The sequence below is a fragment of the Maribacter huludaoensis genome, from assembly GCF_029350945.1.
In the GTDB taxonomy this organism is placed as follows: Bacteria; Bacteroidota; Bacteroidia; order Flavobacteriales; family Flavobacteriaceae; genus Maribacter; species Maribacter huludaoensis.
On sequence record NZ_JARKMS010000009.1, the window covers coordinates 24,431 to 73,115 of the forward strand.

The window sequence follows — 48,685 nt, forward strand, 5'->3', positions numbered from 1 at the left end:
TCCGGTACTAGCGAACTGGCTATTAATATCGAAGGCGGTGACGATGTTACCGTTGACCTTTCCGCTCTTGAAGAATCCGCTGATATCACAGCTGTTCAGGACGATGTGGACCAAAACGAACTGGATGCCGATAACGCAATCGCTGCGGTAGACACCAAAATTGACGACCATATTCTTGCCGATGAGGATACCTCTGCTACGAACGAACTTTCGGACTTGAACCTGGATGCCAATTCTAACATTCTTACGTTGACCAACCCTGCAACGGGTACGAACGAGGTAGACCTTTCAGGATTTGTATCTACGGACGACCAGAACCTGGAATCGGCTACACTTTCAAGTGACAGCGAACTGGCAATAAACATAGAAGGTGGTAGCGACGTTACCGTTGACCTTTCCGCTTTGGAAGAATCCGCTGATATCACAGCGGTAGACAATAAAGTGGATGCCCACATTCTTGCGGACGAGGATACCTCTGCTACGAACGAACTTTCGGACTTGAACCTGGATGCCAATTCTAACATTCTTACGTTAACGAACCCTGCAACGGGTACGAACGAAGTCGATCTTTCGGGATTTGTTTCTTCGGACGACCAGAACCTTGAATCCGCTACACTTTCAAGTGACAGCGAACTGGCTATAAACATAGAAGGCGGTAGCGACGTTACCGTTGACCTTTCCGCTCTTGAAGAATCCGCTGATATCACAGCTGTTCAGGACGATGTGGACCAGAACGAACTGGATGCCGATAACGCAATCGCTGCGGTGGACACTAAAATAGATAATCACATTCTTGCCGATGAGGATACCTCTGCTACGAACGAACTTTCGGATCTGAACTTGGATGCTATTTCCAACATTCTTACTTTGACCAACCCTGCAACGGGTACGAACGAAGTAGACCTTTCGGGATTTGTTTCTTCGGACGACCAGAACCTTGAATCCGCTACACTTTCCGGTACTAGCGAATTGGCTATTAATATCGAAGGCGGTGACGATGTTACCGTTGACCTTTCCGCTCTTGAAGAATCCGCTGATATCACAGCGGTAGACAATAAAGTGGATGCCCACATTCTTGCGGACGAGGATACCTCTGCTACGAACGAACTTTCCGATCTGAGCTTGGATGCTAATTCTAACATTCTTACGTTAACGAACCCTGCAACGGGTACGAACGAGGTAGACCTTTCGGGATATAAATTAACCGGTACTACAGGTTCAGTATTCTTTGCCGATACTGACGGAACGCCAACAGAAAATAACAGTGAGTTATTTTGGGATAACGGTAGTAACAGCTTAGGTATTGGAACGAACACACCATCTAATAAATTAGAAGTATCTGGCGCTATGCGTTCTCAAGGTATATTAAATTCCAACGGAACAGCTAATGAACCCTCATACAGATTTTCTAATGATACAAATACAGGAATGTATAGACCCGCAGCGGACGAGATCGCTTTTACAGTAGGATCAATTGAGGCTTTAAAAGTGGAAGAAACTTCTGGTAACACATCTGTAATTGTAAACGAAACCTTAGAATTGGAAGGTGCGGTATTAGATGAGAATGATTCTGCCGGTACTACCGGGCAAGTACTTACCTCAACAGCAACAGGTACAGAGTGGGTAGATAACTACAACCCTGTTAAAGCAATAGGCAAAATTAGTTCTACAGGAACAATTACTAGAGCAACCACAGGTGTAACAGTTGAAAGAATTAGTGTGGGTTATTATAGAGTAACGCTACCTGCAGGTTCAGTTTCCGATGCAGATTACATTATACAATTATCACAACCTGGTAGAGGTGGCGCCGGTAACGACGACCCTGGCATCTCCTACTCCAACCAAACCGCAACAAGTTTTGAGGTCATTATTGGAGATAACGATAATGGTGGTACAGATCGTACAAGGTTTGATTCTGAATTTATGTTTACCGTTTTAGATTTATAGAAGATGAGAAAAATAGTATTCATATTATTCATTTTAGCAACAGGTCTTGGATATTCCCAAGCACCTACCGCAGGTGAACTTGTAGCAATCCATTCGGCTACTTTAGCTGAAATCAATGCAATTGTTAGTCCGCATGAAGGATCGTTAATTTACAATTCAGATGATAGTTTTCTGTATCAGTTTACAGGCAGTGCTTGGCAAAAGCTAACGCCAGAGGGTAATGAAACAAAAATTATATCTGACGGAAATGTAACTATTTCCGGCACGGGTACAACCGCAGACCCCTACATAGTTTCTTCCATAAAACCTACTTTTACAACAAATCCTGATGGGTCTTTTACTTTTTCCAATGGCGTTGATCCAGATGTAAATTTTTTCCCAACGGTACCGGGCAACTCCCCTATTGTTTCAAATTCTGACGCAGGTACAGGTAATTGCTCGCAATTTGGATTAAACGAAACTAAGAACGTAATTATACAGGGCGCCTATTTTGATGGTTCCTCCACAGTTGCCATTACGGGACAAACGGTAAATTCTGTGGTAATCAACAGTTCTTCGCAAATAACCGCCAATGTTACATCAGGTTCCAGTTATGGTAATTATGATATTTCAGTTACCAATAACGCAGGTTCCAGTACATTGACCGGAGGATTTGTTCTACAGGCAGCTTCATCACTTACTACCAATGGTATTGCTATTACAGATATGATCTTGACAGGATCAATGAACTATAACGGTATGCAATTAACAAAGACAGCAACAGCCGGCTGGAACGCTCAAGGATATTCTACTGCGCAATCTATAGACCCAACCATTGGTGGACATTTAGACTGGACAGCTGACCAATCTAACAAATATGTCATGATCGGTCTAAGCACTACGCCACATACCAGTGCATCGTACACTAATTTGGATTACGCCATGTATATGGTCACCAATAGCAACATTCAGATTAGAGAAAATGGCGCAAGTTTGGGTTACGTAAGCGGATATTCTGCCGGAGACAGACTTTCTATAAATATTGATTGTTTGGGCAATGTCACATATTTAAGGAATGATATCGTTATATTTTCTTCCTCTAAAAAAGCAACAAACCCATTGTATTTCGATTCTTCATTTCACAGTGTAGACGCTTCTATTTCAAACATAACCATGACCCATTAAAAATCATGAAATTATTCAAGATCTTACTTGGCTTTTTATTGCTGGCAAATACCATTGCAGCACAAGACGCCGTTCATAATTATGGTAATATTCAAATTCATGATAATGGTTTGGTAGGTTTTCATATGGATGTTATAAACAATGGTGCATTTAACCAAAATAAAGGATTGGTAGGATTCTATTCTTTCAACAAGGCCTTGGCAATATCAGGTGGGTCAAATCCGGTATTTTATGATTTTGAGGTCGCAGTAGACAACGACCTATACATTTATAATACTGTTGGAGTTCAAAACAACGCAAACTTTATTACAGGTGATATAGTGACCCCTAGAGAAACATCTGAAGTAAATATTAATTTTTTAAACGATTCTTTTTATAATGGAGAAACTGATTTTACAAAGATCGATGGTTACGCTGCCATCAGTAAAAAATCTGAATTTACATTTCCTATAGGTCAATTTGACAAAATTCGTCCTTTGACCATAGAATCCATCGGTTCAAATGATTATGCAAAATCTGCGTACTATTACGAAGACCCTAATACCCCAAGCGCTTTTAACACAAATTTTAGCACTTTTATTAAAGAGAACCAAGCATTGGTCATCAGTGAATTTGAATTTTGGCATTTAGAAAGTACCGTACCATCAAAAGTGACCTTAACATGGGATCAAGAAAGTTATGCCAATCTCTTTGGTACGGATATTAAAGATATTAGAGTCGTAGGCTGGAGAATTATAGATAAAATTTGGGTTGATTTAGGCAACACAAATGTGAATGGCGACCTCATCAATGGCTCGGTAACCTCTAAAGAATTCATTCCCAGCGATTATGAAATTATAACCATTGGAGGACAAACCGACTTTCTGGGAGTACTGGACAATATTATGTTGGATAACTATTACATGACACCAAACGGTGACGGTATAAATGACTATTTAGAGATTGAAGGTATTGAAGGCTCTCCAAATAACCAATTAGAAATTTATAATCGTTATGGAAGATTGGTATTTTCAAAAAGTGGCTACAGCAATGAATTTACTGGCTTATCCAACGTAAACGGAGTAGTTTCTAAAAATATAGGTTTGCCATCGGGCATATATTTCTATATTGTTCACTTGAACGAATTAAATTACAAACACCAGGGATACCTACACCTTACCACTTTCAATGAAAATTGAGATTGAATCTAATTCCCCTCAATATTTATTACTTTTACCTTTAGATTGCATGATTTACAACTTTCAAAAGTTTTTCTCTTTTGGTATAGTTTGGCAAATCTTTTGCACTGAATAACACAATACACAATTATGCAGAGAAGAACATTTATAAATAAAAGTAGCTCGGCAGCTTTAGCGCTTGCCCTAGCACCAAATTTCTTTATTCAAGAAGAAACCGAGTACAGTATTTTAGAACTGATGGGCAAGCAAGATATTGAGTTGTACGGCAAAGATATTAACCTACGGAAAGAAGCACATGATGCTTTTCTTGAAATGAAAAAAGCTGCCTATAAAGATGGTATTGACCTTAAAATAGTTTCTAGTTTTAGAAGTTACGACAGACAAGAGACCATTTTTGAACGCAAATTCTTAAAATATACAGATGATGATGGCATGGACCCCATAGATGCTATTAATAAAATTATAGAATATAGTACTATACCAGGAACAAGCAGACACCACTGGGGGACTGATATTGACGTGGTGGATGGTTATAGAAAAGTGGATGGCGATGTTTTAGTACCCCATAAATACGAAGGCGACGGCCCATATGTAGATTTTAAAAACTGGATGGACGAAAATTCCGAAACATATGGTTTCTTTCTTGTTTACACGAACGAACCAAAAAGAAGAGGTTTTAAATATGAGCCATGGCATTATAGCTACGCACCTTTATCAATACCAATGTTAGAGCAATTTAGGAGTAAAAATATTGCATCTATACTTATACGTGAAGATTTCTATGGTGCCGAAAATTTTACAATGGGCTTTTTAAAATCGTACATTCAAAACAATATATTAGATATCAATAGAAATTTATTGTAAGCATTTCGTACATTAGAACCTGTACCATACTATATTACCATGAGAAGAGGAAGTTGGAAAATTAGAATATTCATAGGTTTGGCCATTGTTGCTTTTGCATTCATACAAAAATGTAGCAATACGGAAGAGAACCCTTACACAGGCCGTTCGCAACATATTACCATGTCAGCCGATCAAGAAATTGCCATTGGTTTACAAAGTGCCCCGGAAATGGCGCAGCAGCATGGCGGACTCTATCCTGATCAACGCCTACAGTCTTTTGTTGAATCTGTAGGTAATAAATTAGTTGAGAACAGTATTGCTAGAGAAACTCCGTATCAATATGATTTTCATTTATTGGCAGATGACCAGACCATAAATGCTTTTGCCTTGCCAGGAGGACAATGTTTTATAACGTACGCATTATTCTCCCAACTCAACGAAGCACAACTTGCCGGGGTACTTGGACATGAAATTGGACATGTGATCGGCAGACATTCCGCAGAGAGAATTGCCGACAGCCAAACATGGCAGACCGCCACTATGGGAGCAACGGTAGGTGTAGGAGACATGGGCAGTATTTTAGGAAGTATAGGTCAAAACACATTATTAAAAAATGGTAGGGAAGATGAGTTGGAAAGTGATGAACTAGGCGTATTGTTTATGATTCAATCTGGCTATGACCCATACGAAATGATAAAAGTGATGGAAATTTTAAAAGCCGCTGGCGGACCTAATCGTACTCCTGAATTTCAAAGCACTCACCCAGATCCTGAAAATAGAATTGAAAAAATTAGAGAAGCTATAGATAAGTACAAAAACCAAGGTTAATCGGATTTATTGTACCGTTGGCCTAGACGAACTTCTTCAGTAATTATAATTGATTACATTTGATGAAGTCCCAAGCTTATTTTGCCATTTATGGATTGCCTTTATAGCTATGTTTTAATCATAGAAGAACACTATAATGGGAACAATTACACATTTCAGAAACTTATACGTGCAGGCGTTTGAGAACTGTAGACCATTGGTATTGGTTACATTTTTAAAAGTCTACTCAGTATTTTGTGCCTTAATGATATTTTCGGCACTGTATGCGTTTGTTGTCAGAGCAGCAAATGGATTTGATTTTTAACGCATTTTACTCTTTTACCTGAACACTATTTGAAGTAGAATTCCGTAGTATTAAAAAAGGCTCCTTGAATGATCAAAGAGCCTTTATTTTTAACATATGTGTATTGAACTAACTTCCGGTTGCAATTTCTATTAATTCAAGAGCTTCAGTTGCGTTAGACAACTCAGCATATCTTTTTGCAGTATAACCTTGACTACTCTGCATCTTTAAATCTGCCCCGTTAGAGATTAAAATCTGTAAAACTTCAACTTTATTGTAACGTGCGGCAAACATGGCCGGCGTCATTCCCAATGATTTCTGATTTACATCTTCACCCAAATCTATTAAACGACTTACGGTTTCTAAATCGCCCTTAATAACCGCTTTACAAAATGAACTGATGTCTACCCTTTTTACAAGTTCCGTGTTAAAATCTGTAGCATTGGCAGTTTTGTCCGCTGCCAAAATTGTTGACCCCATGGTAAGTGCTACCAAGGATAATGTTAGAATTACTTTTTTCATGATGATTGATTTTAATTGATGAAGTACAATAACGTACATATAAAAGACGCTCGTCTACACAAATTGTTTCAGCCTTTAACATTGTTATAACTAAACTTTAACAAACAAATCTTAACACAGACTACAAATTTGTTGTGTTACTCCAGCTTTACAAAAAAGGTAGGTAATGTAGTAGCTTAACTTAATAGATCATAGTATTTTTGTAGCCTTAAAACCTAATAAAGATGAACAAAAAAGTAATCTTAATGATATTAGATGGTTGGGGCAAATCCCCAGATCCAGAAGTATCTGCAGTAGATAAAGCCAATACTCCTTTTATAGATAGTTTATATACCAAATATGCCAATTCCAATTTGTTGACAGACGGAATGAATGTTGGTTTGCCAGAAGGCCAAATGGGTAACAGTGAGGTAGGTCATATGAACTTGGGAGCGGGCAGAATAGTTTATCAAGATCTTGCCAAAATAAATAAGGCGGTCAACGAAAACACCTTAAGTTCAGAACCGGTCTTAAAAAGTGCTTTTGACTACGCGAAGAAAAACAACAAAGATGTTCATTTTTTAGGCTTGTTAAGCGATGGTGGTGTACACAGCCATACAAACCATATTAAGGGTTTAATAGCTGCCGGAAAAGAATCCGGTGTAAACAATATGTATCTACATGCATTTACCGATGGTAGAGACGTAGACCCAAAAAGTGGAAAAGGCTTTCTAGAAGACATTGTAGCATACGGTTCTGATAAAAACACAAAATTGGCAACGGTTATTGGTAGATATTACGCCATGGACCGCGACAAAAGATGGGAACGCGTTAAAGAAGCTTACGATGTAATTGTAAATGCCGAAGGTGAAAAATCTACCGATATCGGTAAAACAATCCAGAAAAGCTATGATGACGATATTACAGATGAGTTTATTAAACCTATCGTAATGACCAATACGGACGGCACTCCTGTTGCTTCCGTAAAGGAAGGCGATGTGGTTATCTTCTTTAACTTTAGAACTGACCGTGGTAGAGAATTGACCCAAGTGCTAAGTCAAGTAGATATGCATGAACAGAATATGCACAAACTTGATCTTTATTATGTTACCCTTACCAATTATGATGAATCTTACAACAATGTTCATGTTGTTTACAATAAGGACAACATCGTTGAAACGCTAGGTGAGGTTTTATCCAATGCGGGTAAAAAGCAAATAAGAATTGCCGAAACAGAAAAGTATCCACACGTTACTTTCTTTTTCAATGGCGGAAGAGAAGTTCCTTTTGAAGGAGAATCGCGTATATTATGTCCGTCTCCAAAAGTGGCTACATACGATCTGCAACCAGAAATGAGTGCATTTGAGATTAGGGATAAAATCATCCCTGAAATCAAAAAAGGAGATGTAGATTTTATTTGTTTGAACTTTGCAAATCCAGATATGGTTGGTCATACCGGTGACATGAATGCTGCGATCAAGGCTTGTGAAACTGTTGACGAATGCGCAAAAGACGTTATTACCGCAGCTATAGAAAAAGATTTCTCCGTAATCGTAATTGCGGATCACGGTAACTGTGAGACCATGATCAACGAAGATGGCTCACCTAACACGGCACATACCACCAACCCTGTACCATTAATTTTGGTGGATAAAGATATTCATCAAATCAAAGATGGTGTATTAGGTGATATTGCACCAACGATATTAAAATTAATGGGTGTTGAAAAATCGACATTTATGACCCAAAATTCTTTGGTATAATTATTAAACCAACCCATTAGCAAACAATGAGCACGATTAAAATAAAAACAGCTGAAGAGATTGAATTAATGCGAGAAAGCGCTTTGATCGTTTCCAAGACCTTGGGAATGATCGCCGCAGAAGTTAAACCAGGTGTTACGACTCTTCAGTTAGATGCTTTGGCAGAAACTTTTATTCGCGATCATGGTGCGGTACCTGGCTTTTTAGGTTTATATGATTTTCCAAACTCGTTATGCATGAGCCCTAATGCGCAAGTGGTACATGGTATTCCAAATAATACACCATTGAAAGAAGGCGATATCATTTCAATAGATTGCGGTGCTTTAAAAAACGAATTCTACGGTGATCATGCATACACCTTTGAAGTAGGCGAAGTTAGCCCCGAGGTAAAAAAACTACTTGAGGTTACTAAAAAATCACTCTACATTGGTATTCGTGAATTTAAAGTAGGCAACCGTGTTGGTGATGTAGGTTATGCTATTCAAAAATTTACGGAAGACCATGGCTACGGAGTGGTACGTGAATTGGTTGGTCATGGCTTGGGAAGAAAAATGCACGAAGGTCCCGAAATGCCAAATTATGGTAGACGTGGAAGAGGCAAAAAATTTGTAGAAGGTATGACGGTAGCTATTGAGCCTATGACCAATATGGGTACTAAGAATATTAAACAGCTTAAAGACGGATGGACAATACTTACCGCCGACGGTCAACCTAGCGCCCATTTTGAGCATGATGTTGCTATTGTAAATGGAAAACCTGAGCTATTATCAACTTTTAAATACATTTACGAAGCTTTAGGTATTGAAAGTGACGAAGAAGATGAGTTTACTACTTCTAAAGTAAAGAGCTAGTAAACAAGCATGAAAAAAATTTTTAAATTTTTTCTCAACCTTGTTCCTAGACCGGTATTAATTTCACTGAGCTATTTGGTAAAACCATTTTTTAAGATGTATTACCGTGGCAGCACTTATGAAGACCCTATTGACAGCAATACCTTTAGAAGTTTTCTACCATATGGCTATGAAAACCCGCGGGAAAATGTGCTATCCCCTTCTACCCTATCTTTAGAAAGACATCGATTGTTATGGATGTTTTTAAAAAAAGAAACGGATTTTTTTAGTGCCCATTTACACGTATTGCATTTTGCACCGGAACAAGCCTTCTATAAAAGATTTAGAAAATTAAAGAACCTTAATTACGTAACAACAGACTTAAATTCTCCTTTAGCGGACGTTAAAGCGGATATTTGCAATTTACCTTTTGCAGATAATAAGTTTGATGTAATTCTATGCAATCATGTATTAGAACACATTCCTGATGATACCAAAGCGATGTCTGAATTATATAGAATTTTAAAACCAGGCGGATGGGGCATTTTTCAAATACCACAAGACTTAAATAGGGAAAATACCTTTGAAGACGATTCTATAACCGACAAAGTAGAACGTGCAAAGATTTTTGGTCAGTATGACCATGTTCGTATTTATGGCAGAGACTATTTCAATAAATTGAGAACTATTGGTTTCACGGTCGAAGAAATAGATTTTACAAAACTTTTAAGCCAAGAAGAAATAGATAGGTACCGACTAGCTCCTGGTGAAATCATTCCATTAGTGAAGAAATAATTATTTTACTACCAATGATTTAAACCCTTGTGTCATGTATTCTTGGGTATCACCATTGCCATCCACATAAACAATATAGGCCTCTAAGCTTTTATCCTCATTGATTACCTTAAACACCTCATCTAGGTCCATTGCCATGAAAGCGGTAGCATAACCGTCTGCCGTAGCACAATTATCCGCCAAAATGGTTACGCCTAGTGTATTGGATAATTGCGTGTAACCGGTTTTAGGATTTACGGTATGAACATATTTTTTACCAGTTGCCTCATCTACCCTATATTTACGGTAATTTCCTGACGAAGCCAATGCCTTGTCGTTTAAATTAATTAAGATTTTGGTAGCCCTACTTATATCTGTTTCAGGATCATCAATACCTACTACCCAAGATTTATTTTTAAGCACGTTTTTACCCTTCCCTACAAGTTCACCACCAACCTCTATTAAATAGTGTTGAATTCCCTTAGCATCTAACATGGCAGCCAGCCTATCTATAGCATAACCTTTGGCAATTGAATTAAAATCTAAATAGATACGACTATCGGTTTTTACTATTTGATTATTGACATTCAAGGAAACCTTGTCAAGACCAACATAATTCAAAAGGCTATCAACCTTTAAACTATCCATAGTTATTTTTTGCTCTGGTCCAAATCCCCAAGCATTTACCAAAGTCCCCACTGTAGGATCAAAATATCCATCCGTCTTTTTATGAATAACTTTTGAAAGTTCTAAAACCTCCTTGAACATTGTATCTACTACTACCGTGTTGTCACCACTATTTATCTTTGATATGTCCGATTGAGGTATATATGTAGATAACGATTGGTTAATGACCGCAAATACCGAATCAATTTCTGGTTGTAAGTCGGATTTATTCTCCGTAAAGGATATAATACTATATGAAGTACCTAAGGCTCCACCAACATTATCATTACGGACAAAACTATCATTGCCGAATTTACATGACTGCAACCCAACAGCCAGCAAACCAATTATTAACAAGTACTTTTTCATATTTCTACCAAACCATCATAATCAACAATATACTCCTCATCTAAATACACCGGTAAATTATGGTCAGCGGCATTTACTAAGCCCACACCTGCATAAAATGTAGTTGCCTCAAACTTAAGGGCGTGGTCTTTCATTTTCTTTAAATCTGACATAAAGAAATCTAAATCCTTGGGATCACCTGGATATTCAATTGCCTTAACCACAATGAAACGCATCTTCTTATCCTTGGTACAAACAAACTGCGGATTTTTACGCAATTCACTATTGACCGCCAAAAATTCAAACCCTGCTTCTTCTAACTGCTTCCCTACAATATTCATTGCCAAATTGTGAAGCTCCTGTTCTGTTAATACGTGCATATCTAAATAAAATTATAAAAAAAACCGATACATTACATACCGGTTAATTTATTCTATTTCAACAACTTATCTCTTATCCTCCAAAGTCATCAAAACGTATATGTTCATCTGGAATTCCGAAATCTTCACCCATTTTCTGAACAGCTTTGTTCATTAACGGTGGTCCACAGAAATAAAGTTCAATATCTTCTGGAGACTCATGAATACTTAAGTAGTTATCAATTACACAATTGTGTATGAAACCTACGAAACCATCACCAGGTGCATCTATATTCTCTTTTACTTTCCAATTATCTTCTTCTAATGGTTCTGATAATGCCAAGTAGAATTTGAAATTTGGAAACTCTTCTTCCAACTTATAGAAATGATCTAAGTAGAAAAGTTCTCTTTTAGAACGACCACCGTACCAGTAAGTTACTTTTCTATCGGTCTTTAATGTTTTGAACAGGTGATATAAGTGAGAACGCATTGGCGCCATACCTGCACCACCACCTACGTACAACATTTCTGAATCTGACTCATTGATGAAGAATTCACCGTAAGGACCAGAAATTGTACAATCATCACCAGGCTTCAAGTTAAAGATATAAGATGACGCAACACCAGGGTTAACATCCATCCAACCGTTCTTAGCGCGATCCCATGGCGGAGTAGCAATACGTACGTTCAACATAATTTCTCTACCCTCAGCTGGGAAAGATGCCATTGAATAAGCTCTCTCAACCGTTTCTGGATTCTTCATCACTAAAGGCCAAAGGTTGAACTTATCCCACTCAGCTTGAAATTTATCTGGAGTTTCATGTTCTTCTGGGTGAGCGGTAATATCTATATCAGCATACTTAACTTCACACTCAGGAATCTCAATTTGAATATAACCACCAGCTTTATAGCCCATATCTTCAGGAATTTCAACTACAAATTCCTTAATAAAAGAAGCAACGTTGTAATTACGAACCACTTTTGCAGGCCATTTCTTAATACCGAACACCTCTTCTGGGATGGTAATTTCCATGTCTTGCTTTACCTTAACCTGACAGGCCAAACGTGCACCATGGTTTAATTCTTTTTTAGAAAAGTGAGGAGTTTCAGTAGGTAAGGCCTCACCTCCACCAGAAAGTACATGACACTCACATTGAATGCATGTTCCACCACCACCACAGGCAGATGGTAAAAATACTTTTTGGTTACCTAAAGTAGACAATAATGATCCACCTGATGCAACTTCAATTTTCTTCTCCCCGTTTATAATAATGGTCACAGGACCTGATGGAGAAAGTTTTTGTTTGGTAAACAGAAGTAATGCCACTAATACCATCAACAGTATTAGAAATGCGACAACGGTTATCAGTATTGTTCCGCCAGTACTTGCAGCTAAAATCATATCTATTTGTTTACGTCGTTATAAGAAATCACTTTTTCGTCAATTTCTTCGTTCTTATCTACTACTACTTCTTTAACAGGTACAACCATTTCAGGTTGGTCAACTTTGATTACTTGCTCATTAGCCTCTTCCGTTTCTTCACCACCACCTGTCAACATACCTCCAAAGCTTTGAAAACCAATACCCATTAGACCGGTAATGATAAATGTAATACCCAAACCTCTTAAAGGTGCAGGAACATTGCTATATCTAATTTTTTCACGAATAGCAGCAATTGCCAAAATTGCCAAGAACCATCCAATTCCAGAACTCACTCCGTAGTTAAATGCCAAACCAAAAGTTTCTATCTCTCTTGCTTGCATAAATAACGACCCACCAAGTATTGCACAGTTTACAGCAATCAACGGTAAGAATATACCTAGAGAGTTATATAAAGAAGGTGAGAATTTCTCAACTACAATCTCAACCAGTTGTACCATTGTTGCAATGGTTGCAATGAAAAGGATAAACGATAAAAAGCTAAGGTTGTAATCTGCATATTCAGGTCCTAACCAAACTAAGGCTCCATCCTGTAACAAATACTTATCCAATAACCAGTTCATTGGAACGGTAACCGCCAACACAAATATAACCGCTGCACCTAAACCAACTGCTGTAGCCACTTTTTTGGATACCGCCAAATAAGAACACATCCCTAAGAACACGGCAAATACCATGTTATCGATAAAGATGGACTTAAAAAATAATTCTACATGTTCTAACATAATTTCTACTTAAAAGTCGTTTAATTTTCTTCTACAAGCGCAGGGTTTCTTGATCGTTGTACCCAAATAATAATACCTACAACTATTAACGCTGCCGGTGGTATAATCATAAAACCATTATTCTCATAACCTGTAGCGTACAGTCCTGTTTTTTCAATTGGATCTCCTAAAACCGGAATACCGAACAATGTACCGGAACCTAAAAGCTCCCTAAAGAAACCTACGATGATCAGAATAACACCGTAACCTAATGAGTTACCAATACCATCCAAAAAGGAACGCCATGGACCGTTTGCCAATGCAAATGCCTCAAAACGTCCCATAATAATACAGTTTGTAATAATAAGACCAACAAATACCGCCAAAGTTTTACTTAATTCATAAGCAAATGCCTTTAATACTTGATCTACTATAATTACCAATGTAGCAACTACAATTAGTTGAACAATAATTCTAATTTTTGAAGGTATAATGTTTCTCATTAATGAGATAACCACATTACCCGCGCCCAATACGAACATTACAGAAATAGCCATTACCAATGATGCTTTTAATTCTGCCGTAATTGCCAATGCCGAACAGATACCTAGTACCTGAATAGTAATAGGGTTGTTATCCGCTAACGGATCTGTAATAAGATTTGTATCTTTTTTTGATAGTAGTGCCATATTACTTTGCTCTAATTGTTTCTAAATAAGGTTTATATAACTTAACAGTTTCGCTGATCATAGCAGAAACACCGTTACCGGTAATAGTAGCACCGGCCAAGGCATCTACTTCATTATCATCTTTTGTTTTATTCAATGGGTCGTTATTACCCTTTGCTACGGATATACCAGCATATTGAGTACCGTTAAGTATAGTCTCTCCTTTAAAATCGTCCATGAAATAACGCATTTTAATGTTGGCTCCTAATCCTGGCGTTTCACCTTTGTGATCAAAATATACCCCTTGCACTGTCATGGTATCATCTAAAGCAATAAAACCCCAAATAGCATCCCAAAGCCCTTTACCGTACATAGGAACTATATAAAACTTATCACCATCTTTCTCTCCAATAAATACAGGCAGTTTGTAATCCTCGCCCTTTTTCATTGCAGCTAATTGTTTTTTAAGATCGATCAAATAAGCTTCATTATCCTCAGTGATCTTATCACCTTGAATTACCAGTTGCTCTTTGATATAACTTGCAAACTCATCCTCTACTTTATTTGTAGGAATAAAATTTACACTACCCGTGTCATCTCCATTCTCATTGACTCCCATTGCGTAAAGAATGTTCTGTTGTTTTTCAAAACGTTCATTCTCTTTAATATTAGGACTTAAAAATGAAGCCAAAAAAGCAAGAATAGACCCCACTACCACAACCATAACAGCAGCAAAAACTACTGTATAAACGTTACTATCTGTTTTACTAGCCATAATTAAACTGTTTCAGCTTTAAGTTCCTCTGCTTTACCATCTGAATCTTTTGGATAGATAGTAGCATTTTTTAATCTGTTCATTCTTTTCTTAATATTACCCCTTACAACATAATGGTCTATTGTTGGCGCAAATACATTCATCAACAAAATTGCCAAAAACACCCCTTCTGGGTAAGCCGGGTTGAATACACGGATCATTACAGAGATAAACCCAATAAAAAAACCGTAGTACCATTTCCCTTTATTGGTCTGTGAACCGGTTACAGGATCTGTTGCCATGTAAACAATACCAAAGGCAAGACCCCCAACAATTAAATGTTTCCAGAAATCAAAACTCATTAAACCATAAAACTTACTGGATTCTGCCACCCAACCAAATTCGACAACTTGATTGAATATTAAGCCCATAACCAACGAACCGATTACAGCACTTACCATTATTCTCCAGCTAGCGATTTTTGTGAATATCAAAAACAAACCTCCTAATAAAATCAGGAAAGCAGATGTTTCACCAACAGAACCAGGAATAAATCCGAAGAACATATCCGACACCGAATATGTCATCTCAGCTCCTTTATTCTGAGCCAAATAACCTAAAATGGTTTCACCAGATATTGCGTCAACATTAGCACCTGCAAGAATTTCTTCTGAACGTTCCCGTGCACCATAAACCCAAACTTTATCTCCACTCATCCAAGTTGGATAAGCAAAAAACAAAAATGCTCTTATTGTTAAAGCCGGATTAAGAATATTCATTCCTGTTCCACCAAAAACCTCTTTACCGATCACAACACCGAAAACAACAGCTACAGCCAACATCCAAAGCGGCGTATCAATAGGCACAATTAAAGGAACCAACATTCCCGTAACCAAATAACCTTCTTCTACCTCATGACCTTTTATTACTGCAAAAATAAATTCTACAATAAGACCAACAGCATAAGAAACTACCACTAGTGGCAACACTTTTATAATACCTATCCAAAAATTATTCCAAGTAAGAAAATCGTTCATCAACGAAAAATCTGCCGGGAAACCATTGATTGCAGAATAATGCTGATAACCTGCATTGAACATTGAAAATATTAACACTGGTATCAATGCCATGATCACAGTATTCATCGTACGCTTTAAATCATCTGCAGATTTAACATGTGTACCACCTGCATGAGTAGTCTCATCTGGCGAAAACAAAAAAGTATGAAAGGCATTAAAGGCAGGAGCCATTTTCTTACCCTGATACTTCAGTTTAAGTTCGTGTAATTTGCTTTTTAAACTCATTTCTTATCCTATTTCTTTTTGCAATAAATCTAACCCCTCACGAATGATTTTTTGGTGCGGTTGTTTAGAAATACATATAAACTCAGTTAACGAAAAATCTTCTGGAGCCACTTCATACAAACCTAATTGCTCCATCTCATCCAAATCCTTAACCATACATGCCTTTAAAAGCTGCATTGGAAAAATATCCATTGGAAAAACTTTTTCATACTGTCCCGTTACCACAAAAGCTCTATGCTCACCATTGGTATTGGTATCTAAATCGTATTTCTTATTTGGCTGCATCCAAGAAAACGTCAACGCCCTTGTTGCAGATATTTTATTGAAAACCGGTTTGTTCCACCCGAACAATTCATAATCGTCCCCTTCTGGAATAACCGTTACCGTATTATTATAAAAACCCAAATAACCATCAGGCTTACTTTTAGAACCTGTAAGCACATCACCATTTATAACTCTAAAATTTTCTTCATTTACACCACTAGCGTACAAGAATGTTGAAATTTCAGACCCTATTTTGGTCGTATAATACTTAGGCGCCTTTACAGAAGAACCAGCCAAAGCCACAGTGCGCTCCGCATTGAACTTGCCCGTCAAAAGATATTCACCGATAATGATCAAATCTTGTGGAGTTACCGTCCAAACCAATTCACCTTTATTAATAGGATCTAATTGGTTGATCTGTGTACCTACCAAACCTGCAGGATGCGGACCAGAAACATTGTGCAACTCAACCCCTTTCATAGAAGATAAAGGCGACTTACCAGAACCTACCGACACATGAACCTTACCGGGCGTTAACTTTCCTAGTGCCGTAATTGCCGCTTGCAACTCTTTCTCCTTTCCCTGCAACACATAATCCAAATCTGCCTGTAAAGGACCGCTTGAATACCCCGAAATAAAGATAGATTTAGGATTGGTATCTGGATTGGCAATTACATCATAAGGTCTTTGCTTAATAAATGGCCAACAGCCACTTTTCAACAAAACAGCCTTTAATTCCTCCTTAGAAGCGTTCTCAACATCTACTGCCGTACCCAAAAACTGCTCCTGAGTTTTATCCGCTAATATCTTTAAGGTCAAAATACGTCTTCTATCTCCCCTTTCGATCTCTATAAGCTCACCACTTACCGGAGAAACAAAAAGCATGCTTTCCATGTTCTTGTTATAAAACAAAGGCTCTCCCGCTTTTACTTCGGCACCTTGTTTTACCATCATTTTAGGAGTAATTCCGTGAAAATCACTTAACTGTATTGCGTAAACATTACTTAAAACAGCTTTTGAAGTAGTCTGTTCTGCGGCGCCCACCAATTTAATGTCGAGCCCTTTCTTTATTCGAATGTCTTTTGACATGTGCGTTTAGACCTTTAGGTTATCAAAATTTGAGCAAATTTAAGTACAAAAAGTTCGTTTTCATAATTATTGTCCCATAAATTAGACATTAGAACGAGCTATATTTTTTAGGCATCCTTTTTGTTTACCTTTACCTCTAAAAAACTGGGTATAATGCGCATTTTCTTCAAACATTTTATTTGTCTATTATTTTTACAAAATTTAGTTGCCCAAGTTCAAGTTGAGCTTAATTCTCCAGAAAACATAAAGTCTATCATATTCAAAGGACCAACGGAAGATCAATTTCCCGTAATTAAGATTGGAGAACCTTTATACCTGGAGTTTGATGATATTTTAGCCAATGAACAAGACTACTATTACAAAATAGTGCATTGTGATTACGACTGGACTCCATCATCGCTTTTAAAGTCCCAATATATAGATGGCGTAGACAACCAACGTATAACCGACTATAAAAATAGTTATAGCACCCTTCAATCTTATTCCAACTATCAATTAACGATACCCAACGATAACGTTAGGTTAAAAGTAAGCGGCAATTATTTAATAGAAATATACAACAGCTACAATGAACTACAGTTTTCACGAAGATTTGTTGTTTATAAAGACATCGTATCGGTCGCCACTGAAGTAAAGCGCTCCAGAGACTTCAACTTCATCAATGAAAAACAAGTAGTACAATTCAGCATTACCTCCAATTCATTAAGATTGATCAACCCTAAAAAAGAAGTTAAAGTTGCCATTTTGCAAAATCATTACTGGCCAAGTGTAATAACCAATGTACCGCCCCAATACACCATAGGCAATGAGCTGGTGTATAAATATGACCAAGAGACAGCTTTTTACGGCGGAAATGAATTTTTACTGTTCGACACCAGCGACCTTAGAGCCCCAAGTTCACAAATTTCAAGCATTGACCTTACGGACCTATATAATCATTACCTGTTCTCTGACGATTTTAGAAATGACAAACCTTACACTTATTTCCCCGATATCAACGGAGACTTTGTAATTAGAACATTGCAGGGCGACAATGCATCTAGAGAAGCTGAATACACCAAAGTCCACTTTAGCTTACCCTACACTGAATTCATAGCACTTGATGATGTATATATATTTGGCAAATTCAACAATTACGCACTAACAGAGGAAAACAAAATGGTCTACAACGAAAAAAACGGCATGTTAGAAGCTACATTAAAAATGAAACAAGGATTTTACAATTATAAATATGCTGTTAAAAGCGGTGAAAAAACTAAATTAAACGATGTTGGAGGCAACTTCCATTTTACCGAAAATAATTATTTGGTATTAGTATATTACCGCAACTTTGGAGATATGTACGATAGTATTATAGGTATTGGCTCTGCCAATTCTAGAAATATCACTAACTAAATGTATATTTACGTTTTTCATTGTTTATGGAAAACAAACCAACCACTCAACCAAAGGGCAGATACGAACTTAAATACAGGGGCGTAGACTGTTTAAATTGTGGACACCCGTTAAAATTAAGCGATAAATACTGTCCAAATTGCTCACAGGCCAATAGCACTAAAAAACTAACGCTTTTAGATTTTTTTGAGGAATTCCTAGCCAATTACGTATCCTACGATTCTAAATTATGGCGCACCCTGACCGCGCTTTTATTAAGACCGGGAAAAATAACGCGAGAATATATAAGCGGTAGGCGCCTATCCTACACAAACCCTTTTCGTTTTTTACTGAGTTTATCCATCATCTATTTTTTGATAATTAGCTACAATAGCGAATTTAAATCTATTAACAAATACGGTTACAACAACCAAAAATCAATATTTGACCTTAACAAAGAATTCCAAAAAATTGAATTTGACAGTGAAGAAGAAAGGCAACTAGCTTTAATTCAAATAGATTCGCTTAAAATGAGCAAATTTTTCAAAGATAGAATTAGCAATAAAGACTCAATTATTTTAAGCGATCCAACATCATACTTCAAAGAAATAAACACCGAAAATCTTACACGTAGGTTCTTTGGCAAAATAGATTTTTTTAATTCTATCATAAAACACGACACTATTTACTATTTTGAACAAGGGGTCAGCAAATTTGAAATACCTGAAAATAGAGAAAACGAAATTACTTTCAACCTTGCCAATAGTTTTGTAGAAATTGAAAAGCGACCTGGCACATTCTTAAATTCTTTGGTTTCCAAACTTCCGTTTACCACTTTTTTCTTTCTACCGTTCTTTTCCTTTTTCATTTGGCTGGTCTATATCAGAAAAAAATACACTTATACCGATCATTTAATCTTTAGCTTTCACAATCAGTCATTATTATTTATCTTGCTCATTGTTAGCAATTTGCTTAATGCCGTATTCAATTTTAGAAGTGAAGGAGTTTTTATTTTAATTTTCGCCATTTATCTCTACAAAGCAATGCGCAATTTCTATAAACAAAGAAGAGTTAAAACGGTTATAAAGTATTTTTTCCTAAACACAATATTTTTTATCTTAGGGATATTGGCAATAACCATATTAATAGCACAAAGCGTATTTACATATTAAATATGATGATAACACAAGTTACTAAAGGCATAAAAATATCGGTACAGACAACTTTTGAAGGCACGTTCTTTAAAAATTATAAAATGCATTATGCGTTTGGCTATACCATTACTATAGAAAACCAAAGTAAGGACGCCGTACAGTTGACTTCTCGTCATTGGAAAATATATGATTCCCTAAACGATATGGAAACTTTGGACGGTGAAGGCGTTATCGGTCAAAAACCGGTGATTCAACCCGGTGATTCCCATACCTATAATTCCGGCTGCTTACTTACTTCTCCTATTGGCGCCATGAAAGGCCATTACAATATGGTGAATATAAACAATGCACAAAAATTCAGGGTATACATACCTACATTTAAGTTCAGCGCACCTTTTGCACTTAATTAATTTCATTTACCCTTTTATTAGTTTTTAGTCCTATACCCTTTTAGTACCTTTGGTCAACTTTTAAATTTAAAAAATTTGACAATGGGTAAAGGATTTTTTCAAGTTCCTACAGCATTTAACGAACCAATTAAAGGCTACGCTCCTGGATCTCCTGAAAGAGAAGCAGTATTGGAACAATACAAAGTATATTTCAATGACAATGTTGATGTACCTATGTACATTGGCTCTGAAGAGGTACGTACCGGCAATACTAAGCCAATGTCCCCACCACATGACCATAAACATATTGTAGGCACTTACCATACGGCAAGCAAAGAAAATGTGCAGTCTGCAATTGACAATTGCTTAGCATCGAGAGATGCTTGGGCCAACTTGACCTGGGAGCAACGCGCTGCCATTTTTTTAAAAGCAGCCGAACTAATTGCAGGTCCTTACCGCGCAAAAATCAACGCAGCAACAATGATTGCGCAGTCCAAGAACATTCACCAGGCAGAAATAGATGCCGCGTGCGAATTGATTGACTTCTTACGTTTTAACGTAGAATATATGTCTCAAATTTACACTGAGCAACCAGATTCTGCAGAAGGTATTTGGAACAGGGTAGAATACAGACCACTAGAAGGTTTCATCTATGCCATCACCCCATTTAACTTTACGGCCATTGCAGGAAACTTACCAGCAAGTGCAGCTATGATGGGCAATGTAGTTGTCTGGAAACCAAGTGACAGCCAAATTTTCTCCGCTAAGGTGATTGTTGATATATTTAAGGAAGCCGGTTTACCTGACGGAGTGATCAATGTAGTATACGGTGACCCAGTGATGATCACGGATACGGTTTTGGCGAGCCCTGATTTTGCGGGATTACATTTTACAGGTTCTACGCATGTTTTCAAAGAATTATGGAAACAAATAGGTAACAATATCCACACCTATAAAACATACCCTAAAATAGTTGGAGAAACCGGTGGTAAAGATTTTATTCTTGCACACCCAACAGCCAACACCAAACAAGTAGCAACTGCTATTTCTAGAGGTGCATTTGAATTTCAAGGTCAAAAATGTAGTGCAGCGTCAAGAGTGTACTTACCAAAATCCACTTCTAAGGAAATTTTAGAATATGTAAAGGCAGATATAGAATCATTTAACAAACCTGGTTCGCCAGAAGACATGAGCAACTTTATTACTGCCGTTATTCATGAAGGTTCTTTTGATAAATTAGTAAAATACATCAACCAGGCCAAGGAAGATGAAAATGCAGAAATTTACGCTGGTGGTGGTTTTGACAAATCTAAAGGCTATTTCATAGAGCCTACGGTAATTCTAACGACAGACCCAAAATACACGACTATGGAAACCGAGTTATTTGGCCCTGTGGTAACCGTTTATGTTTATGATGACAAAGATTGGAGCGAAACCCTTCAATTAATCGATCAAACTTCTGAATATGCATTAACAGGCGCTGTTCTTTCTCAAGACAGATACGCCATTGATGAAGCTACCAAAGCATTACAAAATTGTGCAGGTAATTTCTACATCAATGACAAGCCAACTGGTGCCGTTGTTGGACAACAACCGTTTGGAGGAGCCAGAGCTTCTGGAACAAATGATAAAGCCGGATCAGCTCAAAACTTATTGCGCTGGGTCTCACCTCGATTAATTAAAGAAACTTTCGTTACTCCTGTAGATTACAGATATCCTTTTTTAGGATAAGAAAACAACTAAAAAGGCTGAAATTAAATTCAGCTTTTTTTTTGAATTTACCTTACCTTTAAAGTAAATTATAAAGATTATACATTCTTAACATCAACCTTAACACACTAATTATGAAAAAGTTACTATTCACCTTACTTTTAACAAGCTGCATCTCTTTTGCCCAAGAGGGTCTAACACAAAGCAGCATTCAAGCCGTTTTAAACGGTAACCAATTACAGGTAGTTCAACTTGCCGAAGCTTTCCCTGAAGAAAAATATGATTGGAGACCGGCAGAAGGTATAAGTTCTGTAGGAGAAGCACTATTACACGTGGCGGGTGCCAATTATTTTCTTGCCTCAAAACTAGGGTTTGCACCACCAGAAGACGTAGATGTAATGGGGCTAAGCAACATTACAGGTAAAGAAAACATTATAGCCGCCCTAAAAAAATCTAATGAGTTTGTTCTTGAAAATATCACAAAAGTAGAAGACGGTACTTTAAATGAAGAAGTTGATTTTGGCTTTATGAAGTCAAATAAATTAGGTGGACTACTTGCCATTATGGAGCACAATGGAGAACATAAGGGACAATTGATCGCTTATGCAAGAAGCAATGATGTTGTACCTCCATGGAGCAATTAAACTTTAAAAATCCTATAAAAAAAGCCCGTCAAAAATTTTTTTTGACGGGCTTTTTTTATTTAAGAAACATTAACACCTAATACATACAATATCAATGTAAATTTAACGTTAATTAATTGTAAACTAAATGTGAGTTACCGAAATTTGTACCTCATTTAAAATCAATTGCTTATGATTATTGACAATTTAAAATTACATATTAGTTGTATTCAAATTCATTTATGGAATTACTTAAAAGAATTTGCCCATAAATACAAGAAGGCTTACTATAGTTCTTTTTTGTTGTAAGACTTTGAACTACCCTTTATACTTTAAAGGCAGATAGACCATTTTCTTAGTTTCAAAAAAATCTTCTTTGAAATAATTGGTCAATTCAAAAATTTCTGCATTTCTATACTCCTTTAATTCATCTTGCAGATCTCCGCCCTTTAAATATAGAATTCCGTTTCTTATATTGTGTTTTGATTCTTTTTTGATTTTACCCTTTACCCAGTGAACAAAAGTAGGCATCGCCGCTACCGCTCTACTTACAATAAAATCAAATTGATCAGGTATTTCCTCTACCCTTGCATTAATGGTCTTTACGTTGGTTAACTGTAATCCCTCAACTACCTCATTTACTACCTTTATCTTTTTTCCTATTGAATCTACCAAAGTAAACTCAACTTCTGGAAAAAAGATAGCTAATGGTATACCGGGAAAACCACCACCTGTACCCACATCTAAAACAGATGAACCCTCTTTAAATTGAATAAATTTTGCAATTCCCAATGAATGCAAAACATGTCTTAAATAAAGTTCATCTATATCTTTTCTGGAAACCACATTAATTTTTTGGTTCCAGTCTTTATATAGTTCCTCTAGTTTTTCGAATTTTCTTTTTTGATCCTCAGATAAATTGGGAAAATTTTCAAATATGATTTCAGCAGTCATCCGTATATTTGTAAATAGATTTAATTAGTATATTCACTAGTGCAAAGATTTGGCTTTTAATTAAGCTATCAAACTATTATAGATTCAATTACATTATATTAAGTAAAAGATTACCGAATTATGGAACAAAACACCATTCGTTTCCCAAGAACTGATTCTGCCAAGTTCTTCAAAACTTTAAACAGCAGAGTTAACGAATACTTTAAAACAAATAAACTTAAAAAAACAGGTAATTGGCGATTACACCTTAAAACGGTAATCATGTTCGCTTTATTTCTTGCCCCCTATTTTTTGATTTTGACCTTAGGTCTACCAAACTGGGCCAATGTTCTTTTGACCATAGTTATGGGGATAGGTATGGCAGGTGTCGGCATGAACGTTATGCATGACGGCAACCATGGAGCCTATTCTAACAAAAAATGGGTGAATAAATTAATGGGAAGCAGTATTTACATCTTGGCAGGTAATGTTTATAACTGGCAAGTACAACATAATGTACTTCACCATACGTATACCAACATTCATGAACATGATGAGGACATGGAAGCCGGTAGAATTTTACGTTTTTCCAAACATGCCGAATGGAAGAAACACCATAGATTTCAACATTTTTATTCTGTATTTCTTTATGGTCTTTTGACTTTCAACTGGGCAATAACTACAGATTTCCAGCAAATGTACCGCTACATGAAGCGTAAATTATCTTACGGAAAACTACCTAGTGCTACCATGAACTGGAGTACACTTATCATTACCAAAATATTGTACATCACTATTTGGATCGTACTACCTATGCTTATTTTAGATATTGCTTGGTGGAAAATATTAATAGGGTTCTTTTTAATGCATTACGTTGCTGGTGTAATTCTTAGCGTTGTTTTTCAACTTGCACATATCGTTGATGATGCGGACACCCCTTTACCCGATGAATCTGGAACCATGAAAAACACTTGGGCTATTCACCAACTGTTTACCACTGTAAATTTTGGAACCAAAAACAGAATAGTAAATTGGTTTACCGGCGGATTGAACCATCAAGTTGAACACCATATATTCCCTAACATTAGCCATGTACATTACACAAAAATTTCAAAAATTGTGAAACAGACGGCACAGGAATTTAATTTACCATATCACGAGTATAAAACTACTAGAAAAGCTATAATTTCGCACTTTAAACATTTAAAAGAGTTGGGCAAAGAGCCTACTTTACAATATTAGAAATTAAGAGTACCCATGAGCAATCAACTTTCGGACAGAATCAACAGTGTTACACCGTCAGCTACTTTAGAAATGGCTGCTAAAGCCCGTGAACTTAGGGCTGAAGGTAAAGATATTATTGGTCTTAGCTTAGGCGAGCCAGATTTCAATACTCCAGATTACATCAAAGAAGCTGCAATTAAAGCAGTGAACGATGATTATAATTCCTATACTCCAGTTGATGGATATGTAGATCTTAAAAAAGCTATCATAACCAAATTCAAAAGAGATAACAATTTAAATTATGAGCCTGCTCAAATAGTTGTTTCAACAGGAGCTAAACAGTCCTTATATAACGTTGCCCAAGTTATTTTGAACGCCGGCGATGAAGTAATTTTACCTTGTCCTTACTGGGTAAGTTACAGCGATATCGTAAAATTGGCAGATGGTGTACCGGTAGAAGTACCTACCACTTTGGAGAATGATTTTAAAATGACTCCTGAGCAGTTGGAAGCCGCTATTACACCAAAAACAAAAATGTTGTGGTACAGCTCTCCTTGTAACCCAAGCGGGTCTATTTACAGTAAAGAAGAATTACGTGCACTGGCGGACGTACTTCAAAAGCATCCTCAAATCATAGTGGTGAGCGATGAAATCTATGAGCACATTAACTATGGTGTTACGGCACATGCCTCAATGGCCGAATTTGAAGATATGTATGACCGTACCGTTACGGTAAACGGTGTTGCCAAAGCATTTGCGATGACAGGATGGAGAATTGGATACATTGGTGCTCCTGCATATATTGCACGTGCTACCAATAAATTACAAGGTCAAGTAACCAGTGGTGCAAACTGTATAGCACAACGCGCAGTTATTACAGCTTTAGAAGAATCACCAGAGCGTATAAAGTATATGGTCGATGAGTTTAAAGAAAGACGTAAACTCATTTTAAGCTTATTGAATGACATTGAAGGTTTTAAATGCAATGAGCCAGAAGGTGCATTTTATGTGTACCCAGATGTTACCGCTTACTTTGGAAAAACCTTGAGAGGAAAGCAAATTAATAACGCATCTGATTTTTCTATGTACATACTAGAAGAGGCAAATGTAGCCACCGTTACGGGAGATGCTTTTGGTAATGGAAACTGTATTCGTATTTCTTATGCGGCGTCAGTAAAAGAAATCAAAGAAGCAATATCAAGAATTAAAGAAGCGCTAAAGTAAACCTCAGCATATATTCATAAAAAAAAAGTCCCTTTAGAAAAGGGACTTTTTTATTTCTAATAATCTTCATCAATTAAGTACTCTTCCAAAAATAAGGAGTCAACAAAATTAGTACGGTAAATAACTCTAACCTACCGGCAAGCATTAAAAATCCGCACCACCATTTTGCAAGATCGGGCAAGCTGTTAAAATTACTTACAGGATTTAAACTCCCTAAAGCAGGACCTACGTTACCTAATGAAGATGCCGCCCCGCCTATGGCAGATTCAAAATCTAATCCTAAGAAGCCTAACACCAGGGCACCAATTATAAATAGCAGCATATACAGCACAAAGAACCCTATGATATTATAGACAATCTTCTCTTTAACGGTTTTGTTATTATAACGTACAGGTATAATGGCATTGGTATGTAATGTTCGCTTAAACTCCAATACCCCGTTCTTAATAATCAATAAATGTCGCATTACTTTTATACCACCGGCAGTAGACCCTGCAGAACCACCCAAAAAGAACAGCCCGAAGAAAAATACGGTTAAAAAAGGTGTCCACTGTGTAAAATCGGCACTAACAAAACCAGTAGTGGTTATTACAGAGATAATCTGAAACAATGAATGTCTAAAAGCACTCTCTGCCTTACCCAATACCATAGGATAACCTGGCGTAAGTTCTGTGATATTTGCTTGAAAATAAACCACTAGAGCCACTATTATGGTAAATACCGTAACAAAACCGGCATAATACCTAAATTCCTCATCTTGCAAAACCTTCTGTACTTTGCCCTTAAATGCGAAATAGCTCAGCACAAAGTTGCTACCGGCCAAAAACATAAAGAATATAATGATATATTGAATAATGGGCTGGTCGTTATAATAAGCGACACTGGCATTTTTAGTTGAAAAACCTCCGGTAGACAGCGTTGCCATAGCATGGTTTACAGCATCAAAGAAAGACATACCCGCAACCTGCAACAATATCGTTTCTGCCACGGTATACCCAAAATATATTAACCATAGCCGCTTTGCCGTATCTGTTATTCTTGGATGCAATTTATCTCCCGTAGGTCCTGGAGCCTCTGCCGAAAATAATTGCATACCACCAATACCTAGCAATGGCAATATTGCTATAGCCAAAACGATTATTCCCATACCACCGATCCAATGGGTCAGGCTTCGCCAGAAAAGAATGCCCTCTGGCATTGCTTCGATATCATCCATAATGGAAGCGCCCGTTGTCGTGTAACCTGAAATAGTTTCAAAAAAAGCGTTTGTAACCGTGGGCAATGCACCAGAAAACAGATATGGCAACATACCGGAAATAGACATTACGATCCAACCAAAAGTTACGATAATGTACCCCTCCTTCTGTTTCACTTCTTTTTTATGCCCTCTGGTATAGTACATCATAAAGACCCCAACAAACATGGTAGTTATAGATGCAAGCGCAATACTTAACGTTGCTCCATCTTGGTATACTCCACTTACTACCGCCGCTAGAAGCATAAAGCCTCCGTTGCAAAGCAATAGAAGCCCCATTATGTGAATTATGATTCTTAAATTTAGCCGCATCTTAAAGGAACATTCGTTCTATTTTTGGAATTTCGGAAGGCAGACAACAAACTACCACCCTATCGCCTTCCTGTATTTTAAACCCACCAAGTGCTATATGGCCTTGACCATCTCTTACTACTCCACCAATTGTGGCCGCTTTTGGAAAATCCAATTCCCGTATGGTCGTTCCCGTTACTTTAGAGTTTCTTTTTACGATAAACTCCAAAATTTCTGCATTTAAATTGTTCAAGCGCATTAAGGCAACAACCTCACCTTTACGTATATGTCTAAATATATTGTTTGCCGCAAGAAGTTTTTTATTGATCAAGGTATCAATACCTATAGAATGAGATAACTGAAAATAGTCCATATTTTCAACCAGAGCAATAGTCTTCTTTATATATTTTGATTTTGCGACCAAGCATGACATTATATTGGTTTCCGAATTTCCGGTAACCGCAATAAAGGCATCCATAGATTCCAAACTCTCCTCATCTAACAATTCTACATTTCTACCGTCCCCGTTAATCACCAATGCATTTGGCAATTCATCTGCCAGATCAAAAGCTTTCTCCTTATTCTTCTCGATCAACTTTACGTTGAATTTATTGGCACAAAGATCCCTAGCCGTTTTGTACCCTACTTTACTTCCTCCAAGAATCATCACATTCTTGATTTCCGCCTTCTTTTTCCCGGTAAGTTTATAAAGCTCATCAACGCCTTTTTTTACGGTAATAAAGTATACCTGGTCTCCTTCTTTAAAAAGGGTATCTCCCCTTGGTATTACCGTATATTGCGTACCGGTTCGCTGCAACGCAATAGGCATAAAGTGCAATTCCGGAAAAATCTTTGCCGCCTCCTTTACTTGCTTACCCACAAAAGGTGCGGATTTAAGTAATGAGACACCAACCATTATCAACTCACCATCTTCAAATTCGTAGGTATCGTTAAAGGCAGATTTATTAAGAAGCATCTGTATTTCAGTTGCCGCCAAAGCCTCTGGAGATATCAGTTCATCAATTCCTAAATCCGAGAATCGTAATAGCTCTTTATTTTTTATGAATTCGGTATTTGAAATTCTTGCAATCGTTCGCTTACATCCCAATTGTTTTGCCAACATGCAAAGCGTTAAATTGGTAGTTTCAGAAGAAGTTACCGCAATAACCAAATCCGAATCTTTTACTTGAGCATCATTTAAAACTGCAATAGAAGTTGCATCACCTTTTAAAACTCGTATATCTAGATGATTATCCGCATACGCAAGACTTTCTTTTTTAGAATCGATCAAGGTAATATCTTGTGACTCATAAGAGAGTAATTTGGCTAAATGAAAGCCTACTTCTCCAGCACCAGCAATTATAATCTTCATTTATTTTATTAGAGCGCTAAAAATCAAGCACAAATTTTTACTCTTAACTATTATGTATACTTAAAAGTAGTCTTGAAAAACAATAGCATTTATTAAGGCACAAAATTACATAATTAAATTAGTTTAATCTTTATTTTCAATTCTTTAACCCATCAATTAGTAACCTAAGTAGCTAAAATGGAATTAAGCATTAGCTATATTGTATATTTGTCAAAAAAATTGCAATAAAATGCCCCAAAAAGTCACTCCATATAAAAACTCCGATTTAGGAAAAAAAGAGCAGGTTACTCAAATGTTCGATACTATTTCTAAAAATTACGACGGCTTAAATCGTGTAATTTCTTTTGGAATAGATATTAAATGGCGCAGGAAAGTGGTTGAAATTTTAAAAAAAGAACAACCCCAATCTATATTGGATATTGCAACAGGTACTGGAGATTTAGCCATTGCCCTTGTAAAAACTGGCGCAGAAAAAATTGTAGGTCTAGACATCTCGCCCGGTATGCTAGCTATTGGCAAAGAAAAAGTGAGCGACAAAAAGCTTGACAGTACTATTCAAATGGTGGTGGGCGATAGTGAAAAACTTACTTTTGCTGACAATTCTTTTGATGCGGTAACGGTATCTTTTGGCGTCAGAAATTTTGAAACCCTTAATACCGGGATGGCAGAAATTCTACGTGTATTGAAACCAAAAGGAACTTTGGTAGTATTAGAAACCTCTATACCTACAAAAACACCATACAAACAAGGCTATAATTTTTATACCAAAAACATTCTTCCCTTAATTGGAAAATTATTTTCCAAGGATGATTCTGCATATGGCTATTTAAGCGAATCGGCTTCCGTTTTTCCTCATGGCGAAAACTTCAACAATATTTTACGCGAAATTGGGTTTATAGATGTAACAAATAAACCTCAAACATTTGGGGTTGCATCAATATATGTTGCAAAAAAGGGTTGATCGCAATATTTATCCACAATATATTTTTGATGCATGACAATAGCAAACCAGGATATATGAAAAAGTGGTTTTTTATAAGCCTAACGTTGTTGATTACGAATTTGATCAGTGCTCAATTCAACGAAAGTCCTATATTGAATAAACAGAACGAAGACAAAAAACTCTTGAACTGGGGTTATTTTCTTGGTTTAAACCAATATGATTTTAAAATTGAATACAAAGAAAATGCCCAAGATATTTTGGTCAGTAAAAGTTTTGGATTTAATGTTGGATTAATTGGCGAGGTGCGAGTGAATGAATTCTTAGATGTTCGTTTTGAACCCGGGTTACATTATGGATCTAGGTTAATGGGTTTTCCAGGTTTTGAAGATGAGCGTGATGCTATACGAGAAGTTAAATCTACTTATATTAATTTTCCGTTACTGCTAAAAGCAAGCACTAGAAGATATGGCAATTTTAAACCATTTCTTTTAGGCGGTGTTTCTACCGGACTCAATTTAGGGAGCAATGAAGAAAGTCTTGATGACAACAGTACCGGTACCTTTAGAATGAAAAAATGGGTATACAATTATGAACTTGGTTTTGGAATTGACTTCTACCTGGAGTATTTTAAATTTACCCCATCTATTCGTGGAGTTTTTGCCATTACCGATGAGCTAGTGCCGGACAATGACCCTAACAGTCCATGGACCGGAAACATTGAGTCACTAAAAACACGGGGCATCTTCATCAACTTCACTTTTGAATAGCAATTAGCAATTAGCAATTAGCAATTAGCAAAAGCTAAAAAATTTTCAATTAAAAAACCGCGCTATTTTCTTATTTCGTGTAATAGAATTGCCGTTGCAGAAGCCACATTTAAGCTTTCTGTAGTAGCACCTCCAAATTGTGGTATTGCCAACCTTGCCGTGCACAATTTCGCTACAGATTCAGAAACCCCTTTACCTTCATTACCCATAATCATAATTCCTTTTTCTGGTAGCTTAGTCTTGTTTACACTTACACCGTTCATAAACGTGCCGTAAATAGGTAACTCTGTTTCCAACAAAAAAGTTTTAAGTTCCGTGTACCTAATATTCACCCTTGTAATAGAGCCCATAGTGGCCTGCAATACTTTAGGATTATAACAATCAACCGTTTCCAAAGAACATACAATATCACTTACACCAAACCAATCGCTAAGTCTAATAATGGTTCCTAAATTACCTGGATCCTGCACTCCATCAAGTACCAGAACCCAATCAGAACTTATTTTTCTAGTTGGTTCCGGTATATAAAAAACCCCAAGATATCCGTTAGGGTTCTTTAAACTGCTCATTTGACCAAGTTCCCTAGCAGTTACTTTTTCAACATGCTCTCTACCTACGTCCAGACCTAAGGGATCAACTGCAAAAAGCTTGTAAATTTTCATATCAGAATTCACTACTTCTTCAATAGCCTTTTTTCCTTCCACTACAAATAGCCTATGCTCATTTCGGCATTTTTTTTGCTGTAGACTTTTGATAAGTTTCAATTCACTTTTGACAACCATTCAAATAATGTATTTTTGATTTCTATGAGGATGGCACTTTGCTCCAAAAACATCATGGCTAAAATAAGCTTATTATCCCTACTGGCAATAGTCCTGTTATCCTGTAACTCGCTAAAGAAAGTTGGGGACAATGAATATTTGGTGGTCAAAAACGCCGTTTACGCAGATTCTATCAAAGTAAACGATGAAGAACTGGAAAGCCTAATCTACCAAAAATCCAACTCTACCGTTCTAGGTTATCCCCTAAGACTTAATCTTTATAACCTAGCCAAAGAAAATCCAGACTCATCATATAACGCTTGGTTAAACAAAAAAGAGAACAGAAAAAAAAGACTTGATAAACTGCTTTCAGAAAAACAGGTTGAACGCCTAGGAGAATCTTTTATAGTAAAAGGACTTAGTAATTGGCTAAAGGATATTGGCGAAGAACCTACAATTTTAGATACTACAAAAACACGTTTAAGCCTAGCAAAACTGAGTGCCTATTACCAAAGCAAAGGATATTTTACAAATAATACTACGTATGAAATTGACAGTACCAGGCACAAAAAAGTTAAAGTAAATTATCATATTGATCTTGGTGACCCATACATGATCGATTCGCTCACTAACAATATCTCGTCTACGGCAATAGACAGTTTGTACTTTTTAAATTCCGCTGAGTCCCTTATAAAAGAAGGACAACAGTTCAACTTAAGTAATTTTAATAATGAAAGAGAACGATTAACCGGTATTTTTAGAAATAGCGGTATACGTAACTTTCAAGAAAGCTCTATTACCTTTGATATTCTAAGAGACACTATTAAAGCGGCAAATGATCAACAAATGAACATTACGTTGAACATTGGTGACTTAAAGACCAGAGGAGAGAACGAAGTGACGACTTCTGCGTATAAAGTAGAGACTATAAATAAAATAAATATTTACACTGACTACCTTTCTGCAAATTCTCAAGATTCATTGTATACTATAGATTACCAAGACTATACTATTCATTATTCAAAGAATTTTGACATCAAACCAAAAACTTTGGCCAATGCCGTTTTTTTCAAAAAAGATAGTATATACAGGGACGTAGACAAAATAAGGTCATCTAGACAATTAAACGCACTCAACGTATTTAAATACCCAAACATAATTTTTGAGGCAGATTCTGTAGGCAACAAAGTAAACACCAACATATATCTAGCACCAAAAACCAAATACGCCCTTGGAACTAATTTTGAAGTAAGCCGATCTAACTTACGTAGATTAGGTGTAGGTCTTGGCACTACCCTTCTAATACGAAATATTTTTAAAGGTGCGGAAAATTTGAGTATTTCCGCAAATGGCTCTTATGGTCTATTAAGTAGCAATACGTTTGAGGCCAATTACTTCTCTGAATTCGGTGGTGATATCTCATTGGATTTTCCAAGAATCTGGTTTCCTTTCATCAATACCTCTAGATTAATCCCAAATTACACGTTGCCCAAAACCAGAATTGCCATAGGTACCAATTTTCAGAACAATATAGGCTTGGACAAACAAACTCTTAATGCTGTTATTGGCTATAATTGGGCACCTAGTGATTTTGTAAAACATGAAGTTGAATTACTAAACATTCAATTTGTCAGAAATGTAAACGAAGAAAGGTTCTACAATGTTTACACCAACACTTATGAGTTATTAGATGATATTGCAGATGGTTATGAAGACCCAGATTTATATCCAGAACTAACAGATTTTTTTGAGCCTAGGGATAGTGACACTGAATTAAATTTAATAATCCCGTCAGGAACAAGTGGTTTCACCAATGCTATTTTAGATGGTACCGTAAATTCTACTACAGATGATTTTGATGATGTAAACACCATTGAAGAAAGACGTATTAGATTGACCGAGAACAATCTAATATTCGCATCCAATTACACATTTAACAAGACCAATAGAACTGGGCCTATTGATAATTCTTTTTACCAATTTCGCTGGAAGGTGGAAGGAGCAGGTAATGTATTATCGGCAATTTCATCTTTAGTTCCATTCAATAAAAATGACGATGAACAGTTATTGGTATTTGGTGTTCCCTTCTCACAATACATAAAAAATGAGTTTGAGTATGTGAAGTACTGGGATTTAAAACGAGCTAACGTCTTGGCGGCAAGAGCATTTTTCGGTATCGCTATTCCCTATGGCAACTCTGACAACATTCCCTTTGTTCGTAGTTATTTTGGAGGTGGATCAAATGACAACAGAGCTTGGTTCCCTTATTCATTGGGTCCGGGAAGCACTTCTGCAATTAATGACTTTAATGAAGCAAACTTAAAACTGGCTTTTAACCTAGAATATAGATTTCCTGTTGCTGGCGATATTAACGGTGCTATTTTTGCCGACGCAGGAAATATATGGAACGTTCTTGATAATGTTGAAGACCCAAATGCCACTTTTGACGGAATTGCATCTTTAAAGGACATTGCACTAGGCACCGGACTAGGACTTAGATATGATTTCACCTACTTCCTATTTCGATTAGACCTAGGTTTTAAAACTTATAATCCTGCTGAAATTCAATCAAAAAGATGGTTTAGAGATTACAATTTTGCAAATTCAGTATTACAAATAGGCATAAACTATCCCTTTTAAATATAATTGTTTTATTACTTTTGTTTTTCATTTTTTTAAGAAACAAACAACAACATAACTATGGCTCACAACATTAAACCGGGAGTTGCAACCGGAGATGAAGTTCAAGAAATCTTCAACTACGCAAAAGAAAAAGGATTTGCATTACCTGCAGTAAACGTAATAGGTTCTGACACTATTAATGGTGTTCTAGAAACTGCAGCTAGCTTAAACGCTCCCGTAATTATACAATTTTCAAATGGCGGAGCCCAGTTCAATGCCGGTAAAGGGCTTTCTAATGATGGGCAACAAGCTGCTATCTTAGGGGCAGTTGCAGGTGCCAAACATGTACACCAATTAGCAGAAGCTTACGGTGCTACGGTAATTTTACATACAGATCATTGTGCTAAAAAACTTTTACCTTGGATCGACGGACTTTTAGATGCCAGTGAAAAACATTTTGCCGAAACCGGTAAATCATTGTTCAGCTCCCATATGATCGATCTTTCTGAAGAGCCTTTAGAAGAGAACATTGAAATATGTAAAGGTTATCTGGAGCGCATGAGCAAAATGAACATGACCTTAGAGATCGAATTAGGTATTACAGGTGGTGAAGAAGATGGTGTAGATAATTCTGATGTAGATGATTCCAAACTATATACACAACCAGAAGAAGTAGCGTATGCTTATGAAGAGCTTTCTAAAGTTAGCCCTAGATTTACAATTGCCGCTGCTTTTGGTAATGTTCACGGGGTATACAAACCTGGTAACGTAAAATTGACACCAAAAATCCTTAAAAATTCTCAAGAATATATCTCAGAAAAATACGGTGTAGAACATAACCATATTGATTTTGTATTCCACGGTGGATCTGGTTCTACTGTTGAGGAAATTAGAGAAGGTATTAGCTACGGTGTTATTAAAATGAACATTGATACAGATTTACAATATGCATTCTTATCTGGTGTTCGTGACTATGTGCAGGAGAACAAGGAGTATTTACAATCTCAAATAGGTAACCCTAAAGGAGCGGACGAACCAAACAAAAAGTTCTATGACCCAAGAGTTTGGTTAAGAAAAGGAGAAATATCTTTTATTGAAAGATTGAAAAAAGCATTTGAAGATTTAAATAACGTTAATACGTTATAATCGTATAGGATAACCATAAAATGGATGATATGACGGCTTGGTTTAAAAGAAAAGAAAAAGGTATACAAACCTCTACCGAAGAAAAGAAAGACACACCAAAAGGCTTGTGGTACAAATCGCCTACAGGTAAAATTGTTGAGTCAGACGATCTTGCAAAAAACTTTTATGTAAGTCCAGAAGATGATTATCATGTAAGAATTGGAAGTAAAGAATATTTTGAAATTCTTTTTGACGATAATAAGTTCACGGAACTTGACGAGAAACTTTCTTCCAAAGACCCTTTAAAATTCGAAGACACCAAAAAATATAGCGAGCGTTTAAAAGCGGCACAGAAAAAAACAGGATTAAAAGATGCTGTTAGAACAGGTTTTGGCAAGTCTTATGGTAAAGACATCGTTATTTGCTGTATGGATTTTAAATTTATTGGAGGCTCAATGGGTAGTGTTGTAGGTGAAAAAATTGCCCGCGGTATAGATCACGCCATTAAGAAAAAAGTGCCTTTCATGATGATTTCTAAATCTGGTGGTGCACGTATGATGGAAGCTGCCCTATCATTAATGCAATTGGCTAAGACATCTGCTAAATTGGCTCAATTATCTGAAGCTGGTTTACCGTACATTTCTTTATGTACAGATCCAACAACGGGTGGTACAACTGCATCGTACGCCATGCTAGGTGATATCAATATTGCAGAGCCAGGTGCACTTATTGGTTTTGCAGGTCCAAGAATTGTAAAAGATACTACAGGTAAAGATTTACCTGAAGGTTTTCAATCTTCAGAATTTTTATTGGAACACGGCTTCTTAGATTTCATTTCACATAGAAGAGATTTAAAAAGAAAAGTAAATCTATACATAGATTTAATACAAAATAACCCTGTGAGGGCAGAAAAAGCTTCTGCTTAGTGTAGTAATGAAGAAACGCTTTTATTAATATATTTCGGTAAATTGTAAAATGCTCGCCACATCAATTGATTTGGTGAGCATTTTTGATTATAAAATATACTGCAAATTTCAATAATAATTGTATATTTGCGCCCTGATTAAAAAACAATCACATACATAAAAATCATTTAAAACAATATTGGAATGTATTTATCAAAAGAAGTAAAAGCCGAAATTTTTAAAAAATACGGCGGTAGTGCAGAAAACACTGGCTCTACAGAAGGACAAATTGCTTTGTTCACACACAGAATCAACCACTTGACCGGTCACTTGAAAAAGAATCACAAAGATTACAACACTGAGCGTTCACTTGTAAAATTGGTAGGTAAAAGAAGAAGTCTTTTAGATTACATGATTAAAAATGATATTGTAAAATACAGAGAGCTTATTAAAGAGCTAGGTATTAGAAAATAATTTTTAAAAAGGGGATAGTTAACTATCCCCTTTTTTTTAAGTACTCCATGCCTTAGGAGTTAAAGCCAAGTATTTTGGCAAAGGCGAACAAAAAGCTACACACGGTTTTTCATTGGTCAACACAACAACACAACAACTCCGACCAGAGAAAATTTCAGTCGGAAAGACCATTGTTTAACAAATCTGCATGAGCAGGTTTTAATCGAATTTTATGATTCCAAAAGTATTTAAAGAGGTCATTGACCTTGGGGATGGTAGAGAAATTTCTATCGAAACCGGAAAATTGGCAAAACAGGCACACGGTTCTGTTGTTGTACAATCAGGAAAATGTATGTTATTATGTACAGTTGTTTCCAACTACAAACAAAGTGATGTGGACTTTCTTCCACTAACGGTAGATTACCGTGAAAAATTTGCTGCTGCAGGTCGCTACCCAGGTGGTTTCTTTAAAAGAGAAGCAAGACCAAGTGACGGTGAAGTATTGACCATGCGTTTAGTGGATCGTGTACTACGTCCATTATTCCCAAAAGATTATCACTCTGAAACCCAGGTGATGATTCAATTAATGTCTCATGACGAAGACGTTATGCCAGATGCTATGGCAGGTTTAGCAGCTTCTGCAGCTATTCAATTATCAGATTTCCCTTTTGAATGTCCAATTTCCGAAGCAAGAGTTGGTCGTGTAAACGGTGAATTCATCATTAACCCAACTAGAGCTCAATTATTAGAATCTGACATTGATATGATGATCGGTGCTTCTGCAGATTCTGTGATGATGGTTGAAGGTGAAATGGATGAGATTTCTGAAGAAGAAATGACCGAAGCAATTAAGTTTGCTCATGAAGCCATTAAAGTACAGTGTGCTGCTCAAGTTAAATTAGCAGAAGCTTTTGGTAAAAAAGAAACACGTGAGTACGAGCCAGAAAGAGAAGATGCTGATTTAGCTCAGAAAATTCACGACATGGCATATGATAAAGTATATGCTGTTGCACAAGCAGGTTCTGCCAAACATGAACGTAGTGCTGCTTTTGGTGAAATCAAGGAAGAAATTATCGCTTCTTTTTCTGAAGAAGAGCAAGCAGATTTCGGCGGATTAATTTCTAAATACTACAGCAAAGCTGAAAAAGCAGCTGTTAGAGATTTAACATTGAATGAAGGTTTGCGTTTAGATGGTCGTAAGACAGATGAGATTAGACCTATTTGGTGTGAGGTAAACTATTTACCTTCTACACACGGTTCTTCTATTTTCACACGTGGAGAAACTCAAGCTTTAGCTACGGTTACCTTGGGCACAAGTAGAGAAGCAAACCAAATAGACATGCCATCTTACGAAGGTGAAGAGCGTTTCTATTTACACTATAACTTCCCTCCTTTTTCAACAGGTGAAGCAAGACCTATTCGTGGAACATCTCGAAGAGAGGTTGGTCACGGTAACTTGGCTCAACGTGCATTAAAAGGAATGGTTCCTGAAGATTGTCCTTACACAGTACGTGTAGTATCCGAGATTTTAGAATCTAACGGTTCTTCTTCTATGGCTACTGTTTGTGCTGGTACCATGGCAATGATGGATGCCGGTGTTCAATTGAAAAAACCAGTTTCAGGTATTGCAATGGGATTGATTACAGATACTGAATCTGGAAAATACGCTGTTCTTTCCGATATCTTAGGTGATGAAGATCACTTAGGTGATATGGACTTTAAAGTAACCGGTACTGCAGATGGTATTACCGCTTGCCAAATGGATATTAAAGTAAAAGGATTGTCTTATGAAATTCTTGTAAACGCTTTAAAACAAGCTCGTGACGGTCGTTTACACATTTTAGGTAAAATTACCGAAACTATTGAAACACCAAATGCAGAGGTTAAGGATCACGCACCTACAATGGTTACTAGACGTATACCTAATGAGTTTATTGGAGCATTGATCGGTCCTGGTGGAAAAGTAATTCAGGAACTACAAAAAGAAACCGAGACTACAATCGTTATTAATGAAGACCCTGTTACAGAAGAAGGTATTGTTGAAGTACTAGGTGTTGGTAGCAAAGGTATTGATGCTGTTATGGCAAAAATAGATTCTTTATTATTTAAGCCAGAAGTTGGTAGCGTTTACGAAGTAAAGGTTATTAAAATATTGGACTTTGGTGCTGTTGTAGAATATACAGACGCGCCAGGTAATGAAGTATTGTTACATGTATCTGAATTGGCATGGGAACGTACAGAAAATGTAACCGATGTTGTGAACATGGGTGACGTATTCGATGTGAAGTACTTTGGTATAGACAAACGTACCCGTAAAGAGAAAGTTTCCCGTAAAGCACTTTTACCAAAACCAGAAGGCTTTGTTGAAAGACCACCACGTGATGATAAACGTAGAGACGACCGTCGTGGAAACGATCGTAATCGCGATAGAAAACCAAGAAGAGATTAACTCTTTGTAAGTTTATTCTTAAAGCCTCGACTAATCAGTCGAGGCTTTTTTTATGTAGTTCAACGGAAAAATGAACTTTTTTTTATTGAATTGTAACATTCGGAAGATTTTTTCGTATAAGTATATGCAGTCTATGCAAATTGAACTTAATTTATTTTAATGAGACAGCTTAAGATTACAAAACAGGTCACCAATAGAGAGACCGCATCTTTGGACAAGTACTTACAAGAAATTGGAAAAGTGGACTTGATTACCGCTGATGAAGAAGTAGAGTTGGCACAACGCATCAAGGCAGGCGACCAGATCGCTCTTGAAAAACTTACCAAAGCCAACCTCAGATTCGTGGTGTCAGTTGCCAAGCAGTACCAAAACCAAGGACTTACTTTACCGGATTTGATTAACGAGGGAAACCTTGGTCTAATCAAAGCTGCACAGCGTTTTGACGAAACGCGGGGATTTAAATTTATCTCCTACGCCGTATGGTGGATCCGTCAATCTATATTACAAGCTTTGGCAGAACAATCTCGTATCGTTCGTTTGCCATTGAACAAAATTGGCTCTATCAATAAGATCAACAAAACTTTTGCCTTTCTAGAGCAAGCACATGAAAGAATGCCTTCTCCAGAAGAAATTGCAAAAGAGTTGGATATGACCGTTGATGATGTAAAACAATCATTAAAAAACTCAGGTAGACACGTATCTATGGATGCTCCTCTAATTGATGGTGAAGATTCTAACCTTTACGATGTACTTCGTAGTGGTGAGTCTCCAAACCCGGATAAAGAACTGCTACATGAGTCTTTACGTACAGAAATTGAGCGTGCTTTAGAAACATTGACACCACGTGAAGCTGATGTTATTCGTTTGTATTTTGGTCTTGCTAATCAGCATTCCATGACTTTAGAAGAAATTGGTGAAACTTTTGACCTTACTAGAGAAAGAGTTCGTCAAATTAAAGAAAAAGCGATCAGACGATTAAAGCATACGTCTAGAAGTAAAATATTAAAAACGTATTTGGGTTAAAAATCCTTAGCGTTAAAGCTATAAAAATTACATGTTAAATATTCCTCAAATTGGTAATATGGCATATTAATTGTAATTTTAACGGTAACAACAGTTTATCATGACTGTTCGTTTTTTGATTGATGAATAAACTCCGGCTGATTACCGGAGTTTTTTCATTTATAATAGTTTTATAATTCACCTTCTAAAAATTACCCCTTGTAAGATTCTTAACTATCTTAGAAGCTTACACCATGCTAATGAGGCACATATTACTAATTCTTATAATTCTACTATTGTTTAATTCGTGTAAAATATCTAACAACACCAAAGAATATAACAGGTACACTACGCCTGTTGATGAAAATCTCTGGGTTACCTATGGTAAAAATTCCACTTCATTTAAACTATGGTCCCCAAACGCAGAAGAAGTAGTATTAAGATTATTTAAAAAAGGTAATGATGTGGAAGCTTTTGAGATATATTCCCTTAAAAAGTCAACCACTGGTGTATGGCATATAGCAATTCAAGGAGATTTGAATGGAACATACTACACTTACCAAGTAAAAAACAACAATAAATGGTTAGATGAAACTCCCGGTATATATGCAAAAGCAGTAGGTGTTAACGGCAATAGAGCCATGGTGATAAATATGGAATCCACTAATCCTATTGGGTGGCACAATGATCGTGCTCCTCTGTTAAAACAACCAAACAAAGCCATTATTTATGAGCTACATGTACGTGATATGACCATACACCCACAATCTGGTTCATTCTATCCGGGTAAATATTTAGGGTTAACCGAAAAAGGTACCACTGCAAATAATAATGTATCCACAGGTATTGACCATTTAAAGGAACTAGGTATTACACATGTGCATCTTTTACCCTCTTTTGATCACTATTCTATTGATGAAACAAATTTAGATTCTCCACAATTTAATTGGGGATATGACCCAAATAATTATAACGTTCCAGAAGGTTCATTTTCAACAGATCCATTTAATGCGGAAGTACGTATTAAGGAATTTAAACAAATGATCAAATCTTTCCATGACAATGGCATAGGTGTAATTATGGACGTTGTTTACAACCATACGGGCAGAACCGATACTTCTAATTTTAATCTTGAAGTTCCCGGTTATTATTACAGACATTGGCAAGACGGATCTTATTCAGATGCCGCTGCCTGCGGTAATGAAACTGCTTCTGAACTTAGTATGATGCGCAAATTCATGATAGAATCTGTCACCTATTGGACCAAAGAATATCATATTGATGGTTTTAGGTTCGATTTAATGGGCATTCATGACATTGAGACCATGAATAATATTGCTGATGCCGTTCTAAAATTAAACCCTGATGCATTACTTTACGGTGAAGGGTGGACCGCAGGAGATTCTCCTTTACCGGAAGAAAAGCGTGCTCTTAAAAAACACATGCAACAATTACCAAAAATTGCAGCTTTTAATGACGATTTGCGTGATGGACTAAAAGGGTCTGTTTTTGATGACCAGAGTTTAGGTTTCGTAAGTGGTGCCAAGAATAAACAAGAGTCCATAAAATTTGGAATTGTAGGAGCTATTCAGCATCCTGATGTCAACTACGATAGTGTAAATTATTCCAATACCCCTTGGACCAATGAACCTTGGCAATCTATAAATTATGTCTCTTGCCATGACAACCACACACTTTTTGACAAACTGAAAATTTCAAGACCAGATGCTGACGTAGAAACGTTAATAGCAATGGATAAATTAGCGAATGCCATTGTACTGACCTCACAAGGCACTCCGTTTCTACATGCCGGTGTAGAAATGCTACGTACTAAAAATGGGGAACATAATTCCTATAACTTGCCAGACAGCATTAATCAAATTAACTGGAATTGGAAAATTGAGTATAAGGAAGTGTTCAAATACTACAAAAACTTAATTCGCTTACGAAAAGAGCATCCTGCATTTCATATTTCCAATGCAAACGAAGTTCGCGAAAAAGTAAAATTCCAACAGACCAATGATAGCCTTGTTTCTTTCATTATAGATCAGAATGTAAACAATGACAATTGGCAGAAAATACTGATCATTTATAACGCATCAAACAAAAAAATAGATTATAAAATTGAAGGCGTTTGGCATAAAGCCGTTTCAGGTAGTACCTTTGACTTTGAAGGCTTACAATTAGTAAAAGATACCATTCAGGTTCCTGCACTTTCCATGTACGTTGCCTTTCAAAAATGAGTATTATTTGTAATATAATCCAATCATATGAGTTCAGATTCTCAGCCCAATAACCCACTTCACGGTGTAAAGCTCGTGACCATTTTAGAAGAACTTACAGAGAAATACTCTTGGGAAGATTTAGCAGGACAAGTAAATATCAATTGTTTTAAAAGTAACCCTTCTATAAAATCAAGTTTAAAGTTTTTACGTAGAACTCCATGGGCCAGAGAAAAAGTAGAACATTTATACTTACAATCCTTTAAAAAATAATGGGCTTTCATATTGTACTTATAGAACCTGAAATTCCTAACAACACTGGTAATATTGGCAGATTGGCACTTGGCACCGGTTCTACCTTACATTTGGTTAAACCTTTTGGTTTTGAGCTAAGCGATAAACGATTAAAAAGAGCGGGGCTAGATTATTGGCAACATCTTAATGTGGTCATGTATGAAAACGTAGATGCGTTTTTCAAAGAACATGATGACAAAAAAATGATTTTCTTCTCTGCTACCGCAACCAAAAATCATTGGGAAATTGATTTTGAAGATGACATGTTCTTAGTTTTTGGAAAAGAATCTGTTGGGCTACCTAAGACCTTATTAAACAAACATCAAGAAAACACGGTTAAGATACCATTATACAGTACACATATTAGAAGTCTTAATTTGGCAAATGCTGTTGCTATTTCTATTTATGAAGGTTTAAGACAAATCAGCTAAAGCCCGCTCGACTTTACTTTTCAGAGCTGTTTTTTATAAAAAACTACATCATATTCCCTGCATATACATTTGATAAAATAAGCACTTCATTTTTAGAATATTCTAAAGCAAAACGGCGTAATAATCGCTTATCGCATTAATAGGATTCACAAGTCGTTAAAATTTTCCTTTACCCAATTATTCGCAGATTAAATGCTTATTTTCAAGCAACCAATTATTCAAATTATCCACCAAACAACGACTCTTATGACCTCGAAAATTTCGGCAATTGTTGTCCTTTTATTTTATTCCTTTACCTACACTGTATTTGCCCAGAAAAAGAAAGCAAAAAATAATACTCAAGATGTTGTAATCGACAAAGCTTTCTATGAAAATTTGGAATGGCGAAATATTGGCCCCGTACGTGGAGGTCGATCGCTTGGTTCTACGGGCAGCCCTAGCAGACCTAATGAGTATTATTTTGGAGCAACGGGCGGCGGATTATGGAAAACCACTGATGGTGGTAACGAATGGGAACCTGTTACGGACGGGCAAATAACCAGCTCTTCCGTTGGTGCGGTTGCAGTTGCCGAAACCAACCCAGATATTGTTTATATAGGCATGGGAGAAGTTCAATTGCGCGGAAGTATTACTCAAGGTGATGGTGTTTACAAATCTACTGATGCCGGTAAAACTTGGGAACACTTAGGTCTTGAAGAAACCCAAGCTGTTTCAAGAATCAGAATACACCCCACAAATGAGAATATTGTTTTTGTAGCGGCATTGGGCCACCCGTATGGCGACAATGAAGAAAGGGGTGTTTTTAAAAGTATAGATGGTGGAAAAACATGGAAGAAAACTTTATATGTTAGCGATAAGGCGGGTGCTGTAGATTTAATTATAGACCGTAACAACCCAAATGTTTTATACGCCAGCACTTGGCAGGTGCAACGCAAAGCTTGGAAAATGTGGGGCGGTGGCCCGGATTGTAAACTATGGAAATCTACCGATGGCGGAGAAACCTGGAATGATCTGTCTAATAACCCCGGTATGCCCGCAGGACCGTTAGGTAAAATTGGTGTAACGGTATCCCCTGCAGATTCTAACCGTGTATGGGCCATTGTAGAGGCTAATGAAGGTGGTGTTTTTAGATCGGACGATGCCGGTAAAACATGGATCAAAACCAATGACGAAAGAAAACTAAGACAACGCGCATTTTACTATTCTAGAATTTACGCCGACCCTGTTGATAAAGAAACCGTATACGGACTCAATGTTGATTTTTGGAAGTCTACGGATGGTGGGGTAACTTTTGATACTGAAATTAAAGTTCCTCATGGTGACAATCATGATCTTTGGATAGACCCTAACGATCCTAACAGAATGATCTCTTCAAACGATGGCGGTGGCGTGGTAAGTATCAACGGTGGTAAATCATGGACAGAGGAAGATTACACCACAACACAGTTATATCACGTAATGACCACAAACGATGTACCTTACCATGTGGCTGGTGCTCAACAAGATAATAGTACCATTGCCGTACCAAGTGATGGCTGGGGCCATATGCAGGCAAGAGGTCAAGGGGATGGTTGGGCATATGCCGTAGGTGGCGGCGAAAGCGGGTGGATCACCCAACACCCAACCAACTTGGATATATTTTATGCAGGTAGCCAAGGCGCACTCCTAACTAGGTATGATCGTAGTAACGGGCAATCTAGGGATATACAGGTGTATCCACGGTTTTTCTCTGGTGAACCGGCAAGCGCTTTGCCAGAACGTTGGCAATGGACCTTCCCTATTATGTTTGCGCCACAAGATGAAAACGTAATGTTTACGTGCTCCCAACATGTTTGGAAAACAACCGATGATGGTCAATCTTGGGAAAAAATAAGTCCTGATCTTACCTATGCAGAACCATCCACTTTAGGAAAGACCGGAGGTATCATTACCATGGATATGAACGGTCCTGAAATTTACGCAACCGTATTTGCACTTGCCCCATCTAATCATGACATTAATACCATATGGGCAGGATCAGATGATGGAAAAATACATATTACAAGAGACGGTGGCAAAAATTGGTCAGATATTACACCAAAAGAATTACCTAAATTTTCAAGGGTAAGTATTATTGACGAATCTCTTCACAATCCTGGTACGCTTTACGTAGCAGCCAATAGATACCAAGTAGACGACAGGCAACCCTATGTATTTAAAACCCATGATTATGGTAAAACTTGGACTAAAATTATTAATGGTATTGCAGACGGGCATTTTGCAAGAGCTGTTCGTGAAGATCCAGTAAGGGAGGGACTTTTATTTTTAGCAACGGAACATGGCGTATATTTCTCTATGAACGATGGCGAACTTTGGCAAAGCCTTCAACTTAAATTACCAGATACACCGGTAAGAGATTTGGTAGTTAAAGACTATGATGTTGTTCTTGGTACTCACGGAAGAGGCTTCTGGATTTTAGATGATATTCAACCCCTAAGACAGTATTCCCCAGAAATGGTTGAACAAGAAGCTATTCTTTTTAAACCTACCAACGCTATCAGAGGTGTCACCGATGCTTCTATTCAGTATTATCTTAAAGAAGAAAAAGATACCATCACCTTTGAAATTTTCGACGCAAATGACAAATTGATCAACACCTTTACCGGTAGCAAACCAAAATACGAAGTAGACCCTAATTTACCCTATTGGCTAAAAGGAGGCTCTACAAAGCCAACCACCGCAAAAGGGATAAACACGTTCACCTGGGATATGAGATACACAGGAGCTACAACATTTGACGGAATGATTATTTGGAGCGCAAGACCTGCCAGAGGTCCAAAAGCACCCATAGGTTTTTACAAGGTTAAAATGAAGTCCGGAAATTATGAGCAAACCTATTCGTTCAATATAGAAATGGACCCAAATCTAAAAGGCATTACAAAAGAAGATTTGGATGAGCAATTTGAGCTTTCCAATAAAATTATGGAAAAAACCTCTATTGCTAATGAAACGGTAATCAAAATACGTGATATCAAAAAGCAACTTCACGATGCTAAAGATGATATTGAAGCTACTGATTATGAAACGATTGTAACGCCATTTCTAGGTGAGATTACTGAAGTTGAAGAAGCTCTTTACCAAGTTAAAAATCAATCTGGTCAAGATCCTTTGAACTTCCCAATTAAACTCAACAACAGATTGGCATCTTTACGCCGAAGTGTAGAATCTGGAGAAGCAAGACCAACAAACGGTGCCTACAAAGTGTATGAAGAGTTATCGGCAGAACTCACTATAGAATTGAACAAATTGAACGGAATTTTTGACAAATACAAGTCAAAGGTAAATCCTATTCTTATAAAAAGTGGCGGCACGGCAATTGATTGGATTGTAGTTAAAGCAAATCTAAAACCACTGTAGAACGAATTACAAATCCGTATTTTTGTACCGAACAATAAAGGTTTTATAAAATGAAAAAGGCAAGCATAGCGCCATCTCTTTTAGCTGCAGATTTTGGTAATTTACAACGCGATGTAGAAATGGTGAATGCCAGTGAGGCAACGTATCACCATATAGATGTCATGGACGGCGTTTTTGTTCCAAACATATCATATGGTATGCCCGTAGTTAAAGCTATTCAAAAACATGCTACAATTCCTTTAGATGTGCATTTAATGATTGTTGACCCAGATAGGTATTTGGAAGAATTTGCAAAACTTGGAGCGCATATTCTAACCGTTCATTATGAAGCCTGCACTCATTTACATAGAACTATACAAGCCATTAAAGCTTTGGGCATGAAAGCAGGTGTAGCGTTAAATCCGCATACCAACGTATCTCTTTTAGAAGATATTATTCAAGATATTGATGTGGTTTTGATCATGAGCGTTAACCCCGGCTTTGGTGGACAATCGTTCATTGAAAATACTTATGATAAAATAAAAGCTGCAAAGGCAATGATCACCAGAAAAAATTCGTCCGCTTTGATTGAAATTGATGGTGGTGTTACCACGGCCAACTCTCAAAAATTAGTTGATGCCGGCGCAGATATTTTGGTTGCCGGTAGTTTTGTTTTTAAAAGCGAAGACCCAACAACAACTATTAAAGATTTAAAGGGATGAAAACTGAATTTGATATTGTGATCGTTGGCGGAGGACCAATTGGTATAGCATGCGGATTAGAGGCTAAAAAAAACGGACTTTCTTATCTGATCATTGAAAAAGGACCTATTGTAAATTCCCTTTTCCACTACCCTAGCAATATGCAATTTTTCTCTTCATCCGAAAAATTGGAGATAGATGAAATACCATTTATCAGTAAAGAAGCGAAACCTAAAAGAGACGAGGCATTAGAATATTACAGACGAATTGTTACTTCAAATAAGTTGCATATAAATTTGTTCGAAAAGGTTGAGAACGTTCAAAAAAAAGGAGAAATATTCACTATTATATCCAACAAAAATACATACACATCAAAGCAAATTGTGGTAGCAACCGGTTTCTATGACTTACCCAACTTACTGAATGTACCGGGAGAAGACTTAAAAAAGGTTGTTCATTATTACGATAATCCACATTATTATGCCGGGCAAAAAGTTGCAGTTATAGGGGCAAGCAATTCTGCAATTGATGCTGCCTTGGAATGTTACAGAAAAGGTGCCGAAGTTACACTGATCATTAGAGGTCCAGAAGTTGGTCAACGTGTAAAATATTGGGTAAGACCAGATATCATTAATCGTATAGAAGAAGGAAATATTAAAGCCTATTTCAACACAACGGTTAAAGCCATTACCAAAAATAGTATCATTTTGAACACTGATACGGGCGAGGAAGAAATTGAAAATGATTTTGTTTTAGCGCTTATCGGATATAGACCAAATTTTAGTTTCTTAGAAAAATTAGGCGTAAGCATTAGTGAAGATGATAAAAAACTCCCTAAATACAATCCAGAAACCATGGAAACTAACGTGTCTGGGCTATACCTGGCCGGGGTGATATGTGGTGGTATGGAAACCCATAAATGGTTTATAGAAAACTCAAGAATACATGCTAAAATGATTGTGAAAGATATTATAACAAACTCTGTAACCACTTAATCTAAAAATTTTCATTAGGAAACGGTTATTGTTAACAGTGTATGATTGATATTTTATGTAGTGTACTTAACTACGAAATATATTATACTATCACCCTTAGCCTTTTAGAGAATTTCTTATTCTCATTTTTACTACCGTAATGTTGAAGTTAATTTTAACCTAAGTCAAAAGCTTTCAAATACCATATCAAGAGTCTTCTTTGATAGTTATAGAGTCATGAAGTTTTTGACTTATAAATAACCTGAACCAACTTGGTAGCCGATAACGTTACGGTAATTATTGAAAGGATATTTTGGCAGTCCAAGACTTTAAGGTATAAAAAAAGCCCCTTACATTGCTGTAAGGGGCTTTCGAAAAAGGCGGCTACCTACTCTCCCACT

General features: G+C 36.9%; 43 protein-coding genes. 30 read left to right on the forward strand and 13 right to left on the reverse strand.

From position 1 onward, the window contains the following. From PXC01_RS18045 to PXC01_RS18425, 6 genes are all read left to right on the forward strand, one after another. Positions 1–1,947: hypothetical protein (locus PXC01_RS18045; protein WP_276473672.1), on the forward strand; the 1,947-nt coding region annotated here is incomplete at its 5' end. Positions 1,948–1,950: 3 nt separating this feature from the next. After that, complete coding sequence (locus PXC01_RS18050; RefSeq protein ID WP_276473673.1) at positions 1,951–3,111, forward strand: hypothetical protein; 1,161 nt, start codon at positions 1,951–1,953, stop codon at positions 3,109–3,111. A 5-nt stretch (positions 3,112–3,116) separates the two neighbouring features. Continuing rightward, on the forward strand, positions 3,117–4,289 hold the full coding sequence (locus tag PXC01_RS18055; protein WP_276473674.1) for a T9SS type B sorting domain-containing protein: 1,173 nt from the start codon (positions 3,117–3,119) through the stop codon (positions 4,287–4,289). Between the two features lie 129 nt (positions 4,290–4,418). Beyond that, positions 4,419–5,153, forward strand: a complete 735-nt coding sequence (locus PXC01_RS18060; protein WP_276473675.1) for a M15 family metallopeptidase — start codon at positions 4,419–4,421, stop codon at positions 5,151–5,153. Between the two features lie 39 nt (positions 5,154–5,192). Then, the gene (locus tag PXC01_RS18065) at positions 5,193–5,963 is read left to right on the forward strand and encodes a M48 family metalloprotease (RefSeq protein ID WP_276473676.1); all 771 of its coding nucleotides are present in this window, start codon (positions 5,193–5,195) and stop codon (positions 5,961–5,963) included. Between the two features lie 136 nt (positions 5,964–6,099). Next, the gene (locus tag PXC01_RS18425) at positions 6,100–6,267 is read left to right on the forward strand and encodes a DUF6747 family protein (RefSeq protein ID WP_338089481.1); all 168 of its coding nucleotides are present in this window, start codon (positions 6,100–6,102) and stop codon (positions 6,265–6,267) included. Positions 6,268–6,375: 108 nt separating this feature from the next. Here PXC01_RS18425 and PXC01_RS18070 read toward each other — a convergent pair whose 3' ends face one another. Next, positions 6,376–6,768 carry an ankyrin repeat domain-containing protein gene (locus PXC01_RS18070; RefSeq protein WP_276473677.1) on the reverse strand — a complete coding sequence of 131 codons (393 nt, stop codon included), beginning with the start codon at positions 6,766–6,768 and terminating at the stop codon, positions 6,376–6,378. 224 nt (positions 6,769–6,992) lie between these two features. On the opposite strand from PXC01_RS18070, the gene gpmI reads away from it, so the two are divergent. From gpmI to PXC01_RS18085, 3 genes are read left to right on the forward strand one after another with little or no spacing between them, the layout of a single operon-like run. Further along, positions 6,993–8,510, forward strand: coding sequence for a 2,3-bisphosphoglycerate-independent phosphoglycerate mutase (gene gpmI, locus PXC01_RS18075; protein WP_276473678.1), 1,518 nt, complete (start codon positions 6,993–6,995; stop codon positions 8,508–8,510). A gap of 26 nt (positions 8,511–8,536) precedes the next feature. Further along, a complete protein-coding gene (gene map / locus PXC01_RS18080) occupies positions 8,537–9,361 on the forward strand; it encodes a type I methionyl aminopeptidase (protein ID WP_276473679.1) in 825 nt (274 codons plus the stop codon). 9 nt (positions 9,362–9,370) lie between these two features. Then, entirely contained in the window at positions 9,371–10,135 is a 765-nt protein-coding gene (locus tag PXC01_RS18085; RefSeq protein ID WP_276473680.1) for a class I SAM-dependent methyltransferase, read from the forward strand. Here the strand turns inward: PXC01_RS18085 and PXC01_RS18090 are convergent, their stop codons facing one another. The 8 genes from PXC01_RS18090 to PXC01_RS18125 all read right to left on the reverse strand — a co-directional run bounded on the left by PXC01_RS18090 (position 10,136) and on the right by PXC01_RS18125 (position 17,711). Continuing rightward, entirely contained in the window at positions 10,136–11,149 is a 1,014-nt protein-coding gene (locus tag PXC01_RS18090) for an FAD:protein FMN transferase (protein WP_276473681.1), read from the reverse strand. It abuts the gene before it with no gap. Beyond that, complete coding sequence (locus tag PXC01_RS18095) at positions 11,146–11,508, reverse strand: Na(+)-translocating NADH-quinone reductase subunit F (RefSeq protein WP_276473682.1); 363 nt, start codon at positions 11,506–11,508, stop codon at positions 11,146–11,148. The genes PXC01_RS18090 and PXC01_RS18095 overlap by 4 nt, the downstream gene beginning before the upstream one ends. A gap of 73 nt (positions 11,509–11,581) precedes the next feature. Further along, positions 11,582–12,889 carry an NADH:ubiquinone reductase (Na(+)-transporting) subunit F gene (gene nqrF, locus PXC01_RS18100; RefSeq protein WP_276473683.1) on the reverse strand — a complete coding sequence of 436 codons (1,308 nt, stop codon included), beginning with the start codon at positions 12,887–12,889 and terminating at the stop codon, positions 11,582–11,584. Positions 12,890–12,891: 2 nt separating this feature from the next. Further along, complete coding sequence (gene nqrE, locus PXC01_RS18105; protein WP_276473684.1) at positions 12,892–13,653, reverse strand: NADH:ubiquinone reductase (Na(+)-transporting) subunit E; 762 nt, start codon at positions 13,651–13,653, stop codon at positions 12,892–12,894. A 20-nt stretch (positions 13,654–13,673) separates the two neighbouring features. Beyond that, positions 13,674–14,321 carry an NADH:ubiquinone reductase (Na(+)-transporting) subunit D gene (locus PXC01_RS18110; protein ID WP_036156129.1) on the reverse strand — a complete coding sequence of 216 codons (648 nt, stop codon included), beginning with the start codon at positions 14,319–14,321 and terminating at the stop codon, positions 13,674–13,676. Between the two features lies 1 nt (position 14,322). After that, positions 14,323–15,075, reverse strand: a complete 753-nt coding sequence (locus tag PXC01_RS18115; protein ID WP_276473685.1) for a Na(+)-translocating NADH-quinone reductase subunit C — start codon at positions 15,073–15,075, stop codon at positions 14,323–14,325. Between the two features lie 2 nt (positions 15,076–15,077). Then, on the reverse strand, positions 15,078–16,358 hold the full coding sequence (locus PXC01_RS18120; protein WP_276473686.1) for an NADH:ubiquinone reductase (Na(+)-transporting) subunit B: 1,281 nt from the start codon (positions 16,356–16,358) through the stop codon (positions 15,078–15,080). 3 nt (positions 16,359–16,361) lie between these two features. Then, positions 16,362–17,711, reverse strand: a complete 1,350-nt coding sequence (locus PXC01_RS18125) for a Na(+)-translocating NADH-quinone reductase subunit A (protein ID WP_276473687.1) — start codon at positions 17,709–17,711, stop codon at positions 16,362–16,364. Positions 17,712–17,864: 153 nt separating this feature from the next. Between PXC01_RS18125 and PXC01_RS18130 the strand changes: the two genes are divergently transcribed. From PXC01_RS18130 to PXC01_RS18150, 5 genes are all read left to right on the forward strand, one after another. After that, complete coding sequence (locus PXC01_RS18130; RefSeq protein ID WP_276473688.1) at positions 17,865–19,106, forward strand: type IX secretion system plug protein; 1,242 nt, start codon at positions 17,865–17,867, stop codon at positions 19,104–19,106. Between the two features lie 26 nt (positions 19,107–19,132). Beyond that, entirely contained in the window at positions 19,133–20,257 is a 1,125-nt protein-coding gene (locus tag PXC01_RS18135; RefSeq protein ID WP_276473689.1) for a DUF3667 domain-containing protein, read from the forward strand. A gap of 5 nt (positions 20,258–20,262) precedes the next feature. Further along, on the forward strand, positions 20,263–20,649 hold the full coding sequence (apaG, locus tag PXC01_RS18140) for a Co2+/Mg2+ efflux protein ApaG (protein WP_276473708.1): 387 nt from the start codon (positions 20,263–20,265) through the stop codon (positions 20,647–20,649). An 81-nt stretch (positions 20,650–20,730) separates the two neighbouring features. After that, positions 20,731–22,359, forward strand: a complete 1,629-nt coding sequence (pruA, locus tag PXC01_RS18145) for an L-glutamate gamma-semialdehyde dehydrogenase (protein WP_276473690.1) — start codon at positions 20,731–20,733, stop codon at positions 22,357–22,359. Between the two features lie 113 nt (positions 22,360–22,472). Further along, positions 22,473–22,982, forward strand: a complete 510-nt coding sequence (locus PXC01_RS18150; RefSeq protein ID WP_276473691.1) for a DinB family protein — start codon at positions 22,473–22,475, stop codon at positions 22,980–22,982. Between the two features lie 297 nt (positions 22,983–23,279). Here PXC01_RS18150 and rsmG read toward each other — a convergent pair whose 3' ends face one another. Further along, positions 23,280–23,915, reverse strand: a complete 636-nt coding sequence (rsmG, locus tag PXC01_RS18155; RefSeq protein WP_276473692.1) for a 16S rRNA (guanine(527)-N(7))-methyltransferase RsmG — start codon at positions 23,913–23,915, stop codon at positions 23,280–23,282. Positions 23,916–24,035: 120 nt separating this feature from the next. On the opposite strand from rsmG, the gene PXC01_RS18160 reads away from it, so the two are divergent. Both PXC01_RS18160 and PXC01_RS18165 read left to right on the forward strand, forming a co-directional pair. After that, the gene (locus PXC01_RS18160; protein WP_276473693.1) at positions 24,036–25,136 is read left to right on the forward strand and encodes a fatty acid desaturase family protein; all 1,101 of its coding nucleotides are present in this window, start codon (positions 24,036–24,038) and stop codon (positions 25,134–25,136) included. Between the two features lie 15 nt (positions 25,137–25,151). After that, positions 25,152–26,342, forward strand: coding sequence for a pyridoxal phosphate-dependent aminotransferase (locus tag PXC01_RS18165; RefSeq protein ID WP_276473694.1), 1,191 nt, complete (start codon positions 25,152–25,154; stop codon positions 26,340–26,342). 73 nt (positions 26,343–26,415) lie between these two features. On the opposite strand, the gene PXC01_RS18170 is transcribed toward PXC01_RS18165, so the two are convergent. Then, a complete protein-coding gene (locus PXC01_RS18170; RefSeq protein WP_276473695.1) occupies positions 26,416–27,909 on the reverse strand; it encodes a TrkH family potassium uptake protein in 1,494 nt (497 codons plus the stop codon). 1 nt (position 27,910) lies between these two features. Continuing rightward, on the reverse strand, positions 27,911–29,260 hold the full coding sequence (trkA, locus tag PXC01_RS18175) for a Trk system potassium transporter TrkA (protein ID WP_276473696.1): 1,350 nt from the start codon (positions 29,258–29,260) through the stop codon (positions 27,911–27,913). A gap of 229 nt (positions 29,261–29,489) precedes the next feature. On the opposite strand from trkA, the gene ubiE reads away from it, so the two are divergent. Both ubiE and porT read left to right on the forward strand, forming a co-directional pair. Continuing rightward, positions 29,490–30,221, forward strand: a complete 732-nt coding sequence (ubiE, locus tag PXC01_RS18180; protein ID WP_276473697.1) for a bifunctional demethylmenaquinone methyltransferase/2-methoxy-6-polyprenyl-1,4-benzoquinol methylase UbiE — start codon at positions 29,490–29,492, stop codon at positions 30,219–30,221. A gap of 56 nt (positions 30,222–30,277) precedes the next feature. Then, the gene (gene porT, locus PXC01_RS18185; protein ID WP_276473698.1) at positions 30,278–30,970 is read left to right on the forward strand and encodes a type IX secretion/gliding motility protein PorT/SprT; all 693 of its coding nucleotides are present in this window, start codon (positions 30,278–30,280) and stop codon (positions 30,968–30,970) included. 62 nt (positions 30,971–31,032) lie between these two features. Here porT and PXC01_RS18190 read toward each other — a convergent pair whose 3' ends face one another. Continuing rightward, positions 31,033–31,752, reverse strand: coding sequence for a TrmH family RNA methyltransferase (locus PXC01_RS18190; RefSeq protein WP_276473699.1), 720 nt, complete (start codon positions 31,750–31,752; stop codon positions 31,033–31,035). A gap of 54 nt (positions 31,753–31,806) precedes the next feature. Here PXC01_RS18190 and tamL point away from each other — a divergent pair, with 54 nt between their 5' ends. From tamL to PXC01_RS18250, 12 genes are all read left to right on the forward strand, one after another. Then, positions 31,807–34,371 carry a translocation and assembly module lipoprotein TamL gene (tamL, locus tag PXC01_RS18195; RefSeq protein WP_276473700.1) on the forward strand — a complete coding sequence of 855 codons (2,565 nt, stop codon included), beginning with the start codon at positions 31,807–31,809 and terminating at the stop codon, positions 34,369–34,371. 60 nt (positions 34,372–34,431) lie between these two features. After that, on the forward strand, positions 34,432–35,499 hold the full coding sequence (gene fbaA, locus PXC01_RS18200) for a class II fructose-bisphosphate aldolase (RefSeq protein ID WP_276473701.1): 1,068 nt from the start codon (positions 34,432–34,434) through the stop codon (positions 35,497–35,499). 29 nt (positions 35,500–35,528) lie between these two features. Next, entirely contained in the window at positions 35,529–36,404 is an 876-nt protein-coding gene (gene accD, locus PXC01_RS18205) for an acetyl-CoA carboxylase, carboxyltransferase subunit beta (protein ID WP_276473702.1), read from the forward strand. 183 nt (positions 36,405–36,587) lie between these two features. After that, positions 36,588–36,857 carry a 30S ribosomal protein S15 gene (gene rpsO / locus PXC01_RS18210; protein WP_058106043.1) on the forward strand — a complete coding sequence of 90 codons (270 nt, stop codon included), beginning with the start codon at positions 36,588–36,590 and terminating at the stop codon, positions 36,855–36,857. 211 nt (positions 36,858–37,068) lie between these two features. Then, positions 37,069–39,285 (forward strand): polyribonucleotide nucleotidyltransferase, encoded by a 2,217-nt coding sequence (locus tag PXC01_RS18215; protein ID WP_276473703.1) that lies wholly within the window; start codon positions 37,069–37,071, stop codon positions 39,283–39,285. Positions 39,286–39,444: 159 nt separating this feature from the next. Next, positions 39,445–40,308: a sigma-70 family RNA polymerase sigma factor gene (locus tag PXC01_RS18220; protein WP_276473704.1), complete on the forward strand. Its 864-nt coding sequence runs from the start codon at positions 39,445–39,447 to the stop codon at positions 40,306–40,308. A gap of 239 nt (positions 40,309–40,547) precedes the next feature. Further along, positions 40,548–42,530: a type I pullulanase gene (gene pulA / locus PXC01_RS18225; RefSeq protein WP_276473705.1), complete on the forward strand. Its 1,983-nt coding sequence runs from the start codon at positions 40,548–40,550 to the stop codon at positions 42,528–42,530. A 27-nt stretch (positions 42,531–42,557) separates the two neighbouring features. Then, a complete protein-coding gene (locus PXC01_RS18230; protein ID WP_068482283.1) occupies positions 42,558–42,782 on the forward strand; it encodes a VF530 family protein in 225 nt (74 codons plus the stop codon). Further along, positions 42,782–43,234: a tRNA (cytidine(34)-2'-O)-methyltransferase gene (locus PXC01_RS18235; protein WP_074669832.1), complete on the forward strand. Its 453-nt coding sequence runs from the start codon at positions 42,782–42,784 to the stop codon at positions 43,232–43,234. The genes PXC01_RS18230 and PXC01_RS18235 overlap by 1 nt, the downstream gene beginning before the upstream one ends. 246 nt (positions 43,235–43,480) lie before the next feature. Continuing rightward, entirely contained in the window at positions 43,481–46,630 is a 3,150-nt protein-coding gene (locus tag PXC01_RS18240; protein WP_276473706.1) for a WD40/YVTN/BNR-like repeat-containing protein, read from the forward strand. Between the two features lie 50 nt (positions 46,631–46,680). Then, positions 46,681–47,331, forward strand: coding sequence for a ribulose-phosphate 3-epimerase (gene rpe, locus PXC01_RS18245; protein WP_071340138.1), 651 nt, complete (start codon positions 46,681–46,683; stop codon positions 47,329–47,331). Beyond that, positions 47,328–48,305 carry a YpdA family putative bacillithiol disulfide reductase gene (locus PXC01_RS18250; RefSeq protein ID WP_276473707.1) on the forward strand — a complete coding sequence of 326 codons (978 nt, stop codon included), beginning with the start codon at positions 47,328–47,330 and terminating at the stop codon, positions 48,303–48,305. Before rpe ends, PXC01_RS18250 begins: the two co-directional genes overlap by 4 nt. Positions 48,306–48,685 lie beyond the last annotated feature (380 nt).

What these genes read in the sequence shown, in the direction of transcription:
- PXC01_RS18050 (WP_276473673.1), top strand. Translation starts at nt 1,951, where the DNA reads ATGAGAAAAATAGTATTCATATTATTCATTTTAGCAACAGGTCTTGGA.
- PXC01_RS18055 (WP_276473674.1), top strand. Translation starts at nt 3,117, where the DNA reads ATGAAATTATTCAAGATCTTACTTGGCTTTTTATTGCTGGCAAATACC.
- PXC01_RS18060 (WP_276473675.1), top strand. Translation starts at nt 4,419, where the DNA reads ATGCAGAGAAGAACATTTATAAATAAAAGTAGCTCGGCAGCTTTAGCG.
- PXC01_RS18065 (WP_276473676.1), top strand. Translation starts at nt 5,193, where the DNA reads ATGAGAAGAGGAAGTTGGAAAATTAGAATATTCATAGGTTTGGCCATT.
- PXC01_RS18425 (WP_338089481.1), top strand. Translation starts at nt 6,100, where the DNA reads ATGGGAACAATTACACATTTCAGAAACTTATACGTGCAGGCGTTTGAG.
- PXC01_RS18070 (WP_276473677.1), bottom strand. Translation starts at nt 6,768, where the DNA reads ATGAAAAAAGTAATTCTAACATTATCCTTGGTAGCACTTACCATGGGG.
- gpmI (WP_276473678.1), top strand. Translation starts at nt 6,993, where the DNA reads ATGAACAAAAAAGTAATCTTAATGATATTAGATGGTTGGGGCAAATCC.
- map (WP_276473679.1), top strand. Translation starts at nt 8,537, where the DNA reads ATGAGCACGATTAAAATAAAAACAGCTGAAGAGATTGAATTAATGCGA.
- PXC01_RS18085 (WP_276473680.1), top strand. Translation starts at nt 9,371, where the DNA reads ATGAAAAAAATTTTTAAATTTTTTCTCAACCTTGTTCCTAGACCGGTA.
- PXC01_RS18090 (WP_276473681.1), bottom strand. Translation starts at nt 11,149, where the DNA reads ATGAAAAAGTACTTGTTAATAATTGGTTTGCTGGCTGTTGGGTTGCAG.
- PXC01_RS18095 (WP_276473682.1), bottom strand. Translation starts at nt 11,508, where the DNA reads ATGCACGTATTAACAGAACAGGAGCTTCACAATTTGGCAATGAATATT.
- nqrF (WP_276473683.1), bottom strand. Translation starts at nt 12,889, where the DNA reads ATGATTTTAGCTGCAAGTACTGGCGGAACAATACTGATAACCGTTGTC.
- nqrE (WP_276473684.1), bottom strand. Translation starts at nt 13,653, where the DNA reads ATGTTAGAACATGTAGAATTATTTTTTAAGTCCATCTTTATCGATAAC.
- PXC01_RS18110 (WP_036156129.1), bottom strand. Translation starts at nt 14,321, where the DNA reads ATGGCACTACTATCAAAAAAAGATACAAATCTTATTACAGATCCGTTA.
- PXC01_RS18115 (WP_276473685.1), bottom strand. Translation starts at nt 15,075, where the DNA reads ATGGCTAGTAAAACAGATAGTAACGTTTATACAGTAGTTTTTGCTGCT.
- PXC01_RS18120 (WP_276473686.1), bottom strand. Translation starts at nt 16,358, where the DNA reads ATGAGTTTAAAAAGCAAATTACACGAACTTAAACTGAAGTATCAGGGT.
- PXC01_RS18125 (WP_276473687.1), bottom strand. Translation starts at nt 17,711, where the DNA reads ATGTCAAAAGACATTCGAATAAAGAAAGGGCTCGACATTAAATTGGTG.
- PXC01_RS18130 (WP_276473688.1), top strand. Translation starts at nt 17,865, where the DNA reads ATGCGCATTTTCTTCAAACATTTTATTTGTCTATTATTTTTACAAAAT.
- PXC01_RS18135 (WP_276473689.1), top strand. Translation starts at nt 19,133, where the DNA reads ATGGAAAACAAACCAACCACTCAACCAAAGGGCAGATACGAACTTAAA.
- apaG (WP_276473708.1), top strand. Translation starts at nt 20,263, where the DNA reads ATGATAACACAAGTTACTAAAGGCATAAAAATATCGGTACAGACAACT.
- pruA (WP_276473690.1), top strand. Translation starts at nt 20,731, where the DNA reads ATGGGTAAAGGATTTTTTCAAGTTCCTACAGCATTTAACGAACCAATT.
- PXC01_RS18150 (WP_276473691.1), top strand. Translation starts at nt 22,473, where the DNA reads ATGAAAAAGTTACTATTCACCTTACTTTTAACAAGCTGCATCTCTTTT.
- rsmG (WP_276473692.1), bottom strand. Translation starts at nt 23,915, where the DNA reads ATGACTGCTGAAATCATATTTGAAAATTTTCCCAATTTATCTGAGGAT.
- PXC01_RS18160 (WP_276473693.1), top strand. Translation starts at nt 24,036, where the DNA reads ATGGAACAAAACACCATTCGTTTCCCAAGAACTGATTCTGCCAAGTTC.
- PXC01_RS18165 (WP_276473694.1), top strand. Translation starts at nt 25,152, where the DNA reads ATGAGCAATCAACTTTCGGACAGAATCAACAGTGTTACACCGTCAGCT.
- PXC01_RS18170 (WP_276473695.1), bottom strand. Translation starts at nt 27,909, where the DNA reads ATGCGGCTAAATTTAAGAATCATAATTCACATAATGGGGCTTCTATTG.
- trkA (WP_276473696.1), bottom strand. Translation starts at nt 29,260, where the DNA reads ATGAAGATTATAATTGCTGGTGCTGGAGAAGTAGGCTTTCATTTAGCC.
- ubiE (WP_276473697.1), top strand. Translation starts at nt 29,490, where the DNA reads ATGCCCCAAAAAGTCACTCCATATAAAAACTCCGATTTAGGAAAAAAA.
- porT (WP_276473698.1), top strand. Translation starts at nt 30,278, where the DNA reads ATGAAAAAGTGGTTTTTTATAAGCCTAACGTTGTTGATTACGAATTTG.
- PXC01_RS18190 (WP_276473699.1), bottom strand. Translation starts at nt 31,752, where the DNA reads ATGGTTGTCAAAAGTGAATTGAAACTTATCAAAAGTCTACAGCAAAAA.
- tamL (WP_276473700.1), top strand. Translation starts at nt 31,807, where the DNA reads ATGGCTAAAATAAGCTTATTATCCCTACTGGCAATAGTCCTGTTATCC.
- fbaA (WP_276473701.1), top strand. Translation starts at nt 34,432, where the DNA reads ATGGCTCACAACATTAAACCGGGAGTTGCAACCGGAGATGAAGTTCAA.
- accD (WP_276473702.1), top strand. Translation starts at nt 35,529, where the DNA reads ATGACGGCTTGGTTTAAAAGAAAAGAAAAAGGTATACAAACCTCTACC.
- rpsO (WP_058106043.1), top strand. Translation starts at nt 36,588, where the DNA reads ATGTATTTATCAAAAGAAGTAAAAGCCGAAATTTTTAAAAAATACGGC.
- PXC01_RS18215 (WP_276473703.1), top strand. Translation starts at nt 37,069, where the DNA reads ATGATTCCAAAAGTATTTAAAGAGGTCATTGACCTTGGGGATGGTAGA.
- PXC01_RS18220 (WP_276473704.1), top strand. Translation starts at nt 39,445, where the DNA reads ATGAGACAGCTTAAGATTACAAAACAGGTCACCAATAGAGAGACCGCA.
- pulA (WP_276473705.1), top strand. Translation starts at nt 40,548, where the DNA reads ATGAGGCACATATTACTAATTCTTATAATTCTACTATTGTTTAATTCG.
- PXC01_RS18230 (WP_068482283.1), top strand. Translation starts at nt 42,558, where the DNA reads ATGAGTTCAGATTCTCAGCCCAATAACCCACTTCACGGTGTAAAGCTC.
- PXC01_RS18235 (WP_074669832.1), top strand. Translation starts at nt 42,782, where the DNA reads ATGGGCTTTCATATTGTACTTATAGAACCTGAAATTCCTAACAACACT.
- PXC01_RS18240 (WP_276473706.1), top strand. Translation starts at nt 43,481, where the DNA reads ATGACCTCGAAAATTTCGGCAATTGTTGTCCTTTTATTTTATTCCTTT.
- rpe (WP_071340138.1), top strand. Translation starts at nt 46,681, where the DNA reads ATGAAAAAGGCAAGCATAGCGCCATCTCTTTTAGCTGCAGATTTTGGT.
- PXC01_RS18250 (WP_276473707.1), top strand. Translation starts at nt 47,328, where the DNA reads ATGAAAACTGAATTTGATATTGTGATCGTTGGCGGAGGACCAATTGGT.